69 protein-coding genes, 1 tRNA gene and 1 other RNA gene (1 of these 71 cut by a window edge) are annotated in these 55,073 nt (G+C 34.5%); 50 read left to right on the forward strand and 21 right to left on the reverse strand.

Annotated elements, in window-relative coordinates; translation table 11 throughout:
* A partial coding sequence (locus tag ICJ85_RS16455) for a PKD domain-containing protein (protein WP_194420786.1) occupies positions 1–1,708 on the reverse strand: 1,708 nt, incomplete at its 3' end.
* 448 nt (positions 1,709–2,156) lie between these two features.
* Between ICJ85_RS16455 and ICJ85_RS00995 the strand changes: the two genes are divergently transcribed.
* The 4 genes from ICJ85_RS00995 to ICJ85_RS01010 all read left to right on the forward strand — a co-directional run bounded on the left by ICJ85_RS00995 (position 2,157) and on the right by ICJ85_RS01010 (position 6,328).
* Positions 2,157–2,648, forward strand: coding sequence for a SixA phosphatase family protein (locus ICJ85_RS00995; RefSeq protein WP_188221903.1), 492 nt, complete (start codon positions 2,157–2,159; stop codon positions 2,646–2,648).
* Positions 2,649–2,727: 79 nt separating this feature from the next.
* Complete coding sequence (ppk1, locus tag ICJ85_RS01000) at positions 2,728–4,791, forward strand: polyphosphate kinase 1 (protein ID WP_188222456.1); 2,064 nt, start codon at positions 2,728–2,730, stop codon at positions 4,789–4,791.
* A gap of 1 nt (position 4,792) precedes the next feature.
* The gene (locus ICJ85_RS01005; RefSeq protein ID WP_188221904.1) at positions 4,793–5,698 is read left to right on the forward strand and encodes a Ppx/GppA phosphatase family protein; all 906 of its coding nucleotides are present in this window, start codon (positions 4,793–4,795) and stop codon (positions 5,696–5,698) included.
* Positions 5,699–5,803: 105 nt separating this feature from the next.
* Positions 5,804–6,328 carry a porin family protein gene (locus tag ICJ85_RS01010; RefSeq protein WP_188221905.1) on the forward strand — a complete coding sequence of 175 codons (525 nt, stop codon included), beginning with the start codon at positions 5,804–5,806 and terminating at the stop codon, positions 6,326–6,328.
* On the opposite strand, the gene miaE is transcribed toward ICJ85_RS01010, so the two are convergent.
* From miaE to dnaX, 3 genes are read right to left on the reverse strand one after another with little or no spacing between them, the layout of a single operon-like run.
* Positions 6,325–6,906, reverse strand: coding sequence for a tRNA-(ms[2]io[6]A)-hydroxylase (gene miaE, locus ICJ85_RS01015; RefSeq protein ID WP_188221906.1), 582 nt, complete (start codon positions 6,904–6,906; stop codon positions 6,325–6,327). The genes ICJ85_RS01010 and miaE overlap by 4 nt on opposite strands.
* 1 nt (position 6,907) lies before the next feature.
* On the reverse strand, positions 6,908–7,474 hold the full coding sequence (locus ICJ85_RS01020; RefSeq protein WP_188221907.1) for a hypothetical protein: 567 nt from the start codon (positions 7,472–7,474) through the stop codon (positions 6,908–6,910).
* A 10-nt stretch (positions 7,475–7,484) separates the two neighbouring features.
* Positions 7,485–9,188, reverse strand: a complete 1,704-nt coding sequence (gene dnaX, locus ICJ85_RS01025) for a DNA polymerase III subunit gamma/tau (RefSeq protein ID WP_188221908.1) — start codon at positions 9,186–9,188, stop codon at positions 7,485–7,487.
* 103 nt (positions 9,189–9,291) lie between these two features.
* Here dnaX and rnpB point away from each other — a divergent pair.
* Positions 9,292–9,608, forward strand: an RNA gene (gene rnpB / locus ICJ85_RS01030) — RNase P RNA component class A.
* Between the two features lie 50 nt (positions 9,609–9,658).
* Here rnpB and ICJ85_RS01035 read toward each other — a convergent pair.
* From ICJ85_RS01035 to ICJ85_RS01055, 5 genes are all read right to left on the reverse strand, one after another.
* Positions 9,659–10,402 (reverse strand): hypothetical protein, encoded by a 744-nt coding sequence (locus ICJ85_RS01035; protein WP_188221909.1) that lies wholly within the window; start codon positions 10,400–10,402, stop codon positions 9,659–9,661.
* A 33-nt stretch (positions 10,403–10,435) separates the two neighbouring features.
* Positions 10,436–10,966, reverse strand: a complete 531-nt coding sequence (locus tag ICJ85_RS01040) for a nuclear transport factor 2 family protein (RefSeq protein WP_188221910.1) — start codon at positions 10,964–10,966, stop codon at positions 10,436–10,438.
* A gap of 147 nt (positions 10,967–11,113) precedes the next feature.
* Positions 11,114–11,659, reverse strand: a complete 546-nt coding sequence (rsmD, locus tag ICJ85_RS01045; RefSeq protein ID WP_188221911.1) for a 16S rRNA (guanine(966)-N(2))-methyltransferase RsmD — start codon at positions 11,657–11,659, stop codon at positions 11,114–11,116.
* Complete coding sequence (locus ICJ85_RS01050; RefSeq protein WP_188221912.1) at positions 11,659–12,480, reverse strand: DUF3822 family protein; 822 nt, start codon at positions 12,478–12,480, stop codon at positions 11,659–11,661. The genes rsmD and ICJ85_RS01050 overlap by 1 nt, the downstream gene beginning before the upstream one ends.
* The gene (locus ICJ85_RS01055; protein ID WP_188221913.1) at positions 12,464–13,201 is read right to left on the reverse strand and encodes a hypothetical protein; all 738 of its coding nucleotides are present in this window, start codon (positions 13,199–13,201) and stop codon (positions 12,464–12,466) included. Before ICJ85_RS01055 ends, ICJ85_RS01050 begins: the two co-directional genes overlap by 17 nt.
* Before the next feature lie 127 nt (positions 13,202–13,328).
* Between ICJ85_RS01055 and ICJ85_RS01060 the strand changes: the two genes are divergently transcribed.
* The 5 genes from ICJ85_RS01060 (at position 13,329) to ICJ85_RS01080 (ending at position 18,034) form a co-directional block, all read left to right on the forward strand.
* On the forward strand, positions 13,329–14,753 hold the full coding sequence (locus tag ICJ85_RS01060; protein WP_188221914.1) for an ATP-dependent DNA helicase: 1,425 nt from the start codon (positions 13,329–13,331) through the stop codon (positions 14,751–14,753).
* A gap of 19 nt (positions 14,754–14,772) precedes the next feature.
* On the forward strand, positions 14,773–15,348 hold the full coding sequence (locus tag ICJ85_RS01065; RefSeq protein WP_188221915.1) for a DUF4126 domain-containing protein: 576 nt from the start codon (positions 14,773–14,775) through the stop codon (positions 15,346–15,348).
* 81 nt (positions 15,349–15,429) lie between these two features.
* Entirely contained in the window at positions 15,430–16,158 is a 729-nt protein-coding gene (kdsB, locus tag ICJ85_RS01070; RefSeq protein WP_241739466.1) for a 3-deoxy-manno-octulosonate cytidylyltransferase, read from the forward strand.
* Positions 16,149–16,853, forward strand: a complete 705-nt coding sequence (locus ICJ85_RS01075) for an HAD family hydrolase (protein WP_188221916.1) — start codon at positions 16,149–16,151, stop codon at positions 16,851–16,853. Before kdsB ends, ICJ85_RS01075 begins: the two co-directional genes overlap by 10 nt.
* Before the next feature lie 98 nt (positions 16,854–16,951).
* Positions 16,952–18,034, forward strand: coding sequence for an iron-containing alcohol dehydrogenase family protein (locus ICJ85_RS01080; RefSeq protein ID WP_188221917.1), 1,083 nt, complete (start codon positions 16,952–16,954; stop codon positions 18,032–18,034).
* Positions 18,035–18,205: 171 nt separating this feature from the next.
* Here the strand turns inward: ICJ85_RS01080 and ICJ85_RS01085 are convergent, their stop codons facing one another.
* From ICJ85_RS01085 to ICJ85_RS01110, 6 genes are all read right to left on the reverse strand, one after another.
* Positions 18,206–19,192, reverse strand: coding sequence for a Gfo/Idh/MocA family protein (locus tag ICJ85_RS01085; protein WP_188221918.1), 987 nt, complete (start codon positions 19,190–19,192; stop codon positions 18,206–18,208).
* Between the two features lie 214 nt (positions 19,193–19,406).
* Positions 19,407–19,676: a hypothetical protein gene (locus tag ICJ85_RS01090; protein ID WP_188221919.1), complete on the reverse strand. Its 270-nt coding sequence runs from the start codon at positions 19,674–19,676 to the stop codon at positions 19,407–19,409.
* A gap of 52 nt (positions 19,677–19,728) precedes the next feature.
* The gene (locus ICJ85_RS01095) at positions 19,729–20,604 is read right to left on the reverse strand and encodes a hypothetical protein (RefSeq protein ID WP_188221920.1); all 876 of its coding nucleotides are present in this window, start codon (positions 20,602–20,604) and stop codon (positions 19,729–19,731) included.
* A 60-nt stretch (positions 20,605–20,664) separates the two neighbouring features.
* Positions 20,665–20,835, reverse strand: a complete 171-nt coding sequence (locus ICJ85_RS01100) for a hypothetical protein (RefSeq protein ID WP_188221921.1) — start codon at positions 20,833–20,835, stop codon at positions 20,665–20,667.
* 5 nt (positions 20,836–20,840) lie between these two features.
* Positions 20,841–21,317, reverse strand: coding sequence for a hypothetical protein (locus ICJ85_RS01105; RefSeq protein ID WP_188221922.1), 477 nt, complete (start codon positions 21,315–21,317; stop codon positions 20,841–20,843).
* Between the two features lie 11 nt (positions 21,318–21,328).
* Positions 21,329–22,042, reverse strand: a complete 714-nt coding sequence (locus tag ICJ85_RS01110; RefSeq protein ID WP_188221923.1) for a hypothetical protein — start codon at positions 22,040–22,042, stop codon at positions 21,329–21,331.
* Positions 22,043–22,203: 161 nt separating this feature from the next.
* On the opposite strand from ICJ85_RS01110, the gene ICJ85_RS01115 reads away from it, so the two are divergent.
* The 15 genes from ICJ85_RS01115 (at position 22,204) to dnaB (ending at position 33,613) form a co-directional block, all read left to right on the forward strand.
* The gene (locus tag ICJ85_RS01115) at positions 22,204–22,557 is read left to right on the forward strand and encodes a helix-turn-helix domain-containing protein (RefSeq protein WP_241739467.1); all 354 of its coding nucleotides are present in this window, start codon (positions 22,204–22,206) and stop codon (positions 22,555–22,557) included.
* Complete coding sequence (locus ICJ85_RS01120; RefSeq protein ID WP_188221925.1) at positions 22,558–22,788, forward strand: hypothetical protein; 231 nt, start codon at positions 22,558–22,560, stop codon at positions 22,786–22,788.
* Positions 22,789–23,186: 398 nt separating this feature from the next.
* Positions 23,187–23,444, forward strand: coding sequence for a hypothetical protein (locus tag ICJ85_RS01125; protein WP_188221926.1), 258 nt, complete (start codon positions 23,187–23,189; stop codon positions 23,442–23,444).
* Complete coding sequence (locus ICJ85_RS01130; protein ID WP_188221927.1) at positions 23,428–23,586, forward strand: hypothetical protein; 159 nt, start codon at positions 23,428–23,430, stop codon at positions 23,584–23,586. The genes ICJ85_RS01125 and ICJ85_RS01130 overlap by 17 nt, the downstream gene beginning before the upstream one ends.
* The gene (locus ICJ85_RS01135) at positions 23,573–25,624 is read left to right on the forward strand and encodes an AAA family ATPase (protein WP_188221928.1); all 2,052 of its coding nucleotides are present in this window, start codon (positions 23,573–23,575) and stop codon (positions 25,622–25,624) included. The genes ICJ85_RS01130 and ICJ85_RS01135 overlap by 14 nt, the downstream gene beginning before the upstream one ends.
* 31 nt (positions 25,625–25,655) lie before the next feature.
* On the forward strand, positions 25,656–26,678 hold the full coding sequence (locus tag ICJ85_RS01140) for a recombinase RecT (protein WP_188221929.1): 1,023 nt from the start codon (positions 25,656–25,658) through the stop codon (positions 26,676–26,678).
* Between the two features lie 84 nt (positions 26,679–26,762).
* Complete coding sequence (locus ICJ85_RS01145; RefSeq protein WP_188221930.1) at positions 26,763–27,494, forward strand: MBL fold metallo-hydrolase; 732 nt, start codon at positions 26,763–26,765, stop codon at positions 27,492–27,494.
* 3 nt (positions 27,495–27,497) lie between these two features.
* Positions 27,498–27,989 (forward strand): hypothetical protein, encoded by a 492-nt coding sequence (locus tag ICJ85_RS01150; protein ID WP_188221931.1) that lies wholly within the window; start codon positions 27,498–27,500, stop codon positions 27,987–27,989.
* 4 nt (positions 27,990–27,993) lie between these two features.
* Entirely contained in the window at positions 27,994–28,191 is a 198-nt protein-coding gene (locus ICJ85_RS01155; protein WP_188221932.1) for a hypothetical protein, read from the forward strand.
* Entirely contained in the window at positions 28,188–28,955 is a 768-nt protein-coding gene (locus ICJ85_RS01160; RefSeq protein WP_188221933.1) for a hypothetical protein, read from the forward strand. Before ICJ85_RS01155 ends, ICJ85_RS01160 begins: the two co-directional genes overlap by 4 nt.
* A 158-nt stretch (positions 28,956–29,113) precedes the next feature.
* Positions 29,114–29,488, forward strand: coding sequence for a PcfK-like family protein (locus tag ICJ85_RS01165; RefSeq protein WP_188221934.1), 375 nt, complete (start codon positions 29,114–29,116; stop codon positions 29,486–29,488).
* Positions 29,485–30,792: a PcfJ domain-containing protein gene (locus ICJ85_RS01170; RefSeq protein WP_188221935.1), complete on the forward strand. Its 1,308-nt coding sequence runs from the start codon at positions 29,485–29,487 to the stop codon at positions 30,790–30,792. Before ICJ85_RS01165 ends, ICJ85_RS01170 begins: the two co-directional genes overlap by 4 nt.
* 2 nt (positions 30,793–30,794) lie before the next feature.
* The gene (locus tag ICJ85_RS01175) at positions 30,795–31,337 is read left to right on the forward strand and encodes a hypothetical protein (RefSeq protein WP_188221936.1); all 543 of its coding nucleotides are present in this window, start codon (positions 30,795–30,797) and stop codon (positions 31,335–31,337) included.
* A gap of 173 nt (positions 31,338–31,510) precedes the next feature.
* The gene (locus ICJ85_RS01180; RefSeq protein ID WP_188221937.1) at positions 31,511–32,122 is read left to right on the forward strand and encodes a hypothetical protein; all 612 of its coding nucleotides are present in this window, start codon (positions 31,511–31,513) and stop codon (positions 32,120–32,122) included.
* Positions 32,123–33,613 (forward strand): replicative DNA helicase, encoded by a 1,491-nt coding sequence (gene dnaB / locus ICJ85_RS01185; RefSeq protein WP_188221938.1) that lies wholly within the window; start codon positions 32,123–32,125, stop codon positions 33,611–33,613.
* Here the strand turns inward: dnaB and ICJ85_RS01190 are convergent.
* Complete coding sequence (locus tag ICJ85_RS01190) at positions 33,610–34,275, reverse strand: hypothetical protein (RefSeq protein ID WP_188221939.1); 666 nt, start codon at positions 34,273–34,275, stop codon at positions 33,610–33,612. The two genes, dnaB and ICJ85_RS01190, sit on opposite strands and share 4 nt — an antisense overlap.
* A gap of 63 nt (positions 34,276–34,338) precedes the next feature.
* Here ICJ85_RS01190 and ICJ85_RS01195 point away from each other — a divergent pair, with 63 nt between their 5' ends.
* From ICJ85_RS01195 to ICJ85_RS01240, 10 genes are all read left to right on the forward strand, one after another.
* Positions 34,339–34,767 carry a hypothetical protein gene (locus ICJ85_RS01195; protein ID WP_194420788.1) on the forward strand — a complete coding sequence of 143 codons (429 nt, stop codon included), beginning with the start codon at positions 34,339–34,341 and terminating at the stop codon, positions 34,765–34,767.
* Between the two features lie 42 nt (positions 34,768–34,809).
* Positions 34,810–34,883, forward strand: a tRNA-Met gene (locus tag ICJ85_RS01200).
* 232 nt (positions 34,884–35,115) lie between these two features.
* The gene (locus tag ICJ85_RS01205) at positions 35,116–35,649 is read left to right on the forward strand and encodes a terminase small subunit (protein WP_188221940.1); all 534 of its coding nucleotides are present in this window, start codon (positions 35,116–35,118) and stop codon (positions 35,647–35,649) included.
* Complete coding sequence (locus tag ICJ85_RS01210; RefSeq protein ID WP_188221941.1) at positions 35,646–37,157, forward strand: terminase large subunit domain-containing protein; 1,512 nt, start codon at positions 35,646–35,648, stop codon at positions 37,155–37,157. The genes ICJ85_RS01205 and ICJ85_RS01210 overlap by 4 nt, the downstream gene beginning before the upstream one ends.
* A gap of 10 nt (positions 37,158–37,167) precedes the next feature.
* Complete coding sequence (locus tag ICJ85_RS01215; RefSeq protein WP_188221942.1) at positions 37,168–38,559, forward strand: phage portal protein; 1,392 nt, start codon at positions 37,168–37,170, stop codon at positions 38,557–38,559.
* A 190-nt stretch (positions 38,560–38,749) separates the two neighbouring features.
* Complete coding sequence (locus tag ICJ85_RS01220; protein ID WP_188221943.1) at positions 38,750–38,929, forward strand: hypothetical protein; 180 nt, start codon at positions 38,750–38,752, stop codon at positions 38,927–38,929.
* Positions 38,926–39,099: a hypothetical protein gene (locus tag ICJ85_RS01225; protein WP_188221944.1), complete on the forward strand. Its 174-nt coding sequence runs from the start codon at positions 38,926–38,928 to the stop codon at positions 39,097–39,099. Before ICJ85_RS01220 ends, ICJ85_RS01225 begins: the two co-directional genes overlap by 4 nt.
* A gap of 4 nt (positions 39,100–39,103) precedes the next feature.
* Positions 39,104–39,322, forward strand: a complete 219-nt coding sequence (locus tag ICJ85_RS01230) for a hypothetical protein (protein ID WP_188221945.1) — start codon at positions 39,104–39,106, stop codon at positions 39,320–39,322.
* Between the two features lie 2 nt (positions 39,323–39,324).
* Complete coding sequence (locus tag ICJ85_RS01235; protein ID WP_188221946.1) at positions 39,325–39,639, forward strand: hypothetical protein; 315 nt, start codon at positions 39,325–39,327, stop codon at positions 39,637–39,639.
* A gap of 1 nt (position 39,640) precedes the next feature.
* On the forward strand, positions 39,641–41,476 hold the full coding sequence (locus tag ICJ85_RS01240) for a hypothetical protein (protein ID WP_188221947.1): 1,836 nt from the start codon (positions 39,641–39,643) through the stop codon (positions 41,474–41,476).
* On the opposite strand, the gene ICJ85_RS01245 is transcribed toward ICJ85_RS01240, so the two are convergent.
* A complete protein-coding gene (locus ICJ85_RS01245; protein ID WP_188221948.1) occupies positions 41,473–41,730 on the reverse strand; it encodes a hypothetical protein in 258 nt (85 codons plus the stop codon). The genes ICJ85_RS01240 and ICJ85_RS01245 overlap by 4 nt on opposite strands.
* On the opposite strand from ICJ85_RS01245, the gene ICJ85_RS01250 reads away from it, so the two are divergent.
* From ICJ85_RS01250 to ICJ85_RS01310, 13 genes are all read left to right on the forward strand, one after another.
* Positions 41,723–42,061, forward strand: a complete 339-nt coding sequence (locus ICJ85_RS01250) for a hypothetical protein (RefSeq protein ID WP_188221949.1) — start codon at positions 41,723–41,725, stop codon at positions 42,059–42,061. The genes ICJ85_RS01245 and ICJ85_RS01250 overlap by 8 nt on opposite strands.
* Before the next feature lie 69 nt (positions 42,062–42,130).
* A complete protein-coding gene (locus ICJ85_RS01255) occupies positions 42,131–42,817 on the forward strand; it encodes a hypothetical protein (RefSeq protein ID WP_188221950.1) in 687 nt (228 codons plus the stop codon).
* A 13-nt stretch (positions 42,818–42,830) separates the two neighbouring features.
* Positions 42,831–43,205, forward strand: a complete 375-nt coding sequence (locus ICJ85_RS01260; RefSeq protein WP_188221951.1) for a hypothetical protein — start codon at positions 42,831–42,833, stop codon at positions 43,203–43,205.
* A gap of 4 nt (positions 43,206–43,209) precedes the next feature.
* Positions 43,210–44,508 (forward strand): major capsid protein, encoded by a 1,299-nt coding sequence (locus ICJ85_RS01265; RefSeq protein ID WP_188221952.1) that lies wholly within the window; start codon positions 43,210–43,212, stop codon positions 44,506–44,508.
* The gene (locus ICJ85_RS01270; RefSeq protein ID WP_317173030.1) at positions 44,508–44,840 is read left to right on the forward strand and encodes a DUF6706 family protein; all 333 of its coding nucleotides are present in this window, start codon (positions 44,508–44,510) and stop codon (positions 44,838–44,840) included. Before ICJ85_RS01265 ends, ICJ85_RS01270 begins: the two co-directional genes overlap by 1 nt.
* A complete protein-coding gene (locus tag ICJ85_RS01275; RefSeq protein ID WP_188221954.1) occupies positions 44,830–45,111 on the forward strand; it encodes a hypothetical protein in 282 nt (93 codons plus the stop codon). The genes ICJ85_RS01270 and ICJ85_RS01275 overlap by 11 nt, the downstream gene beginning before the upstream one ends.
* On the forward strand, positions 45,099–45,530 hold the full coding sequence (locus tag ICJ85_RS01280; RefSeq protein ID WP_188221955.1) for a hypothetical protein: 432 nt from the start codon (positions 45,099–45,101) through the stop codon (positions 45,528–45,530). The genes ICJ85_RS01275 and ICJ85_RS01280 overlap by 13 nt, the downstream gene beginning before the upstream one ends.
* Complete coding sequence (locus ICJ85_RS01285) at positions 45,530–45,916, forward strand: hypothetical protein (protein WP_188221956.1); 387 nt, start codon at positions 45,530–45,532, stop codon at positions 45,914–45,916. Before ICJ85_RS01280 ends, ICJ85_RS01285 begins: the two co-directional genes overlap by 1 nt.
* Before the next feature lie 10 nt (positions 45,917–45,926).
* Entirely contained in the window at positions 45,927–46,454 is a 528-nt protein-coding gene (locus ICJ85_RS01290; RefSeq protein ID WP_188221957.1) for a hypothetical protein, read from the forward strand.
* Positions 46,455–46,518: 64 nt separating this feature from the next.
* Positions 46,519–46,785 (forward strand): hypothetical protein, encoded by a 267-nt coding sequence (locus ICJ85_RS01295; RefSeq protein WP_188221958.1) that lies wholly within the window; start codon positions 46,519–46,521, stop codon positions 46,783–46,785.
* Between the two features lie 7 nt (positions 46,786–46,792).
* Positions 46,793–47,260: a hypothetical protein gene (locus tag ICJ85_RS01300; protein WP_188221959.1), complete on the forward strand. Its 468-nt coding sequence runs from the start codon at positions 46,793–46,795 to the stop codon at positions 47,258–47,260.
* 169 nt (positions 47,261–47,429) lie between these two features.
* The gene (locus ICJ85_RS01305; protein WP_188221960.1) at positions 47,430–47,999 is read left to right on the forward strand and encodes a hypothetical protein; all 570 of its coding nucleotides are present in this window, start codon (positions 47,430–47,432) and stop codon (positions 47,997–47,999) included.
* A 71-nt stretch (positions 48,000–48,070) separates the two neighbouring features.
* A complete protein-coding gene (locus tag ICJ85_RS01310) occupies positions 48,071–48,727 on the forward strand; it encodes a MalM family protein (RefSeq protein ID WP_188221961.1) in 657 nt (218 codons plus the stop codon).
* Positions 48,728–48,809: 82 nt separating this feature from the next.
* Here ICJ85_RS01310 and ICJ85_RS01315 read toward each other — a convergent pair whose 3' ends face one another.
* The 4 genes from ICJ85_RS01315 to ICJ85_RS01330 form a co-directional block, all read right to left on the reverse strand.
* Positions 48,810–49,019, reverse strand: coding sequence for a hypothetical protein (locus ICJ85_RS01315; protein WP_188221962.1), 210 nt, complete (start codon positions 49,017–49,019; stop codon positions 48,810–48,812).
* 458 nt (positions 49,020–49,477) lie between these two features.
* Positions 49,478–50,386, reverse strand: coding sequence for an AlbA family DNA-binding domain-containing protein (locus ICJ85_RS01320; RefSeq protein WP_188221963.1), 909 nt, complete (start codon positions 50,384–50,386; stop codon positions 49,478–49,480).
* Between the two features lie 3 nt (positions 50,387–50,389).
* Entirely contained in the window at positions 50,390–50,572 is a 183-nt protein-coding gene (locus tag ICJ85_RS01325; protein ID WP_188221964.1) for a hypothetical protein, read from the reverse strand.
* Between the two features lie 9 nt (positions 50,573–50,581).
* Positions 50,582–51,049, reverse strand: a complete 468-nt coding sequence (locus ICJ85_RS01330; protein WP_188221965.1) for a hypothetical protein — start codon at positions 51,047–51,049, stop codon at positions 50,582–50,584.
* An 85-nt stretch (positions 51,050–51,134) separates the two neighbouring features.
* Here ICJ85_RS01330 and ICJ85_RS01335 point away from each other — a divergent pair, with 85 nt between their 5' ends.
* Positions 51,135–54,743: a phage tail tape measure protein gene (locus ICJ85_RS01335; RefSeq protein ID WP_188221966.1), complete on the forward strand. Its 3,609-nt coding sequence runs from the start codon at positions 51,135–51,137 to the stop codon at positions 54,741–54,743.
* Positions 54,743–55,073, forward strand: partial view of a DUF5977 domain-containing protein gene (locus tag ICJ85_RS01340; RefSeq protein ID WP_188221967.1) — the beginning only. It continues 1,070 nt past the right edge of the window; only the first 331 of its 1,401 coding nucleotides appear in the window; it begins with the start codon at positions 54,743–54,745; the stop codon falls past the right edge of the window. Before ICJ85_RS01335 ends, ICJ85_RS01340 begins: the two co-directional genes overlap by 1 nt.

Here is a 55,073-nt window from a genome sequence, read left to right on the forward strand (position 1 = left end):
CCGGAGCAGTTAGCCCACCTGAATAATCAATGGTGTAAGTATAAGTCCAGTCAGCAGTTGTTTCACCGTCACAAGCGGTGTATCTATATCTCCAAACCACAGTACCTTCACAATCAGGAGAAGGGTCATCCTGTCCAATAAGCACAGGGATAACATCTCTACCGCAGGCATCCTGAATAGTAGCAGGAGCACCAGGGTTAACGGCATCTGCAGGACAAGACACAGTGTTTCCGTCATTAGCCGGAGCAGTTAGCCCACCCGAATAATCAATGGTGTAAGTATAACTCCAAGAGTCTTGGTTGCCTGCACAATCGGTATATGTATAGGTATAGGTACGAGTTCCTTCACAAGTTAATGGATCTGGAGAGTCTGTGATTACCGGGGCAGAAGGAGTTATTGTATTACCACATGAATCTGTAATATTTGGTAAAGTGGTTGGTTCTGTAGCATCCGATAAACAACTCACGGTTTGCGCTCCATCGTTTTCGGAAATAGAAAAAGCAGGTATAGTAATATCAAAAGTTTGTGTAGTAATAGATGAATTACACGCCGTCAATGCATCTGGGTCGGTAACACGTAGTGCAACCGTATATGTGCCACAACCCGGAAAAATATGAGTCGGGTTAACACCACTAGCAGTAACATCAAAATTGGAACCATCATAGTTAAAATCCCATTCATAAGTTAAATTAGTCGGAGGGTTATAGTCGAGAGATGGAAGTCCATCGAAAGTCATGCTAAAACAAGCCTGATTAGAACTTGCATTAAAATTAGCAACAGGAGAAGCTACAATTGTAATTGTAATATCTTTTGTTAATGTCACACTTGCATTTACATCACAGCCAGAAACAGATAAGTTTTGAATAACAGTAACTCTAAAAACATAAATTCCTGGAAGCGTTACTGACGTTTCATTTTCTGTAGTGTTTTGAGGAGAGCTTGATATGTTATTGCCAAATGTTGCTATACCAGGACCCGAAATTTTAGACCAAGAAAATGAAGCTGGAGTAGAAAAAGGAATATTACCAGATATAGATGCTGTTAAAGTAAAAGGTTGGTTATTAAAACAAACAGAGTTAGTAGAACCACTAATACCTCCTATGGAAACCTCGCCATCAAGTTTTGGCGTTCCTCCATTTTGAATTACTTGATTAAAAGTAAAGCACACACCAGCACCGTTAGGGTTTTGTGCAGCGGCATAGGGCTGACTTCCAATATAAATTCTAGTTGCTTGACTTGTAACATTTGCAAAAATAGCTGATCCAGTATCATTTACAGGAGTAATAATATTCTGAATGTCTAATTGAGTAGCAGTAGATAGCGTTAAAAAATAGTTTTGAGCAAAATGTATTCTACCGCTTAATAAAGGTCCTGCTGTTGTTCCGTTAAAATCACTATCAACTAATGTTATTTTAAGAAGAGTAGAAGGAAATATATAATCAGTCGAAATTCGTAAAGTTCCTCCATTTAGAACAATAATTTCAGAAAATCCAGCAGGAAAGACCGTGTTTGAATTCAAATCAAGAGTCGCTCCATCAGGAATATATAAAATTCCTGTTTGATTACCACTACAATTGGTATTTAAGTTGGCTATTGTAGTAGTTCCCACAGGAATAGTACAATCTGCTCGAGCTTCTAATATCCCGATACATAGGAAAAGTATTAATATAAAATACTTCTTTAAAGATTTAAAAGTACTTGTTTTCATAAGCCAATAATTGGTTAACATCAGTTTGAATAGTATTTAGGTATGTATATAAAATTATCTTACTAATTTCTAGTTAATCTAATTTTCTTAAAGTAGTGAGGGAGGAGTGCTATAATTACACTAAGACTTAAAAGAGATATTAGATTCAGGGGTCATTTTTTAATATTCTACATAACAAAAGAACATTCAGAACACTGAGTTTTCAAAAAAAAATGTTAAACACCTTAAAAAAACGATAAACCGTACAATAAAAACAGTTAATCGGTTTTATAGGTTTTTTCAGCGATTCACATTATTTACTTATGTTAATTTGTTAATGTTGAGAATTGATAATAGCTTTAGTTATATTTATATATTAAATTTTAATCAGTAATTAATTGTACAAATAAAGTGAATTTCATCGAGTAAAACAACATTTAAACGATGAAAATTGCATTTTATCGAAGTTATGAAAAGAGTAATCCTTATTAGACATGCGAAATCCTCGTGGGAATTTAATGTCATAGATCATGAAAGACCGTTAAACCAACGTGGTATTAACGATGCTAACCTTGTTTCAAAGCATTTAAACATAGATTCAGGGAGTGTAGACTTAATGCTTTCAAGCGATTCTGTCCGTACTACGCAAACCTCAAAAATCTTTATCTCAAATTTAAATTTGATTGAAAAAGTTATAAAATACATGTATGAATTATATGATTTTGATGGCAGAGACCTAGTAAGAACTATAAAATCCTGTGAGAATAGTGTAAATACCTTAATGGTTTTTGGCCATAATCATGCGGTTACCGACTTTGCCAATACATTTGGTAATCAGAAGATTGATAATGTCCCAACAAGTGGTGTGGTTATAATGGAGTTTAATATTAAAGATTGGAAGGATTTGAATAACGGAAAAACTGTGTTAACTTTATTTCCAAGAGATTTAAAAAATGATTAAACTAACATAATCTTTTAATCATTATTATTTGCTGCAAATAGAATATATTTGCTTAAACCGATAAAAACGAATCATGAGCATGACGAAACCCGAAGTACACACAAATAGCTATATTAATAGAGAAATAAGTTGGTTGCAGTTTAATGCACGGGTTTTACAGGAAGCAGAAGATGAAACGGTTCCGTTAATCGATAGGTTAAGGTTTCTTGGTATTTTTTCGAACAATTTAGATGAATTCTTCAAGGTGCGTTATGCTACGGTAAAGCGTATTGTTGATGCCGGAAAAACAGGTAAAAGCGAGTTAGGAGGGATAAAGGCTGAAGAGTTGCTTGAAATCATAACGCAAATTGTTATAAAGCAACAAACCGAAAGTTTAGAGATTCTGGCGGTTATTCAGGAGCGACTGGAGGCTGAAAATATTCATATCATAAATGAAACACAGATAGACGATTCTCAAAGTGAATTTATTAGACGCTATTTTTTAAGAAAAATTAGCCCGGCATTAGTTACTATTATATTAAATGACGCGGTTGTTTTACCTAACCTTAAAGATAGTGCGGCTTATCTTGCAGTAAAGATGATAATGGCTAAAGACGAAAAGCAATTTGCTTTAATCGAAATACCAAAATCAGTAAATCGGTTTGTCGAATTGCCAAAACAAGGTGATAAAAGCTATATTATCATGATTGATGATATGTTACGTTATTGTCTTAAAGATATCTTCAATATTTTTGACTATAAAGATATTTCGGCTCACATGATTAAAATTACCCGCGATGGTGAGTTGGATTTCGATAGTGACTTAAGTAAAAGTTTTATTGAAAAAGTATCCGATAGTGTTAAACACCGTAAAATTGGTGATCCGGTTCGGTTTGTTTACGATAAAACCATTCATCAGGATACTTTAGACTATTTAATGTCTAAAATGGGCATTGATAATACAGATAGTATTATTCCCGGCGGTCGATACCATAACCGAAGAGATTATATGAGTTTCCCGAGTTTAGGTCGCGCAGATTTAATGTATGATAAAATTGAAGCCTTACCTGTTAAAGGTTTAAATCTCGAAGAAAGTATTTTTAAGGCGATAAAAAAGAAGGATTATTTAATCTATGCACCTTATCAGACCTTTTCATATGTGGTTAAATTATTGCGAGAAGCAGCATTAGATCCTAGTGTAAAAACGATTCGCATTACCATTTACCGTTTAGCTGAAATCTCACATATTGCCAGCTCTCTAATCAATGCTGCTATTAACGGTAAATCGGTTACCGTTGCTATTGAACTTAGAGCCCGATTTGATGAACAGGCGAATATTGCTTATGCACAGCAAATGAAGGAAGAGGGTGTAAACCTGATTTTCGGTGTTCAAGGACTAAAAGTTCACAGTAAAATGTGTGTTATCGAACGGGAAGAAGGTAAGAAAATAAGACGCTATGGATTTATTAGTACAGGAAACTTTAATGAATCGACTGCAAAGATTTATACAGATTATACCTTGTTAACTTCAGATCAACGTATTCTAAAAGACGTCAATAAGATTTTTAGTTTCTTTGAAACCAATTATAAAATTTTCAGATATAAGCATTTAATCACGTCTCCGCATTACACGAAAAAGGCGCTTTTTAAACTGATTGACAAAGAAATTGAGAATGTCAAGCAGGGAAAACCGGGGTATATCAGACTTAAAATGAACAGTATTTCAAGTTATACCATGGTCGATAAATTATATGAAGCCAGTAATGCCGGGGTGAAAATCCAGATGATTGTTCGTGGTATTTGTTGTTTAATTCCTGGTATAGAAGGGATGAGCGAGAATATTGAAGCCATAAGTATTGTCGATAAGTTTTTGGAGCACCCGAGAGTTTATATCTTCGGAAATGATGGCGATCCAAAAGTCTATATTTCCTCTGCAGATTGGATGACAAGAAACATTGATAATAGAGTAGAAGTAAGTTGTCCTATATACGATGAAGATATTAAACGAGAAATAATTGATACGTTCAATATCTCATGGAGCGACAATGTTAAAGCTCGTATTATATGCGACTCGCAAGAAAATAAATATAGAGTTAATGACAAGGAAAAGGTAAGATCGCAATTTGCCACTTACCAATACTATGTAGACAAAATGAAAAACTAATATGCTTTCAATAAAAAAATATGCGGCTATAGATATTGGATCGAATGCCGTTAGATTACTTATTTCAAATATCATAGAACGCGAAGGTAAACCGGTCAAGTTCAAAAAAAACTCATTGGTACGTGTGCCTATCCGTTTGGGTGCCGACGTATTTGTAAATCAGAAAATATCTAAAGAAAATACACAGCGCATGCTGGACACGATGTTGGCATTTAAATTACTTATGAAATCTCATAGGGTAGTTAAATATAAAGCCTGTGCCACATCTGCGATGCGTGAATCTGCAAACGGAAAGAAAATTGTTGAAAGTATAAAGCAGCACGCTGGTATAAATATTGATATTATTGATGGTGAAGAGGAGGCTGCTATTATCGCGGCAACCGATTTAAATACCTATATCGATGAAAGCAAGACCTATCTGTATGTTGATGTAGGTGGCGGTAGTACAGAGTTTACGGTTATTCATGAAGGTGAACAAATTACCTCTCGTTCTTTTAAGATTGGTACCGTACGTTTACTTAATGATATGGTGTCTAAAGAAACCTGGTTAGAACTTGAAAGTTGGATTAAAACCAATACAAAAGAATATGACAAGATATCTGTTTTAGGATCTGGAGGTAACATCAATAAGATTTTTAAAATCTCTGGAAAAGCCATGGGCAAACCTTTATCTTACTTTTATTTAACCTCATATTACAACACGCTTCAAAGTTATTCTTACGAAGAACGTATTTCAGAATTAGACTTAAATCAAGACCGTGCAGACGTTATTATTCCTGCAATGCGTATTTATTTATCGGCGATGAAGTGGAGTAATGCGAAAAACATCTATGTGCCAAAGATAGGATTGGCCGATGGTATTATAAAAAGTATATACTACGATACCGTTTCTAGCAATACACAGTAAAATTGTGCACTTCACCTTTTAAAATTGTAAGATTTTAGGTTTATAATATATATTCGTGTTACTTATTTATTTAAGCAACAGATTTACACACTAAACCTATTTATTATGAAAAAAATACTACTTACAATAGCTCTTTGTGCTTCTTTTTACGGATTTTCACAAGATGTAAAATTCGGTGTTAGAGCAGGTTATAATATATCAAATCTAGATTTTGACGACACACCATTTATGGAAAATAAGCACAGAAACAGTTTTTATTTTGGTGCTTTTAGTGATATAGCCTTTTCTAAAGGATTTTCGTTAGTGCCTGAAATTCAGTTTTCTGCTGAAGGCGCTAAGGCTGAAGAATTAAACTTAGATTATATTCAAATGCCTATCTTTTTAAAGTTTAGACTGGCAGAGAAATTACGTTTTGGTGTGGCTCCACAAGTGGGGCTAAAAGTGCATAAAGAAGAGGATATGATGAAAAACTTTGCCTATTCTGGTGTAGCAGCATTAGAATATAAGATATCGTACAGCGTATTCGCAGATGTACGATATACTTATGGTTTCTCAAATATTTTTGATGATTATGTTTCAGCTGAAGCAAAAAACACCAATATCCAAATAGGTGTTGGTTTTAAGTTTTAACCGTGAATGGTTTCAGATTTTCCTAAGTTAGACATAATCTCCGCTTCATATTCCAGAAGTTGTTGCCATTTGGCATCAACTTCTTTTTTTTCACCATATTGTCTGGCAAAGCCTAAAAACATCGTGTAATGGTTAGCTTCACTAACCATCAAGTTTCTATAAAATGTAGCCAGTTCTTTATCTTCTAATTCTTCCGATAATAATCTAAAACGTTCACAACTTCTAGCCTCGATTAGAGCGGCGTAAAGTAAGCGATGTACAAGCTGTGTGGTTCTGCTTCCACCTTTAGGGAAGAATTTCATTAATTCAACAACATAATCATCACGACGGTCACGTCCTAAAGTCCAGCCACGCTCAATGATTTTATCATGAACCATTTTAAAATGGCTAATTTCTTCTTTCACTAAGGCGGTCATTTCCTGAACAAGCTCCGTATATTCCGGAAAACTTACAATAAGTGATATTGCCGTACTTGTTGCTTTTTGCTCACAAAATGCATGATCTGTAAGTATTTCTTCAATATTTTTTTCTACAATATTAACCCAACGTGGGTCTGTTGGTAATTTTAATCCTAACATATTATATTGTTTTTGGTGTTATTTGGTATTCTTTAATTTCTGTCGTTCCGTCTGCAAAAATACTTAAAATAAAATCTTTGTAAATCTCTGTTTCAGGAATTTTGAAAGCAGTATGCAATTGAACTCTGTTTTCATCAGAAGCTTCATGATTAATCCACACATATTGCATAATAGCGTTGTTCCAGAATGCTGGACTTTCAAATTGATTGAAGTGTGTTTTATTTAAAACAAATGCTGTTATTAATGAACTGTTTTTCGAAAAATCAATATTGGCTTCAAAATTTTTATAATGAGAATATGTTATAGAGTCGCTTTTATTCTTCTTAGATAAAATAATAGGGTTATGCTCTGTTGAATGGTAATTGATTTTAATTTCAAATCCTGTACTTAAAATCGTGTCAGTTTCAATTACAACAGGTCTTTCAGGAATAAAATGTAACTCTTCGCTAAAGGTTTTAAAGAGATTATCTTCTTTTAAAATAGCCTCATTAGTCATGTAAGCCCGTTCACGACCGTCACAACTTACAAAGGCAGTAATGACTAAAATAAAAAACAGAAACTTATTCATTTTAAAATGATTAAATGTCTAAATCGAAAGTTTTTCTTAAAACGTCAATATTAGCGTTCTTCTCTTTAAGCTTTTCAAACTTTTCTATCGGTGTGTAAGCGTATTGTTTCTGCTTCACTTCATTGACATCAATAGATAAACTAATATCGTAGTTGTTTAGAGATTTCCTAATATAGGACATAAGTTCGTATTGGTTACGCTCAACTTCTACTTTATTGGTTTCAGCTGGATATTCTACATGTATCGTAGTTCCTTTTACTTTAGGAACATCCATAGCCAAAATAGAGGCCAAATTGTATTGTCCCTTGCTTCTTATAGCGTCTGTATATTCATTCCAGGCGGTAATAAGGTCTTGTTCTTCAAACGGCTCGGTAGGTAGGTTTTCTTCATCTACAACCACTTCCATTTGCTTAATTTGGTGCTCTTTCTTAACTCGTAAGCTACTAAGTGATAAACCAGATTTACGCTTGTTATCGCTCTTTAAATCAATTTTGGCGGGTTGTGGCGCTTGAAAATTATTTGAAGGGGTTTGTTTTTTAGGTGTGTCAGATTCTGGAGCTGTTTCCTCCTTTGGAACATTAACAGCAATAGGTTTAATACCTTTCTTTTTAAAGAAAGAAGCTGGAATTATGTAATGTCTGTTATTTTTTTTTTCTCCATCAAAAGTGATAGAGGCAAGCTGCATGAGGCATAATTCAATGAGTAAGCGTTGATTCTTACTGGTTTTGTATTTTAAATCGCAGTCGTTGGCGAGATTGATGGCCTGAAGTAAAAAAGCTTGTGATGCTTTTTGTGACTGTTCTAAATATTTCTTTTTGGTTTCTTCGCCAACCTCTAAAAGCTCTATAGTTTCCGGTGTTTTACTTACCAGTAAATCTCTAAAGTGAGAAGCTAAACCGGCAATATAATGGTGCCCATCAAACCCTTTTGCTAAGGTATTGTTGAATTGTAGCAGCAAATCCGGAATTTTATTTTCCAAAATTAAATCCGTACTCGTGAAATAAGTTTCATAATCTAGTACGTTTAAATTTTCGGTAACAGATTGTCGCGTTAGGTCTTTTCCCGAAAAACTAACAACCCGATCGAAAATAGAAAGTGCATCACGCATGGCTCCATCTGCCTTTTGAGCAATAATATGAAGTGCATCATCGTCTGCATTAACCCCTTGCTCTTCGGCTATATATTTTAAATATTCTTTGGCATCTTTCACGGTGATGCGTTTAAAATCAAAAATCTGACAACGCGATAAGATGGTTGGAATAATTTTATGCTTTTCGGTGGTGGCTAAAATGAAAATACAGTGCTTAGGCGGTTCTTCTAATGTTTTAAGAAACGCATTAAAAGCAGCCTGAGATAACATATGTACCTCGTCTATGATATAGACTTTGTATTTCCCAACTTGAGGAGGAATACGCACCTGATCGGTTAAGCTTCTAATATCGTCTACTGAGTTATTTGAGGCGGCATCCAGTTCAAAAACGTTAAAGGCAAAATCTTCATCTCCGGTTTCAGCACCATCACTGTTAATCATTTTCGCCAGAATACGGGCGCAGGTTGTTTTTCCGACACCACGCGGTCCTGTAAAGAGCAAAGCTTGTGCTAAGTGGTTGTTATCAATGGCATTAAGTAATGTGTTTGTAATGGCCTGCTGACCAACAACGTCTTTGAACGTTTGTGGTCTGTATTTACGGGCTGATACTACAAAGTGTTCCATTGATATTTTTTGATAAACAAAGTTAAAAATTCAAGTCAAAAATTTATGAAAACAGAATAAAAATTAAACAGGAGTTATTAACAATTAATTGTACTTTTGTCCGCGAGTAGATCGCCTTATCGCTGTTTCAATTTGTTTTGAAAGAGAGGAAAGTCCGAACACCACAGTGCAGCGTAGTGGTTAATGACCACCGGCCGAGAGGTCAGGAAAAGTGCAACAGAAAGTATGTACAGGTAATGCTGTAGTGAAATCAGGTAAACTCTATGCGGTGCAATGCCATGTATACCAACGCTTGAGGGCGGCACGTTCGATTGTTGGAGGGTAGGCAGCTAAAGTGTGCTGGTAACAGTACATTCAGATAAATGATAAGGGCTTTTAGTATTAAAAGTACAGAATTCGGCTTATAGATTTACTTAAGCACAAAAAATCCTTCTGGTGTTCCAGAAGGATTTTTATTTACTTGTTATAATTTAGTTTTTAGGAGCGTAAGACAAGTCAGGACGCATTCTACCGTTAACTTCTTCAAATCTTTCTGTATAATCCATGACTTTTTTAAAGGTATCCCAACTATCAGGGCCTAAAAGTTTTTCATTTTCTTTAGACTTAGTTGCTCCATCAATTTCATCTTTGGATGATACTGCTACAATATAACAGTCTTCAGCGGTGCCGAAACCGTTTCTGTAAACACGGTAATACTCCTTAGCATTCTTTGATGCATACAAATTTTTAACAGCTTCCATGCCTTCTTGAACTTTTCTTGCATTTTGAGGGGTAAAATAAATATAAAACCATTTACGATAGTCTTGGCCTTCCTGTGTAATACTTAATCCTTCTGGCATATAAGATAAATCTTTTGAAAGATGAATGATGTAGCTGGAATGCGAATCATAGCATTTATCGAAATCTTCGAATAGTTTTCCAAAGTCGTCTCCCATAGCTTCAGCCATAGTGGCAAAAGGACGTTCATCTAAAGCGGCCATGTTTTCAATTTCAGAAATGTAAATGTATTTAAAATCATTTGTGGTTGCCGTGGCCCAGCTTGTTTGCACATTATATTTTGCACAAGCTTCATTAAAGGCTTTAGCGGCCTTTTCATAGTCCATAACTTTGGATGGTTTTACGTTATCTTGATGTATGCGATACATTTGAGCAGAACCTGCAGGAATTAATACAATTAATAAAATGAGTGTCAGGAAGTGTTTTATCGTTTTCATTTTGGTTTGGTTTTTTAGTTTGTAAAAGAATGATTATTCGTTGGTCATTTCGACCTCTTCAGCTGGAGTTTTAGCATTCGACATGGCTTTGGCAGCTTCTAAAGCTTTTGAAATAGGAGCGGAGTCGTAGTAAACATATTCCTCTACAATTTTATCACCAATAAATCTGGCGGTTAAATGCACAGGAACCGTAACCTTTTCTTCAGAAGCCATGACAACACCATTCCAGATGCCCCAGTAGTTTACCCAGGTTTCAGCGTCTTTGTCTATTACCATTTCAGAGAAAGAACCTTTATCCTGAAATCCATAGGATGCAAAATTGGCAACCATGCTTTGCAGATTAGCCATATTATCTTCAGGTGATAATCCTTTAATGGTGTTGTGGTGAATTTTAGCAGTATCGGCGAAATTGGCTCTCCAGGCAGTCCAGTCCTGTGTTTCGTAGGCTTTTATACCCGATTTTAAGATATCTATTTCCTGCGAAGTTTCGAAATAGCGTTGTGGTTTGTCGTTGCATGCAGTAAGTACACTTAATGCAAGTAATAATAGAAAAAGATTTTTCATATTTATGGTTTTTAATTGGTTATTAATACACAGAACCATAAATAAGAACAACAACTGGCTTACATGAAAATATAAGTAAAAGTTAGAGAAAGGGCTTTAACTCTATCTCCTAAAGTACTGAAAAAAAAAGAATTACAGAAGTAAAACTTAACTTACTTCATTTTCAAAGAAACTAAAAACACTACTGCCATAGTTTTTGGCATAACTAAAATGTTTCACCTCTGATAAATCGGTATGCTTAGAGTGTTCTATTATTAATACGCCTTCTTCTAAAAGAAAGTTATTTTCGAAAACGAGTTCGGCAATTTTAGCAAACTCTTCCTCAGGGAAGTTATAGGGCGGATCGGCAAAAATAATATCGGTTTTCATCGTCGCTTTCTCTAAAAATTTAAACACATCACTTTTGATAGTTTGAATAGGCAAGTTAAAACTATCAGCAGTTTGTTTAATGAACTTTATACAACCAAAATCCTGATCTACGCAAGTGATTTGTGAAGTACCGCGAGATGCAAATTCATAACTTATATTTCCTGATCCGGCGAATAAGTCTAAAACAGAAATACTGTCAAAATAAAATGAATTATTTAAAATGTTGAATAAGGATTCTTTTGCCATATCGGTGGTTGGACGAATTGGCAATTTTTTTGGAGCAATAATTTTTCTTCCTTTAAGTGATCCTGAAATAATTCGCATTAAAAACTGTGTATTAGTGTAAAATTAGAGTGTTTTGATTTTGGTGTCTCTACAAAATTGTAGTTTTCGTTTCTACCGCCAAAGCTAACAAATCTTATGTATTTGTACGCTATATTATATAACTCGTCGCCTTCTTCAATTTGACCCAATAGAATAAGCTGAAAGGTTTCCGGGTTTAAATTAAGTTGTTCTGTAGTGAACAGAATGTAATAAATAAAGTCTTCTTTTGAAGAGAAATCGAAGGTGTTGTTAAGCACAAGCTTAGCCTTGTCTACAATGATGATTTCAAAATGATCTTGGCCAACATTTACGTAAACCTTGGGTTCATCGGCATTTTTTTCTGTAAGTAGAATATTTTCTATTAAAACAGAAGAGACATGTTTGAATGTAAATTCACCAAAGGTGTCATAGATAAAATTGTTAATGTTGATGAACGGCACATAAACATTGACACTATCATTTAATACAATATCATCGGTTGCAATATAATCTGACTTTAAGATTTTTGAGCTGAATTTAAGATAGTCTGCTAGATGATCTTCGTCGAAAAGTGGCATGGGGACCAAATTAGACAAATCGTTGTCATGAACTACCGTAATGCTATTAAATGATTGTTGTAAAGCAGGTGTGTCTTCAATAGCATTTTTTAAATGATCAAGAAGCACTAAATAATTTAGCTTTTTATCAAAATTAATTTCGGTAAGTGAGCTAATGGTATTGGTATCTCTTTGTAGGATACAAAAAGAAAGTCCACTCAAACTAATTTGAATGGACAAGTCTTTATTTGTTAAAGTATTTATTTCTTTATTCGTTTGCGCCATAGTTTTTAGGCCAGTTACCAGCGGTATTAACTTCTTCCATAGAACCTACTTTTAAAGTTTCACCGTTTACCCCATCAACAGAAATTACTTGTTTTTCTTGAATAACCATATCTCTGTCTAAGTCAAATAAAACAACGTCTTTCTTAACGAATGCTTCAAAAACAGGTATGTTGATTTTACTTTGTTCTATAAATCCAGCATCTAAATTAAATTTAGCACCTGGCTCTCCAACAGGAACATTCATCATAGTTTTGTAACGGTCTGAGTTTTTAAACAAAGAGTCTTTTACAGGTTTGTATCCAAGTGTGTCAATAACTACAGTTCCTGTAAACATATCAACTCCAAAACGTTTTGTTTGTTCAACATCTAGTACAGTTGTATCACGACGCTCTGTAATAGTGAATTTAGCTGTATCTACGAATTTTATTAAATCATCAAAGTTATCTGCAAATTTACCTGTAACGGTTTTGTGTGCTAACTCGGCATCTCTAATGTCATTTAATTTCTTAATTACTTCTGCGTAACGTTTGTTCTTTTCTTGATTAAACAAGATAGGCGTGTATATAGACATATAGGTTTGGTAACCTAAAAATATGATTAAAATCCAAAGTGCTATACTAATAACTGGTTTAAGTTTAGAAGGAACAAATTTGTCAATTACCTTAACCAGGACAACTGTAAGTAGGATTACTGCAACAGCAATAAGAATAAATTTTAACATCGTTATTTTTTAATTAAAAAGTTATTAAAGGTCTTTCGCAAATCTACAATTTTTTTTTAATCGTAAAAATCTATTGAGAATAAAATCATTTCTATATTTGAATAATTTATAAATTTTTTTCTTTTCAATGACTGCATCCGAATTTAATTCCTTAGTAAAAAAACAATTTCCTTTCGAACCGACGTTAAAGCAAGGTATTGTTTTACAGCAACTTTCGGAATTTATATTTAACGATTCGCCTAACGGATTGTATCTTTTAAAGGGATATGCAGGAACCGGAAAAACAACCATAATTGGATCCATTGTAAATAATTTATGGAAAGCCAAAAAAAGTTCGGTTTTAATGGCGCCAACAGGTCGGGCAGCTAAAGTAATATCTAATTACTCAGGAAGAGAGGCTTTTACGATTCATAAAAAAATATATTTCCCTAAAAAAGACAAGGGAGGCGGCGTATCGTTTGTATTGCAACCTAACAAACACAAAAACACGATTTTCATCGTTGATGAGGCCTCGATGATTCCGGATACCCCTGGAGAATCAAAACTTTTTGAAAACGGGTCGCTTTTAGATGACTTGATTCAGTATGTGTATTCCGGACATAAATGCAAACTTTTATTAATAGGGGATACGGCACAGCTGCCTCCCGTGAAATTGGATTTAAGTCCCGCCTTAAACGAAAACACCTTGGCTTTAAATTATAATAAGGAAGTCACTCGTATGGAATTAGATGAAGTGGTTCGTCAGGAATACGATTCAGGTATTTTAGCAAATGCTACGGTGTTACGCGAGGCTTTAGCGAGCGATTATCATGACTATTTTAAGTTCGATTTACATGGCTTCAGCGACATTGTTCGCTTAATCGATGGACATGAAATTATGGACGCGATTAACAGTGCTTACAGTGATTTAGGTAATGAAGAAACTACTATTATTGTTCGCAGTAATAAGCGAGCGAATCTCTACAATCAGAATATAAGAAACCGTATTTTATTTAATGAAAGTGAACTTTCGGCAGGCGACTATTTAATGGTTTTAAAAAATAATTATTTCTGGGTAAAGCCAACCAGTGAAGCTGGATTTATTGCTAATGGCGATATTATTGAAGTTTTGGAAATATTTAAAATAGAAGAGCTTTATGGGTTCCGCTTTGCGGAAGTAAAAATACGCATGGTCGATTATCCTAAAATGGCACCCATTGAAACCGTATTGTTACTAGATACTATAGAAGCAGAAACACCCTCCTTGTCTTATGATGATTCCAACAAGTTGTATCAGGAAGTTATGAAAGATTTCGCTAATGAAAGCAGTAACTACCGTAAGTTTTTAAAAGTAAAAGGCAGCAAACACTTTAATGCTTTACAGGTGAAATTCTCCTATGCCATTACCTGTCATAAATCTCAGGGAGGACAATGGAATACGGTTTTTGTAGAACAACCTTATTTGCCAAATGGCGTCGATACCGATTATTTACGTTGGTTATATACGGCAGTGACACGTGCCAAAGAAAAATTGTATCTTATAGGTTTTAAAGACGATTTCTTTGAGGCATAGTTTTTGATTTTATTTTTCTATGACAGTTGATTCTATAATAAGTATTTTTTTGGGTATAGGTTTGGCAGCTTCAGTGGGCTTTCGTGTATTCTTACCTTTGTTTGCTTTAAGTTTAGCATCATATTTTGGTGTCTGGGAACTTAATGAATCCTGGCAGTGGGTGGGGAGCTCAGCTGCATTAATCACTTTAGGGGTAGCTACAATAGTTGAAATTTTCGCTTATTTTATTCCTTACGTTGATAATGTTTTAGACAGTATTGCAGTACCTTTAGCTGCTTTGGCAGGAACGGCGGTGATGCTTTCTACGGTGGCCGATTTAAGCCCGGTTGTAACATGGGCACTGGCAATAATAGCCGGTGGAGGAACAGCAGCAGCAATCTCTGGCTCTTCAGGAACTACGCGATTAGCATCAACCGCTACAACAGGCGGCTTGGCAAACCCTGTGGTGTCGACCTTAGAAACTGGTACATCACTGGTGATGTCTGTGCTTTCTATTTTTGTTCCTGTAATCGCCTTTGTAGTTGTGATATTCATCTTGTTTATCATATTTAAACTCTATAAAAAGTTTAGTCGCCCAAAAGCTTCAAATCGATAATAAAAATTCTATTTTTGTCTCATAATTTCAGAGTTTAAATAAAAAAGAAAAGTTCTGAAAGCAGATATTAATAACACACCAATGAAGATAATTTCAATGATTCCGGCACGTTATAGTGCTTCTCGTTTTCCAGGAAAGCTCATGCAAGATTTGGGAGGAAAGCCAGTTATTCTTAGAACTTATGAAGCCACTGTAGCTACAGGATTGTTTGATGATGTGTTTGTGGTAACCGATAGCGATATCATTTACAACGAAATTGTGAATAATGGGGGCAAGGCCATTATGAGCAAGAAGGAACATGATTGTGGAAGTGATAGGATAGCCGAGGCTGTTGAAGATATGGATATCGATATTGTAATTAATGTTCAGGGTGATGAGCCATTTACGGATAAGGAATCCTTATCAAAACTAATCAATGTTTTTAAAGATGATCATGATAAACAAATTGATTTAGCGTCTTTAATGGTGCATATTACCGAGGAGGAAGATATAAAAAATCCAAATACCGTTAAGGTGGTGCTTGATCATTTTAATTTCGCTTTATATTTTTCACGAAGCCCGATTCCATTCCCAAGAGATAAGGAGGTTAAGGTGAAGTATTATAAACACAAAGGGGTATACGCCTTTAGAAAAGAAGCGATTCTTGATTTTTACCGTTTACCGATGTTAACATTAGAAGCTTCGGAAAAACTCGAGCAACTAAGGTATTTAGAGTACGGTAAACGCATTAAAATGGTGGAAACCGATGTAGAAGGTGTAGAAATTGATACACCAGAAGATTTAGTACGAGCACAAAAACAATGGAAGTAAACTACCGCAATATAAAAGTTATAGGTTTTGATGCCGACGATACCCTTTGGGTGAATGAAACGTATTTTAGAGAAGCGGAAGTTACTTTTGGGAATTTATTATCGGAGTATGAAACCCTAAACAAATTAGATCAGGAACTTTTTAAAAAGGAGATTGATAATCTGCCTTTATACGGTTATGGCGTAAAGGCATTTGTGTTATCGATGGTTGAAAGTGCGCTTGAACAATCTAATTACGAGGTGTCCACAAAAACCATCGAAGCCATATTAAACATAGGTAAAGATATGCTGAATAAACCTGTGGAATTACTTGATGGAGTAGAAGAAGTTTTAGAAGCATTGTCGCAAAAATACCGTTTAATAGTAGCAACAAAAGGCGATTTATTAGATCAGGAACGTAAACTTGAAAAATCTGGGTTAACAAAGTATTTTCATCATATTGAAGTATTAAGTGATAAAAAAGAAGCGAATTATTCGAAGCTTTTAAATCACTTAGATATTAATCCTTCGGAGTTTTTAATGGTTGGTAATTCATTAAAATCTGATGTACTGCCACTAGTGAATATTAAAGCTCATGCAGTGCATATACCATTTCATACCACTTGGGCTCATGAGCAAGTGTCTGAAAAAGAAACTAATGGTAAAAAATACAAAACCATTAGTAGTTTAAAGGAGTTGATAACACTTTTAGATTAAATATAATTTGTGTTAAAATTCATAAAATCTAGTACGATTTTATGAGGTAAATTTTAAAATAACCTTATTTTTGGGTTTCGAAAAAGAAAGCATATTAGATGAGTTATAAAAACTTTCCAATGGTACCAAGAGTTATTTTTGGTCGCGGTAGTTTCAATCAGTTAAATGATATTTTAGAACCAAAGCGTTTAAATTCAAAAGCTCCATTTATTTTTTTGGTAGACGATGTATTTAAAAATAACGCGTGGCTGACTTCTAGAATTCCTTTAGCTTATGATGATAAAATTATATATATATCTGCTGCTGAAGAACCAAAAACGTCTCAGGTCGACGAGTTGGTGGAAGATATAATACTCACAACTAAAGAAAGACCTTCTGGAATTATTGGAATAGGAGGAGGCACCCTTTTAGATTTGGCTAAGGCTGTTTCAATCATGCTAACCAATGAGGGGGAAACGAAAGACTACCAGGGCTGGGATTTAGTTAAAAATGAAGCTATTTATCACGTTGGCATACCTACTATTTCCGGAACAGGAGCCGAAGTATCCAGAACAACGGTTCTTACAGGACCTGAAAAAAAGCTTGGAATTAATTCAGATTACACCCCGTTCGATCAGGTTGTTTTAGATTCAGAACTAACCAAAGATGTACCAAAAGAACAATGGTTTTATACAGGTATGGATTGTTATATCCATTGTATAGAATCTTTAGAAGGGTCTTACCTCAATGCGTTTAGTCAGAGTTATGGAGAAAAAGCATTCGATTTATGTCATGAAATTTTTCTAGATAACAATTTATCAGATCAAGAATCACAGGAAAAATTAATGATGGCCTCTTGGCACGGAGGCATGAGTATTGCCTATTCTCAGGTAGGGGTTGCGCATGCCATGAGTTACGGTTTAGCCTATTTATTAGGAACTAAACATGGTATTGGAAACTGTATTGTTTTTGACCATTTAGAAGAATTTTATCCTGAAGGCGTGAAGTTATTTAAAGAAATGAAAGCCAAGCATAATGTTGAATTACCACAGGGTATTTGTGCTAGTTTGTCTGATGCTGAATTTGATATTATGATTAATGTATCTCTTGGGATGGCACCACTTTGGGAAAATGCTTTAGGCAAAAACTGGAAGAGTATTATGACTCCAAAAAAACTTAAAAGTTTATACCAGAAAATGTAGTAAAAACTTTGTTAAATAGAGGTTTAAAACTTTAATTTGGCATAGATTTTGAACTCTACAGTATGTGTGGTTCTAATGAAACATAAAGTAAACAATTAGTTGTCCCTAAAAAGAAACATTACATGTCTACATACAAAAAAAGCGACTTTCAAATGAAGTCGCTTTTTTGTTTTATAGTGCTCCCAAAATCTTATCCATTATCCAACTGGTGTGCAATGCTGAAGCACCTAGGGATGGATGTGTAAAATCGCCTTGAATTAGCATATTTCGGATATCTTCGACATGGTGTATTTGAATGTGTTTTGGATGTTCTATATCAAGAGTTTCTTTGTTTTTAATACTCTTCAATTTAATAGGCTTGTCATGAAAAATGGCAAATTCAATATTTCCTTCGCTACCGTGAATGGTAACCTTATCTAATCGTTCATTACAATCGAAATTCCAGAATGCCGATCCTGTAACATTATTTTCATGAAGCCAGCAAGCCGTTATGGCATCTTTGGCAGAATAATTACCTTGTTGATTAACACTAATGCCATTAACCTCTTTTATGTTTCCTAAAATGAAGGTAAAGAAGTCCAGACCATGACTGGCCAAATCATCAAAATAACCACCGGGCGCAATTTCAGTATCTGTACGCCAGTTGTATTCACCAGATTTATCCAACTCTGAAGCAGGTGCACTGAACTGCCAACTAATATGTCTTACTTCTCCAATTTCGTTATTATCAATCCATTCTTTCACCTGCGTAAAACGCGGTAAAGACCTTCTATAATAAGCCACAAATAAAGGGATGTTTTTTTCTTTAAAGGCATTGTAAATGGTTAAACTTTCCTTGTAGTTGGGAGCCATTGGTTTTTCTATGCAGCAGATTTTACCGGCTTCGGCTACTTTTAAAGCATAAAACATATGTGAATCTGGCGGCGTAGCAATATATACAGCATCAACATCCGGATCGTTAATTAAATCGTCGGCGTCGGTATAGTATTTCTCAATTTGATGACGTTTCGCGTAGTCTTTAAGTTTTTCTTTATTTCTACGCATTACGGCAACCAGTTCAAAACCTTTAGTGAGTTTGTAAGCCGGCCCACTTTTCACTTCGGTAACATCTCCACAACCAATAATGCCCCATTTAATAACTCTATTGTTTTTTATCATGTGTATATATTTTCTTTCTAAATTAAGAATTCTTTGTAAAGTCAGACTTAGCTAATATAATCTTTATGTTAAGAATTGTTGTAATAAAAAAGGCTATCATTAATTTTGATAGCCTTTTGTAAATTATATTGATGAATTACTCTTCTGTTTCCTGCATCGTGTGATACACATTCTGTATAGCGTCGTAATCCTGTTTTATGGCTTATATAAAGGCTTATTGGATATTTTTAATTTCTGATTTGTTCGATATTCGTTCGTTTTTTGGGAAATTTTTACTTAAAAAGATCTTATCACTAATTCCAAATATCCAGTTCGCATTGATCTTATATTTCTTAATAGCTCGTTCAATATGTTCTGGAGTAAAATGGTTATATCCATTTTTGATATTGGTTAGATTCTGTTTTCTTAAATCTATGGCCTCACAAAATTCCTTTTCAAATCGAATGATATTTGAAGTCTTCAAAATTTCGATTAAAAGAAGCATCTTTTTATCGCTTGTATAAATCGTATTTAATCTTGAAGGTTCCATTTTTAACTTATTCTATACATTTAAGTTTTTTAATGAAGAAGTCTTTAAAATAATCTACATCTACATCAAGATACCCTTCAGTTCCAGATAATCTTACTGTTTTTATTTCCGAACTTTTTAATCGTGCTATTTCTGATTCACTTATTCTTCCGTATAATCTAAATTCGTCACCACAATCAATATCTCCATGATGATAGAAGGTAATAATGTCATTGTTTTCTAATTTAACTTTGACATAAGATTTACTGCTTTTATAAGGACTGGTACAACCTAAATCATATGAGGAAAAAATAACAAACTTTTCATTTTTAACTCTAGCAAGTTGGATTCTTAATTCTCTTACAACCAATTTTGGATCGTTGATTATATAATCTATTGTGGATATGATTTTATATCCTTCGAATTCGTCTACTTCGTTTTTTATATAAGAGCACTTATTAAAATATAAATCATTTTTAAGACTATCAGCTAACATTTGTCTAGCTAGTCTCTCTTCTCTTTCTTTTTTGGTTTTTATTCGTGATATGGAATCCTTGAACATATTTATTTCCTTTTCGAATTCAAAGGAAATCCTATAATTCGACATTTTTAATTTTCTTTTAGAGTTGATATATCCCTTTTGACCTTTATATCTAATATTATAAAATGTAATGTTTCTGTAAGGGATCCCTCTATAATAATTTACTATATTAAAAGAATCGTTTACTTTTATAACACCTGATTTTTTATCGAAACTAGGTGATTCATAAAAAGTTATGTTTTCTAACGCAATTGTTTTTGCGGGCTCTATATTATCCATCACAAGGTTATTTATATTGGTTTCTTCTTGTGAGAAAACATAAAATGATAGCAAATAAATAGAATATAAAATTATATTTTTCATATAGATAGAGTTATTCCAGCAAGGATGACTACAATGATTAATAATATGAAAGCTTGTTTATCAGTCATTATTCTTAAGCTTTTTAATTTCTTCGATTAAAATTCTCTGGTTTTTTATGACTTCATCAATTCTTAACATCCAAGCTCCAATAAAACGCATTACAAGAACTCCAATGACAAAAAAAAGAATCATCATAATAATTGATGCAACTCCAATTCCAAGATTTTCCATATTGTTTATTCTATTAATTTGATTTTATCTATTTTGAGTCCTTCAGTCAGTGAAACTTCATAACCATGTAGCATTTTAGCACCAAATTCATTATTGTATCTGCAGGTGAATGTTGTGTTTATTTCAAGAATTTCACCTTCTTTACTTTCATTTATTAGCTTTTCATATTTATCAAGGTCATCTAAATTTCTTTTAGCTCTTTCAGTATCTAGAAGAGTAATGCTTTCATGATCTTCTTGAAGTTTTATTTTAAATGCCCCTATAGAACTTTCTGTTGACTTCTTCAAGGCTTTGTAGAAAGGTAATTTAAATATGGTGTCAATCTTATAAAGCTTAACAAACTCGAAAGAGTCTGGATCATCTAAAGTTTCAATCAATTCATTCTCTATGTTATCAATTATAATGTCTTTGATTTTTTCTTCATCACTTTGACAAGAGAAAAGGATAGAACAGATAACTAAGAATAGATAAACTTTATTCACTTCAATTAAAATTAAAATTCAGATAGAACTTTTATAACATTACATATATATGAACATTCAGATACTTTTATTCTAAAGTCAGGAAATTGTTTCTTATCCGGATGCAATGACTCAAGTAATAATTCTCCAGTCTCAGTATCCTGGTCTTTGATCCTCTTGAATATTATTCCTCTCTCATTGTGGAAGAAACAGAATATGTCATATTTATGAGTATGAAATTTACTTTTCCAATATTGTTTTGATATAGATCTGCAATAAGCCCAGTCTCCTTCAGCCAAACTTTTCTTTGATCCATCATCCATACTTATTCCTTCAACTTCAATTTTGAAATACTTTGAACCATTTGACGATGGTTCTTTTATTGTCAATGTTTCTGTTTCTAATTGTTTGAACATGATTTCATCAAATAGGGCATTCTCAAGTCCACCTCTTCCTTTTACAGGAATAACAAAGACTTGTTTTGAAGGATAATTTTCATCTTTTATGACTTTTCCTTCAGGAATAAAATCTGTATTTGTCTTATTTATTGATTCAATAACAGTTGATTTAAACCCGTTATCTATATAAGAGTTATACATTTCGATTGTTGACTTATAGGGTTTCTTTGTTTCTCCGTTTAGAAACTTATCAGCACCAACCTGTGTTACATCTAAATCAATAGATAGTCTATAGCCTGTTATATTGTTGTCTTTGAATATTTTACGAATCTCTTCTGGACTTCTCATTATTTAGAATCTATATAAATAAGATTTATTGAATAACTTTTATGCATAATTAGTTTTAGTAATACATAAGAGTTATATATATTTGTGTTGTAATACTACACAATATTACAAAAACAAATAGTAGGAAACCAATTTCAATTAACAAATACCGAAAAAAAGGGATGCAATTGAGTGATACAGAACATATAGTTTGTGAGAATATAGCCAGGGGTTATGCAGTAAAGCAGATAGCTGATATGATGTGTAGATCTCCTTACACGATTGACACTCATATCAAGAATGTCAAGAGAAAGAATGGTTTGAAAAACATTGCTGATATCACCAGAGAGTTCATTCTTTCACTAGATAATCCAAAGCAATTCTTCAGAACCATGGTTGCAGCTTTCTTTTTAAGTATTCAAGGTTTCACAATTGTATTTTCTGATGTTGATGAATATCGATTATTAAGATCAGGTAAAAGAACAGTAAGAGTAGTAAAAGCAAGAGTTTCAGGAGGACGTAAAACAAAGCAATAAATGGAAGTATTAGAAGAATTAAAAGCGCTATACGAACAGGTATTAGACAAAAATGACTTTCACAAGAAAGTAGCAGATGAGTTTGGTTTAAAACCATCATCAGTTAGAACGAACTGGTTCGGGACCAGGTTTGAAATTCCTGAGAAATACAATACTCAGGAAAGGTTATTAGAGTTCACGAAGGACTATGTAGAAAATCAAAAAGAAAGAAAAGAAGAATTAGAAGTATGACTCCTTTAAATGTAACTGGAAAACAATTTTGCGACGCTGTAGGAATCTCATATAACGGAGAGATTCTCCAGCAATTGAGAAGCTTACAAATAGTCTCCTTTTTCAAGATTGGAAAAAAGTACATGTATCCAACTGAGGATGTGAAAAAGGTAAGCGACAAGCTAAGAAGCGGTGAGATTTCAATAAAAACTAACAACGGTTATTACATAACCTTCAATAAATAAAGCCATGGACATATTATTAGAATTAATCATAGGAGTGTTTTTAGGGATTATGGTTTATGTGGCCATTGTAGAACCAGAATTAACTAAGCTTCTAAAAAGGAAATAAAAAAAGCCATTCGTGGGGAATGGCTGAAAGTCAAATCATAACACAATTAATCTTACGCAACTGATATTATGAGTAAAGCAAATGTATTAAAAAAAATCGAAGTAGGAAACCCCTTAATCAATTTAGGGCTCTTCAACCTGTACGATAAGCACCAGGAGGCAAAGAACGATGAGCAATTAGCAAACTTCTATCATCACTTATTAGATAGTGTTGAAGGTAGTGAGATTGCTGAGCAATTAACCTTTGCCATGATAGCTTATTCAACCGGAATAGATATCAATCCTCTAATCTTAATGACACTCGAAAGAGATGAAGATAGAAATTAAGAAAACCAATGGTAGGTGGACCTTAAACGGAAAGCAATACCATGAATTAGAAAATCTTGAAAAGACCTTCATGGATGGTTTTTTCAAGCACTTGAAAACAAACACAATTAATCAAATTCCTTATAATCATGAAAACAATTAAAATCATCACTTTAAAGCTTACGAATTTCAAAGGAATTCGTTCGTTATTCTTGAACAACATCCATAACGAAACCTTTGTTTATGGAGACAACGGAGTAGGTAAGACCACTATTTTCGACGCATTTACATGGTTGCTTTTTGGCAAAGACAGTACAGATAGACAATCTTTTGAAATAAAAACCTTAGATGAAAACAATAATATCATTCCAAAGATAGATCATGAGGTTGAAGCTGAAATTTTAGTTGATGGTAAACCAGTACTGCTTAGACGAATTTTAAGAGAGAAATGGGTGAAGCCTAAAGGTGCTTTAGAGGCTCAGTTTTCTGGAAATGAAACTTCGTATGAATGGAATGGTGTTCCAATGAACGCTGGTGATTATGCAGCAAAGATCAGTCAGATTGTTGATGAGAAGGTTTTTAAAATGATTACTAATCCTGCATCATTTAATGCTTTAAAATGGCAGGATCAGAGAAGTGTTTTAATTGATATGGCCGGTAATATCACAGATCAAGATGTGATTAAAGGGAATCCTGATTTTGAATATTTATTTACCAAGCTTGTTGGAAAAGATTTAGAGGAATACAAGAAACAGGTTAAAGCCAGTATTCTTAAATCTAAAAAGGAACTTCAAACCATTCCAACACGTATTGATGAAGTAAGACGCAGTATGCCGGAGGCGTTAAACTTTGAGGCCTTAAGAACTGAGTTATCTCAGAAAACAAAAGCTATTGAAGAGGTTAACGATCAGATATCTGACAACCTAAAAGCTAATGAAGCCGAATTCCAAAAGAAAAGAGGTTTTCAAACAGAGATTCATGCAATTGAAACGGCTATTGGAAACAAACGTCATGAGATTCAGCAATTGGCTAACATGAAGTTTAATGAGCTTAATAATAAGCCTCGTGAAATTCAACGTGAGATAGCTAATCTTGATGGTACCATTAAGTATTCAGAGAGTAATATTGAATCTAAAAAGGCGCGTATTAAATCTCATAAATACAATCTGGAGCAAACTGAAAAGAAAATGGCTGCTCTTAGATCTGATTGGGAAAAGGAGAATGCCACTGAATTTAAAATGGATGAAGACGCGTGTGCTTGTCCGACTTGTAAACGTGCTTTTGATGCAGCAAATATTGAAGAGAAGCGTGCCGATTTAGAACAATACTTCCATACTAACAAAAAGGCAAATCTTAAAAGAATCACTGAACAGGGCCAAAACTTGAAATCAGAGAAACTTACTACTGAGAAATTGATTGAAAGTGAAGCGGAGTCTATTATTGCCTTGGAGGCAGAAGTGAAAGCTTTATGGGAGAAACGTGCTGATTTTACAGCTGAACTGAAAGCGTTCAGTAATACTAAAACGCAGAATGAGATTTACACAGAATTACTTCAGGAGCATGAAGCCTTCTTTAGTGCTGAAAACGCTAAGATAAAAGAGTTAAAAGCTAAACTGGATGTTAATTCAGGATTCGATAACAGCGCTTTAAAAGCTAAGTTATCTCAATTGAATCAGGAGGCAGATGGTATTAAATCTCAGCTTCAGCTAGAGAACCAAATCAAAACAGCAAACACAAGAATTACTGAATTATCTCAAGAGGAGGGAACCTTGGCTCAATCTATTGCTGACTTGGAAAAGGACCAATATATCATTGATGCCTTCGAAAAAGAGAAATGTACAAGAATTGAAGACTCTGTAAACAGTCGATTCAGTTTAGTAAACTTCAAGCTTTTTGAAACTCAAATCAACGGAGGTGAGGTGCCAACTTGTAAAGCACTGATTAATGGTGTGCCTTTTAGTGATGCAAATACAGCTTCCAAAATTAATGCAGGTTTAGATATCATCAACACCCTTTGTTTCCATTATCAGGCTAATGCACCAATTTTTATTGACAACCGCGAATCTGTTGTTCAATTGATTCCATCACAATCTCAAATCATCAACCTGATTGTATCTGAAGAGGATAAAAAACTTCGTGTTTCCGAAAGACCTATGAGTTATTCAGAATATGCATTCAATCAAAACTTAGCTACGGCATAAACAATCTATTAATCATTAATTAAACAAAATCATGAGTACAAAAGCAGTAACAACAACTAAAAACGAATTAGCTAAAGCAGGTGAAGCTTCACCTTCAGAACGTTTTACAATGGCCGTTATTAAAGAATTCCCAAATGGATTAAATGGCCAGCCGACAGAACTGACATCTTTCCAAAGAAAACTTATCCAGAATTATTTCATAAAACTGGATGGCGTTTTAAAAGAAGCTGAATCCAAGCGTATGGCTAAATCTGAGCAATACAGAGATGCATTAGCATTCTCCTGGAACAATGTAAACATGAATAAACTTGCCTTGGATGTAGTGGCTTACTCAAGTATTGGTTTAGATCCATTACAGAAGAATCATATTCACCCGATTCCTTACAAGAACAGTAAAACGAACCAATACGACATCACATTAATGGAAGGTTTTAATGGTTTGGAACTTAAAGCCAGAAAGTATGGATTTGATGTTCCGGATGATGTGATTTTCGAATTGAAGTTTTCAACCGATGTTTTTAAATCTCATAAAAAGAATGCTCAAAACAAAGTTGAGAGCTATGATTTTGAGATTACAGATGATTTCAATCGTGGTGAATTAGAAGGTGGTTTCTATTACATGATTTACAATGACAATCCGGAGAAAAATAAACTGGTTGTGATGAACAGGAGCCAAATTGAAAAACGTCGACCTGAGTACGCTTCAGCAGAATTCTGGGGAGGTGAAAAGGATGAATGGAAGAATAGTAAGAAAACCGGCAACAAAGTCAAAGTTGAAGGTTGGGAAGAGGAGATGTTCATGAAAACCTTAAAGCGTCATTGCTGGGATCATGTAAACATCGATAGCCAAAAGATTGATGATCATTTAATGCGAGTTCTTGAGAACGAACAGCAGGGGAACGATAGAGAAGTTGTTGAACAAATTCAGGCTGAAGCCAACAAAAAACAGATTGATTTTAATGAAGAGGATTTGGATGTTGACTTTGAGGAGGTGAAGACTGAGCAACCTATACCAGAGGGATTTGAAGAGGTTGCAGAAGAGCCTGGATTTTAACAATAATTAATAGCCCTCAAGTTTCATGGCGAGGTGGTTGGGCCTCGCTGTGTCACTTGTTGAAACTTCAATCACAAATTATAAATGGAATTAAAAATACTTGGCACCGGATCTAAAGGCAATGCATATATCCTGGAGAATGAAAATGAATCACTTTTAATTGAGTGTGGATTAAACATCAAGGATATTAAAGCCGCTTTAAACTTCAATTTTTCAAAAGTAGTTGGCTGCATATTGTCTCATGAACACGGTGACCACGCTAAATCGGCAAAAGAATTAATGGCTTCAGGAGTCAATGTGTTTTCTGCTGAAGGGACTCACAAAGCTTTAGGAACTATATCACATCACAGAGCTTCTGTATTTCAGCATCATAAACCATTTGCTTTAGGAAATTTTAAAATCATGGCTTTTGATGTGCTGCATGATGCAGCTCAACCTTCAGGGTTTCTTATTAATCATCCTGATACAGGAAAGATACTGTTCTTAACAGATTTAATCTTTTCAGCATATACATTCAAAGAACTTAACAACATTATTATTGAGGCTAATTATGATGAAGAGATAGCCAGGAGTAAGCTAAATGATATGGAGTTTCTTAGAAACAGGATTATCAAAAGTCATATGAGTTTAGATACCTGTATCAAAACACTTCAGGCAAACGATTTAAGCGCGGTAAATAACATTGTTTTAATCCATTTATCAGACAGTAATAGTGATGAAAAGCTATTCTCAAGTAAAGTATACAAAGCAACAGGAAAGACAGTTACAGTGGCCGATAATGGCTTAGTGATAGACTTTAATAAAACACCTTTTTAACAAATGACATTAGGATTTAGCACACAAATAAAAAAGAAGCCCGCTTATTTCGTTGAAAAGATATGGGAGGCAATTCTTCAAAAAGGAATTCAAATAAATGCCAATGATTTTATCGAGTATGGAAGAAAGTGTTTGCCTAAAAATTACATTGTAGGAACTCACAATCCTAAGCTTCATACTATTAGAGAAGATTCTAGGAATCGATGGAAAGCTGGTAATGATATTCATTTTGTAACAGGTAATAGAACTAAAAACAGACAGCAGTTTGCACCAGTAATAAAAGTTAAATCAATTCAAAAAATTGAAATCAAGTATCCGGCATGGTCCGAAAACCTTAATGATCCTGTTGTTTCAATAGATGGCAGAACTCTGTCATTAGACGAAACTCAGCAATTAGCATGGAATGATGGATTTGAAAACTTAATTAGTTTTTGGTTATGGTTCAACGAGGACTTCACTGGTAAAATAATTCACTGGACAGATTTAAAATACTAATCAAATGACCTTTACTCCAGAAGAAACCTCCAAGATTAAAGCCATGCTTTTATACATCATAAAGCAAAATGAAAAGCAGACTGGAGGACATGGAGGATTTCATATTACCGATTTAAATCCTCTGCTTGAGGACCTTGAGAAAGAGGGTAAAATTAAACTTAGACGAACAATTCATAACAGCAAATACTTTTTAAATAAATGAGTCAATTAGAAACAAAATTTAATGAAGTGACTTTTAAAACAAGTGACTTAGCCAAAATGAAAGGACAGTATTTGGCCGAAAGATTACTTAGATCCTGGAATGAGGATTTCACGGATGCAGATACTGGAGAAGTGGTTTCCATTGAAAGAAATGAGGTGATTCTTGAAAGAGGTACGTATTTAAGCAACCATGAACTTTCAGAAATAAACTTCTATCTCCAAAGTGGAGACATCAAAGAAATTAGAGTTAGCAACCAGAAAAGAGCTGCTGTTTTAGTGAGCGGTATGCCTACTGTTTGGCTTGTTACCATTGAAGTATCTGGTAAAAAGAAAAGCCTTTATCTGTATGCCAATTGTGTAGATACAGCCATGAGTATTTCTAAGGATTATGTTGAACAGAAATATCTTGGGAAATTCAAGTTCGTAAACATTAAAGAGCTTGCGTACAGCTATCTTATTTCAGCTGATGAAGATAAAGAGGATGGGCATGATTCGGAAGATGAGGATAAAATCTACAAGATAGAAGTGGAGATTGCCAGAGATGAGGACGATACATTTAAGCGTGAATTTATATTAAACGCTTCAGATGCCGAAAAGGCGAAATCCAACATCATTTATTACCTGAATAAAAATATGGAGGCCTTGGATTTAAACCCTGATTTTGAAGTAATTATTATCTCAGCTAAGACCATTACTTGTAATGATATCATCAATTATGAGTTTTCAAACATTCATCTTGATAATTACGATAAATCTGAAGAGTAATTCATCATGAAATCCATTAAAACATCAAAGTATTCAACTCACTATTGCAGGTTAAAATCTAGTGGAGCATTGGAAAATAGCTGTCAGAAACAATGTGATCAGTGTAAAGGAGCTTTGATGTTATCAGAGAAAGTCAATCAACAAATAACCATTGAATTATGAAAGCAACAAAGCAATTTAAAACGATTATCCAAAACTATTTAAACGAAGTGGCCGGCAATGATGCATTGTTTGCGGAAACTCTTAAAAAAGAGAATAAGAACATAGATGATTGTGTTACTTATATTCTTAATGAAGTGCAAAAATCAGGATGTTCCGGCTTTGCAGATGAAGAGATCTTTAGCATGGCCATTCACTATTATGATGAAGATGATTTAAAGCCAGGGAAACCAGTTAAATGTAATGTGGTTGTTAATCATGCATCTGAAGCTCCACAGAAAAAAGCTATTACAAAGCCAAAATCTAAAAAGAAAGCTGTTGTTAAATCTGATCCAGTTCCTAATCAACAAACCTCAATTTTTGACTTCATATGAAACCAAGAACAAAACTTCAAAAAGAGGTCTTTGGTTTAAGTAAAAGGCTTCCGGAATTAACCCTAAAACAAAAAGAGTGGGCTTATCAGGTATGCACGAATCATTTAGGGTATGCAACCAAAACAAGAGTGATTTGTATGGATTGTGGAGAAACATTTTCTCCTGAATTAGTGGTTAGAAAACGTGCTGTTTGTCCGCATTGTAAAACCAAATTGAAGGTTGAAGACACTAAAATGAGAACCCATACTCAGGTTGAATATATGGCTTTAGCTGAAGTTGTTGGAGAATACCAGGTAATAAGAAACTTTGAGTTATATGCACATCATAAGAAAGGCAAAAAGGTTCGTTATCATCTTCATGAAATTCTTCAATACTGGATTACTCCGGAAGGGAAAGTGCAAAAGGTTGGTTTGTTACACATGACAAGTGGTTTTGCTGATTGTTGGACCGGAGATTGGGCTATTAGAACAGATGGAGGTTATTACTCGTGGAACGCTAATAAATATCTGATTTATCCATACAAATACTTTGCTGAATCAAGATTTAAACCAGAGTACAAAAAGATTGGAATAAATAAGAATCTGTATGGTTTGACAGTTCCTCAGGCTATAAAACTTATTCCGAGTAACCCAAGAGCGGAAACTCTATTAAAAGCAAAGCAGTATAGTTTATTGTATAAGTTTAATGATAGGTCTGGAGAACTTAACAGACGTTGGAATTCTATAAAGATATGCCTAAGAAATAATTACAAGGTTAAGGATGCTACAACCTGGTTAGATTATTTGGATCTGCTTCAATACTTCAATAAAGACTTAAGAAACGCTAAATATGTTTGTCCAAAAGATTTAAATAGAGTTCATGACAGGTTAGTCGAAAAAAAGAGGAATATTCAGCGCAAAAGAGAGCTTGAAGAGCAAAAGAAAAAGGTTGTTGAAGCGCAAAAGGAATACCAAAAAATGAAATCAGCATTCTTTGGTTTAGCATTTACCGATGGAGAAATCACTGTTAAAGTATTGGAGCATGTTAAAGAGTTTCTAACTGAAGGAGATTTATTAAAGCATTGTGTGTTTGCGAATGCATACTATAACAAGAAAGATTCTTTAGTGTTATCAGCTCGGATAAATGATGAGCCGGTTGAAACTATTGAAGTATCATTAGCAACCATGAAAATAGTTCAGGCCAGAGGCTATAAAAACCAAGCAACCGAGTATAATGATCGTATAGTAAAATTGGTGAACAGAAACCTGAAAATCATTAAATCAATCGCGAAGAAACAACCTGATTTAATGCAACAAGCAAGTTAATTATGAAAAAACTACTTATAATAGCCTCAGTTTTATTCTGTTCTAACACCTATTCCCAATATCATTTGAGGTTTCCGGATACAGAGAACTTCATTATTAAAACACATTGGCACTATCATTTTAATGAAACTGAATCTAACAATCCTGGTCTTAATTATGTTATTGAAGCCGGATACACAGGAAAGATATATGCTCTTATTGGATATGAGAGCTTTTCTGCATTAAAAGGCGCGGAACTTGATGGATTGGAATTAAATGGATATACGAGCTTCCATGGTGCCATAGGGTTCAACCTAACTTATGGTTACCATGAACAATGGAATTATAACACCGGCATTCGTTTAGTAAAAGCTTATCGTGGGCCAATTAGAGAAGGGTTTATGCGCTGTTTTATAGGTTGGGAAGGAGGAATCACTTATTTCTTTAGAAATGGCTTTGGAATAGGTTTACGAGGTACGTTAGATTATCGTTACGATCAGGAGGTATTCGGATGGAAACCAGAATACATCCTTAGTAGTTATTTTACGGTTTCCAAAAAGTTTTAGCACAGTAAATAAGTAATGCAATATATTATAATATGACACAATTAGGATATACCTGGTACCCGAAAGATTGGTTTATTTCAAACACAAGGAAACGTTTAAAACGGTTTCCTTTAGTTCGTTATGCCCTAAGAGAACTTTATGATCTGATGTATATAGAGGCTGGTCCAATTGAAATGAATAAAGATTTTCTTTTTGATGATCTGGATATTGATTTAAGTGATAAAGAATACGAAAAGCTTTTGGATTATATCGAGATCCAAGAAGATGGTAAGTGGTGGATAAGTAACATTAGAAAACGAATTTCTAAAGCTGAAGCAGCTCGTGAAAATGGCAAAAAAGGAGGTAGACCAAAAAAGGAAAATTCAGAAGAAAAACCATCTGAAATAAAAACCCAAAAACCCACAGAAAAAACCCAAGGACAAAACCCAAAAAACCCCCCTTCTGAAAGTAAAAGAGAAAGAGAAAGTAAAAGAGAAATAAAAAGTAAAATAAAAGAGAAAGAAAATAAAGATCTCGCGATTGAAATTTTAAAAACTCATAAACAATCTGAACTTGATGTTTTGTGGATGCAAAACAAAACCAAAATTGAGGATAAAAGGAAGCTCGTAGAATCGTTCAACAACAAAATGGAATTGGAGTTAGCTCAAAGCAAAATTGAATTTACACCAGAACAGCTAATGCCCAGATTTCGAAATTTTGTGATTCAATGGGTTTCAAATGCTCAAAAAGATATCAAGCAAGCACAACCACAAAATCAAAGTACAAAACGCCCAAATTATTTCTAAATGAACCAACCGCAAAAAATAACTAACCAAGCATCTAAAAGCACTTTGATTAATCTTGAGAAAGGTTTGATTCCACCTCAAGCAATAGATCTGGAAGAATCTGTTTTGGGATGTGCCTTAACCTATCAATCCTCAATTGGTGAAATTGTAGCCCTTTTTCGTGAAGAGAAAGTGTTTTACAAAGAACAGAATCAGCTCGTTTATGATGCCATGTGTGAATTATTTCGAGATAGTGAGCCTGTGGATTTGTTAACTGTTAGCACGAAGCTTAAACAACACGGAAACCTCGAAAAAGCCGGAGGAGATTACAGGCTTATTGAGCTTTCACAATCCTCAGTAACCACAGCGCATTTAGAAATGCATTGCAGATTATTGCTGCAGTATTGGGTGAAACGAAAAGCGATTGGAGTGGCCAATGAAATCATTGAGAAATCATACAAAGAAGAAACCGATATTTTCGATTTATTAGCCGATTGCCAGAAGGATATTGATGATACCGCGCAATGGCTGGTACGTAAACCAGCAGCTTCGTTAAAATCTGTTTTAGATTCATTTTTCGACAACGTAGATAATAAAATTTCAGGTGTTCCAAGCGCCTTAACCAAACTCCAGAAGAAAACCAAAGGCTATCATGGAAGTGATTTGGTAATTGTGGCCGGACGCCCTGGCATGGGTAAAACGGCTTTTATTCTGAATGAAGCTTATCATCAGGCAAAACAAGGGATTCCGGTTGGTATATTTTCTTTGGAGATGAGTGCAAAACAGCTCCTTGGACGTATCATTGCCAATCACTGTGAAATTGATGCCAGCATTATTAAAAACAATGATTTAAACGATTTTCAAAAGCGATTAGTACAGCAACACAGACATGAAATTGAAAAGCTTCCGATTTACATAAACGATCAGGCCGGTATTTCAAACATGGAGCTTAAAATTCAGGCCGGTAAGTGGAAGAGAGACCATGGTATTAAAATTATTTACGTGGATTATCTGCAGCTAATGACAGCTTCAGGAAAGAATCACACCGGCAACAGGGAACAGGAAATATCTGCTATCTCAAGGTCCCTGAAAGGAACTGCTAAGGATTTGGATGTCCCGGTTATTGCTTTATCACAATTAAGCCGCGCTGTTGAAACCAGAGGAGGAATGAAGCGTCCAATGTTATCAGATTTGAGAGAGTCCGGAGCTATTGAACAGGACGCAGATCAGGTGATGTTTGTCTATAGACCTGAGTATTACAAAATCGAGGAATGGGACAATGATGAACGAACACCAACTCATGGTCAATGTGAAATAAACATCGAAAAACTAAGGGGAGGAGAGCCTGGAGCTTGTATTGTTGGAGTGAAATTGAATTATATGCGTTTTCATAATCTTGAGGACCAATGGGAACCTTTACCGCCACCACCTCCAATTCAATCTCCTGAAGACGCTTTTGGGCCTGTTGAAGATAATACTATGCCTGATGGTGATGATGATATGCCGTTTTAGTCAATTTTAAATTCTAAAGGTTGATTTTTAGGTACGGGAATAATTATTCCGTTATTTGATAACTCATCAATTGATAGAATTTTAAATTCTTCTATTGAATTTTCAATTATAATTCTAAATTCATTTTGGTAACTATGTTCATTTTTTTTGTGGAACGGACTCATATCGATTCGCCCTTCATTACTTAAATCGTGATATTCAACTTTTTTTCCAATGATAGGAATGTCGATATTCTTAGCTGATTTTAGAACACTATCTAAAAATTTTTTGGTATCTAAAATTATTAATGCGTGATCACCCATTTCTGTCATTTTATTTGATATTTTCAATGTTCCATTTGTTGAAAAATCTTTTTTAGATACAGAATAGAAGCTTGTGATTAAATAATTATGATTAAACTGAGTTAGTTTGCCAATTTGATTAGGTACGCTTTTGAATTTTAATTCACCATATTCTGGATGGCTTAATGTAAGTTGATAATTTTTTAAATTTTCAATCCAAATAGCACCTTCATTTTCATCGCCTTGTTCATTGTTTGATTTTTTAATTTGATTATAAAACTTGGCATTTTTAAAATAAAGTTCTCCCTTGTTTTTTAGTAATTCAAGGTATTTTTTTTGCCCAAATTTGATAAAGAAAATTATGTCTTCTGCTTTACTCATTTCAAAAATCTTAAACAATCTGTACGAATATACTCTACTTAAATTTATTAAACACTTTTTATCATGAAAAAATGGACCAAAAAAGACTTAGATAAGCTTAAATTAAAGCACAATCTGATTGAAAACAGTGCAAAAGCGAACGTTTTTGATACAAAAAAAGTCGAAAATGGTAAGATTTCAGTCGAAAAAGAATCAATAAAAACTATTTTATGGCTTTTAAAACGCGATAATTTTATTTCTGAAGTTGTTGAAGAACTTAAATTCAGTGAAGAAAGAAAATTTCGTTTTGATTGGGCTATCCCGGATCTTAAGATTGCAATTGAATATGAGGGTTTATTCTCGGGTAAAAGCAGGCACACCACCAAGTCAGGATTCTCCAGAGATACCGAAAAATATAACCTCGCAGCTATAGAAGGCTGGATTGTACTTAGATACACAGCAAAAACTTACAAAAATTTAAACCGCGATTTAAAAAAATTGTTAAAAAAGTAATATATTGCATTACTTTTGTTTGTAAATTAGTCGAGTGAAAATCGTGAGGTAGAGTAGTTGGTTAGCTCAGTGGACTCATAATCCACAGGTCGCAGGTTCGAGTCCTGCCCTCGCTACAATGCACCCTAGAGATGAAGACTGGTAATTTGAGAAACTAGACAAAAAGGCCTTAATGTGATTTAGACAAAACGGAAAGACGTTTGACACGCTGGATAGATTAATAGAAATACGGACAGCACCGGAAGCAAAAGGTTAATCACACGGATTTAGTTTTCAAGATAATTACCTGACCGAACTGAACAGTAGTTCTGACAGCCTGGAAAGACAGGCTTTTTTTAAGCTAAATTTATGCAAAGCACTGAATCTACATCATCACCACTAAGCCCTAAACGCGAAATGTTTTGCCAGGAATATGTTGTGGATTATAATGCTACTCAAGCAGCCATACGTTCTGGATACTCCGAAAGAACAGCAAGATCTCAAGGACAACGTTTGTTGACAAAAGCTGACATTTCCGCTAGAATAGAGGAACTTAAGGAAGAAATCAAGGAAAGAAACAAAATTACCATTGATGAATGCGTACAAATGCTGACTGCTATGGCGCGTTTTGATGTTGCCGATTTATACAACGAGGATGGATCACTGAAGGCCATGAAAGATATTCCAAAGGAAGCCAGGTTGGTTATTGAAGGTTTTGAGAGTGATGAAATTAAGATTGAAGATGCTGTAATTGGTGTTTCAAGGAAAGTTAAGTTATCAAGCAGAAGGTCAAATATCATTGAGCTTATGAAGCATTTAGGAGGTTACGAAAAAGACAACAACCAAAAGAAAACAGACAATGTTGTAATGTTCAAATTACCAGACAATGGGCGTAATGAATGAGCGAAATAACAGAAATAACACCGCAGGAAGGCTATCAGATGATGGCGCTTTCATCTCCTGCTGATATTGTCATTGGAGGAGGCGCAGCAGGTGTGGGTAAAACATTCTGCTTACTATTAGATCCGGTAAGGGATTTTGGAAATGGAGAATTTGGAGGTGTTATTTTTAGACGCCTTACAACTCAAATAAAAAGTGAAGGAGGATTATGGGATGAAAGTAAAAAGCTTTATCCATACCTCAATGGAGTTCCTAATCAGACTGAATTACAATGGAAGTTTCCAAGCGGTGCTAAGCTTAAGTTTAGTCACTTGGAGCATGAGAAGAATGTCACCAGTTGGCAGGGTTCTCAGATTCCATTTATAGGGTTTGATGAGCTCACTCATTTCAGTCAGAAAACGTTCTTTTATTTACTATCTAGAAATCGTTCAAGTTGCGGTGTTAAGCCATATGTTAGGGCCACATGTAATCCTGATCCTGATAGTTGGGTTGCTGATTTTATTAGCTGGTGGATTGGGGATGATGGTTTTCCAATTCCGGAAAGACAAGGTGTGTTGAGATACTTCGTTAAAGATGGAGATACTTTCATTTGGGCAAGTTCGGTGAAGGAATGCATTAAAAAAGCATGGTATTTTATTCAGCCATTGGTAGATGCTTCGGGAATAGCAGCTGAGAACTTTGTGAAATCAGTAACATTCATTGGTGGTTCGCTTTATGATAACAAGAAGCTTTTAAGCGTCAATCCTGAATACTTAGCAAACTTAGCTTCACAGGATGAACAGACAAGACTACAGCTTTTATCAGGAAACTGGAAGGTAGCTTTAAACCCATCCGATGTTTACGATTATCAAGCATTCAAAGATTTCTTTACAAACGTTTGGGTTGAAACTGGAGACAAGTGCATTACGGTCGATGTAGCTATGCAGGGAAGCAATAAGCTTGTTATAGCATATTTCGAGGGAGAACGTTGGGAGGATCTGGAAATCATCGATAAATCAACAGGAAAAGACGTCATTGATGCTGTTGCAAGGATGCAGAATAAACACGGTGTTCCTAATTCTAAAGTGGTTTATGATGCCAATGGTGTTGGAGCGTTTATTGGAGGTGGAGATAACGCTTTTATTCCTGGTTCTATAGCGTTCAATAATGGCGGTAAAGCTTTTGAAATGAAAGATGGACGAACATTTAAAAACCTGAAAGCACAGTGTTATTGCATTGATGGGGAAAAAATTGAACAATACATCTCTGAACACGTTGCTAACATGATGTATGATGATAAAATGACTGTTAGGCAGCGTTTGATTTTTGAACGTAAAGCTATTAAGAAACAGAAGAAAAAGGATGAGGAGCCTCAGGCTTTAATCCCTAAAGCAGAAATGAAAGAGAAGTACTTGAATGGTGATTCTCCCGATTTACTAGATGCTAAAATGATGAAACGAATATTTGACGTAAAACCCAAAGAATACAAACACGAATCTGAAGTAAACGCTAACGACTTAGGTCTTTTTTAAATAACAGGAAATGGATTTTTTAGAATTAATTAAAAGCAAAGATTATAAAGCTGCCAAAGAGCTTTTAAGCTATAAAGAAGGTATTGAGAGTAATACTTCTGAATTCAAAAACATACGCGATATACGCGATACTCAGGTGGGAAAACGATCTGATAAAACCACTAAGGATGGTACGGTTAAAGTCTCGAAAATTCCAATTCCATTTCAAAGGCAAATCGTTAAGGCGGCCAGTACGTTTCTGTTAGGGTCTCCGGTAAAGATTATTGAGAAAAAAGATTCTGAGAATGAAGACAAGGATGGTGAGGCGTTTTTTGAAGTGATGAATAATTGGGATGATATGCGTATGGATTCCACATTGCTTAAATTCTGTAAAGCTGTAAAATCGGAAACTGAAGCGTCTATTGTATTCTTCTCAGTTCAAGACGAAGCTACTAAATCCATTAAAATCAAATCCAGATTAATTACCAGTGATAACGGCAAAGTGTCTCCGGTGTTTGATGTCTTTGGTGATATGGTTGCTTTTAACTGGGAATATGTGGTGAAAGAAAATGGAAAGGATGTTACCTATTGGTATTGCTGGACAGCTGAAACCATGTATGCTGTAAAAGGTGATGGAAGCACTTTTACTGATTTAGAAGGCTATCCTAAGGCAAACCTATTTAAAAAGATACCGGCTGTTTACATGTCTCAAGAAAATCCTGAGTGGTGGGAAGTTCAAGAGCTTATAGATCGCTTTGAAATGTCCTTCTCTAAGTTCGCTGATACGAATGATTATTTCGCTTCTCCAATGTACAAGGCTAAAGGCGCTGTGAAATCAATTCCTAAGAAGGATGAAACTGGTAAACTGGTGAAACTAGATATTGTTGAAACAGACAAAGGGAATATTATTGAGGCTGATTTAGATGTTATTTCATGGGACCGCGCTCCTGAAGCATTAAAGTTGGAGTTTGAAACCAACAAAGGATTGATTTATGGTTTAACCGACACTCCAGATTTAACTTTTGATAATGTGAAAGGGATTGGAAATGTCTCAGGTATAGCCCTTAAACTTATGTTTCTTGGACCAATACTTAAGGCTAAAGAAGGGGAGGGTGAATACAAGATTGCCATTAGCCGTATTCTAAATATCATCAAATCAGGGATACTAAACATCACTAAAAAAGCTAGTGCTAAACAGATTGAAGAACTTAGAATGGATATCCTATTTACAAGTGTTCTTCCAGAGAACTTCAAAGAGATTATTGAAATGCTTTCTGAAGCTTCTGGAGGTAAAGCCATTATGAGTCAGAAATCAGCTGTGTCTCACAATCCATTGGTTGATAATGTTGAAGAGGAAATGGATAATATCAAAGAGGAAGCCGCTACTGAAGCTATTGGATCTCTTGGTGAAACAGTAGTGTAATGAATAAGTTATTTAGACATATTGTTTCAAGATTAAAGCTTTCAGCTATATGTTTAGTGGTTTTGTTATGGTTGTTCATTTGGCCAATTCTATACTTGTTTTGTGACCATTTAGAGATAAAGAATTTTAATGAGACATTAATAGCAGAGTTAAATGAGATAATGGAACAGGCAGAAAAAAATAGTCTATTATGATTAAATCAATCAAAATATTCTTCATAAAACTTAAATGGGTTCTATTCGGAAAGCAGAGCTTGAAGGAAGTTGTGAAGGATATTAACCAGGAGTGCGGCATCAAGCCTGTTAAGCAAGTAAAAAAGTTTAAAGTGAGTAATGCACATTATGCTTCAACTAAACGCTTTAAGGTATGAAATCAATGAATCTAACTCAGAAAGTATTGTGTTGCCATGGTTATTTAACAGCTAAATCGACAGCGGTTGTTTGTGGATGTACACCATCTCAGGTTTATAATATCTGGAATCAAAACAATAAAAAGTCAATCAAGAAAAACAAACATAGAGCTGCTCCAGCTTGGACTTAACGATATGGAAGAAATATTTATCCCTTTTTCAATAGGACAGACAGTTTATTTCAAAACTGATGAAGAACAAAGAAAGCATTTAGTGACTGGTATTATAATTCGAAAGACCGGAATCATTATAGAAGTTTCAGATAAAGGGTTAACATCAGAAGTTTATGATTTTGAATTAACTGCTAAAGAAAACATCCTTATTAAAATGGGAATTGAACCAAGTGAAGATTAAATATGGATCTAACAGGAAAATGCAAGAAGGATTTTGAGAAGTGGTATAATGAAGAGTACTTCTTTGGAGTGGAGTTGGCTTTTATTGAAATAGATTCTCTTACTAAGTTATCAATGCAATTTGGTGTTTATGTAGACTTCTTTGATAGTGTTGGTATAAATATTACTCTTTATCAATTGGATTTTCAAACGTGGTTTGGATATAGTATTTCTCATTTTGAAAAATTAATAAAACATGAAAGAGGGATTTGGAGAAGAAACCAAGCCAGAACCGAATCCATAATAAAAGCTAACGAAATATATAATTCAAGACAATAACATGCCAGCCCACGCCGAACTACTTAAACTCTTATCTGCTCAGGACGCTTCATTAAGTCGCGTGTATGCTGCTATGTCAAAAGATTTGGCAGTAGTTCTAAAGAAATACAAACTCAATAGTAACTCAAAGATTTGGCATAGAAACCTTCATGTAAAAAAGGAGGTTGAGGCTGTTTTAACGAAATATCAAAGCATTCTTTTCGATCATATATCCAAAGGAACCACTGACGCCTGGAGCATGGCCGATAATCATAATGATGCTTTTGTAGATAATTATGTGAAAGGTGTTAAGCTTCCTAATCCGGCATTGTACTACCAAAGAAATACCGAAGCGCTGCAAGCTTTTTTAAAACGCTCTTCCAATGGATTGGATTTATCTAAGCGTGTATGGAACCTAACCAATCAAACACAATCACAATTGGAGTATTTCATTGCTGATGGATTGACTGAAGGAAGATCTGCTGCTAAGTTGGCCGGAGATATCCAAAAGTATTTAAAAGCGCCTGATAAACGATTCAGAAGAAAACGCAGTCCAATAACCGGCAAACTTATTTCAAGTGATCCTGCTAAAGATTATAAGCCCGGAACAGGTGTATATCGTTCATCATACAAGAATGCTTTAAGATTAGCCCGGAATGAAATCAATATTGCTTACCGTACAGCTGATATGGAACGCAGAAAGCAGCTTGATTTTGTTGTTGGTATCAAAGTGAACTTATCACAAGCACATACAGTTTATGACATCTGTGACGAATTGAAGGGAGAATATCCAAAGGAGTTTGTTTTCGTTGGGTGGCATCCTAATTGTTTATGCTTTACCACTTCAGTATTACTTTCAAAAAAGGATTTTATTGAGCAACTGAAAACAGGCAAAGTACCTAAAAGTAAATACATTAAAAGCATTCCAGAAAGCGCTTCTAATTATTTAAATAAAAATTCGGAACGTATTAAGGGACTGAGTAATACGCCATATTTTATAAGGGATAACTTTAAGAATACTAAAGATGGATTTGCTCTTAAAAATTCTATTGGTACCGTAAATCCTAAACCTACTCAATCATTTAAAACTGAAGCGCCAATAGATCCTTACAAACCGGTGCAAGGTAAAGCCGCGCAATTGATAAAAGATACGAATGAGTTCACAGATAATGATATTAAGAAAGTGATTCATCAGTTTTCAGAGGATAATCCTAAGCTATTCTATGGAGGATTGAGAGGTGTAACCATTCGCAAGAATTTACAAGGCATGATGCACAATAGCAGATCCTATGACCATAATGGCTATATGGTGTCAAGGGGTAATTCAATAGGCATAACCAAATCTAAATATCGTATTGGACAGGATCATATCTATTCTCCATTGGAAAGCATAAGGGAAAGCTTTGAAGCTATTAAAAATGGGCAGGCATTAACATTCGATCAGGAATATGCACTGGAAAGCATGTGGCACGAAATGAGACACTCAGGAGCAAAGGGATGGTCCGGTATTAATGCATCAACTCCAAACCGAACAATATCAATGGAAATCATCAATCAGTTTTGCGCTAGACACACATACAATGATTTCATTGAAAGCTTAGGAGGAAAGGCTGTAAATCAAACCGCCGTAATTGAGAGAGGTTATGGTTATTCGACATACATAGACAATTTCAGGAACACATTAAAACACTATAAAATCAAGGAAAGTGATGCATTAAGCCACTTCAGAAACCTTATCCAGGAGACACATTATGAAAAGATTCATGAAGAAATGGTGAATTACTTCAAGGGAAAAGGGATTAAGGATGCTGAATTACTGGTGTTGAAAATGGGTAGGTCCTATAAAATGGAGTTTTAGGTGTGTTCAACTGTTCTGTAGAAATCTTGCTTTGTCAAAGGATCTAGTGTTTCAAGAACCTTGTTAAGGTTGTTTGAGTCATTTCTAAGATGAAATAACAGGCATAAATCCCAGGCATAGGCATGAGTATCAAATTCACTTAAGTAAGTGTCTTTTGAAAGAGTTAAATCTCCAAACAAGTTTTTCAATTCTTGTGGAGTTGGATTGTAATCAAAAATTGTTGCCATAATAACAAATATACTAAAAATGGACATACTTAAATCTTCAGAAGACTACATCAAAGCCTATGGTTTAGACATTTCTCCGGAAGAATTGTTTATTCAGTTTGAGTTCATTATTGAATGTCATAAGGATTTTAATATGTACCTAAAAGATAACGGACTTAACGAAATACTTGAGAAGATGAAAAGAAGCAAACGATTACTAGAGAAAAGAAAGCTTTTTACCAATTGGTATATCCAGAAATATCAGAACAATAAAATGCTCAAAGAACTGCATTTGGATTTATCTGAAATCGTATTTGCTTCAGAGCGTACTGTAAGAGAAGACATAATATCGTTGGAAACTACTGCATACCAAAGGTAATTCGCTTTATAACTATAAGCTGAGCATATACTTTTAACTATCTAATTTAATAATTAACAATTAAGTACTATGCTAAAGGAGAAACTCAAAAAAGCACTCAAAGAGGCAGGGCTAAACGAGGAGCTTGCAGAATCAATCAACATCACATCGGAATCTCAAATCGAGGGGATTGTAATTTCATTGCAGTCAACTCAGAACAATCCAACCGATCCCGATTTTAACCAAATTTTAGGCTCTCAGCAATTTGCTGATTTCGTTGCTAAAACTGGATTTGATAATGTGATTAAACTTGCTAAACCGCTTCAAAGCGAACATGACAAGAAAGTTACAGCCGGTATCAAGACATTCCAGGAGAAGTGGCTTAAGAAAGCAAACGGAGAAACTGAAGAGGAGGATGAAGATGGTAAACAACCAACAGGAGATAATGCTGTGTTATCTTATTTAAAAAAGCTTGAATCTAAAATTGAGGAGATGGAGAAATCTAAAACTCAAACAACAAAGTTAGATCAGGCTAAAGCAATCATAGCAAAATCAACAGTTCTAACAGACGCTTTAAAAGAGAAGTGGATGAGAAGAATTGACCTTGAGAGTGAAACATCTTTTGAAGACCAGGTTAAAGAACTGGAAAACGAATACCAGGAAATGCACACTTCAATTGTGGGTGATAGTTCAGGTAAAGGTTTGCCAACCGGAGGAAAAGGAAAAAATGAAGCTTCTGATGAAGAGGTAGGTTCTTTAGTAAATGACTTAATCTAAAACAAATCCAAAAATGAGCGCAACAGCGAATTTAACATCAAAGCAAAGTGTAGATACTACCAATGATAGTGTAGTAATCGTAAAGCACATTGAAGGAATTCCTGGAGGACGCACTCTTGATGTAACAGGCTTTGGAGATACCGAGATATCTGCTGGTCATGTTATCATTAGAGATGATAATTCTCCGATGGATTACAAGCCCCTGCCTACGACTGGAACTATTCCTGCCAATCATTCTTATGCTGGCATTTTAGTTTCATCTATTAAAACAGCTAATGCACAAGCTGCAATCATGGTTAGAGGGACAGTTAACGAAGCATACTGCAAGTACTCAGTACCAGCAGCAGCTAAAACAGCCTTAAGTTTAATCAGATTTATAAACGAATAGAGCCATGGTATCTAGTATTTTTAAAGATTACATCGTAAAGTATTTTAATAAACTTACGAAAGGAATTACCGAAAAGGTAAACGATAAAGAAGGTGAAATTCAGTACGAGCACAAGAAGTACTTGAAAAAAGAATTTTCAACCGACATGAAATGGCAATCATTATCAAGCAATACAAGTGTTGTTGCTGCTGATGTTGTTGCTTTAGATTCTGAATTACCACTTAAAAAACGTGGTTCTCATAGTTCTGCTGAAGGTGAAGTACCAAAATTAGGTATGAAGAAATCTTTAACAGAAAGTGCTTTACAAGCTCTTGAGAACCTTAAAGCAAGAGGTAACAAAGAAATGCAGTTAGTAAAGAAATTATTTTCTGATGCTGCTGATGGTGTGAAAGGTGTTTATGAGCGATTAGACATCATGTTTTTACAAGCGTTATCATCTGGAGTTACATTAATCAATGATGAAAACAACACTGGTGTTGGTATTCGTATTGATTTCGGTATTCCATCAGGAAATCAATTTGGTGTTACTACCAAATGGGATGATGCTAATGCTACTCCAATCACCGATATTGATAACGTCACAAGCAAAGCCAGGTCTAAAGGTCATTCACTTAAATATATTTGGATGGATGCAATCACATTCAATGCATTTAAAATGAATGCTCAAGTGAAGAGTGCTTTTGCCGGATTCCTTAAAGTAGATGCTAGTTATATCTTTAGACTTAAGAAAGAAGATATCATGAACTACTTAATGGATGAATATGGTTTAACCCTTATAGTTATTGACAAAGTAGTTCAGATTGAAAAAGGGGGGGCTAAAACAGCTGTAGAGCCTTGGACAACTGGTAATGTAACCTTCACAACAACTACAGATTTAGGTACCTTAACTTATGGTGAGTTAGCCGAAGTTAACCATCCTGTTAAAGATGTAGAGTACAGCACTGTCGATGACTTCATTTTAGTATCTCTGTATAGAACGAATGATCCATTGAAAGAGAATACAAGCGTTCAGGCTTTAGCTATTCCAGTGTTAGACAATGTAGAGTCTATTTACATCATGGATACTAATGAAGCGACTGCTGCTGAAGATACTCAGACGGAAGGTGATGCTAATTATGATTACAAAGGAACCAGCTATACCAAGCAATCTGTTGTAGATGGTATTAATGCTGCTCGTGCCGTAGACACTCAAATAGCTGCTGCAACTATCAACCAGCAAGACGCAACATTAGCTAAGAAAATTGATGCCCTTTCTGAGGAAGGTATCGCATTATTCGAGGCTGAATTAGTTCCAGCTGTATAATGACCATAATTGAAGCAATACAAGCTAATCCTGTGTTCTCTGATTTATCAGTGAGCACAATCCAATATGCATTAGATAGCCGCTCTGTTGATGGAGCGGCTACTTATGATTCAAGTTCTTTGAAAAATGTTGAATTAGTTTCAGCTGACATGTACTCAGATATGGCTTTACTTCCTGAATTTAAAGAAGGGCAGCTATCTATGAAATATGATTCTGAAGCGTTAAAAAAACGCGCTTTAAGTATCTATCTGAAGTATGATGATCCTAAAGCTGAAGAATTACAACCTAAGCCTATTAATGTAGGTGTAACAGACGCTAGTGATGTTGCGTAGATATCCACATACTGCTATTATTCGAGTGACAGTAGAAAACAATCCTGTTGATGGAATTACAACAGTAACTCCATCCGATATCTCTATTAAAGGAAGGTATGAGCCGGCAGGACAAAATAAAGCTTTGGATTACTCAGCAAAGTTCTATTGTAAAAACGAAGATATAGCACCTTTTGAAGTAGATGGAAAGCCTTTTATATATGAAGGGAAAACGTTTAAAATAACTCAGTTATACCCATATCAAACACATTGTGAAATATGGCTGGAGTAAACGGATTAACCCCTTTATTTAAAGGAAAGCAATTGCAAAACATCTTTGATCAATTTAAAAAACAAGTTGATGAAAAGACTTTGCAAACCCTACAGTATTTAGGAGAGCAGTTTGTTAACCAGGCGCGATTAACCGGAAATTATACGGACCGTACCGGAAACTTAAGAAGTTCTATTGGTTATATCATTTTACTTGATGGTAAAGTGATATTTAAAAACTTCTCAGGAAAACAAAATGGTAAGTCTAAAGCTCAGGAATTTGCAAATGAAGTAGCATTAAAATATCCTGAAGGTTATGTTTTAGTTGGTGTAGCCGGTATGGATTATGCCGCAGCTGTTGAAGCAAAAGGTTATGATGTAATAACTGGTTCAGCACCAGACAAAGATGATTTAGGTTCTATTTTAAGAAGTGTATTTTAATGAAATCGACATTAGACATATTATCAGCCTTATTCAAATTGGTTAATGTTCCGGCAGTAACCAATGTTATTACAGGTAAGGTTTATATAGGAACTCCTCCTGATACAAGTCAGTTAGAGGATATCGGTTTAAATACACTTACAAACCCTAAAGCATATTTACAAACTGGATTTGCAAATCTAAATCTATTTACAAAAGAGGTAGAGTCAGGAAGAGCAGATCTGGCTAGGATTAAAGAACTCATCAATATCATTATGCCATTGGTTGAAGACGCTGTTTCAGATGGTGTATTCTTTCAAATAGATGATGATAAAGGCAACTTTAAAGATGATGACAAGGATAGCATGTATTACTATAATTTAAGATTAACATTTCAAACTTTATAATTAAACGAAAATGGCAAATACAAATAACATTTTAGGTGTTTCAAGCTTCGAGTTAGGAGCACCAGGTGATGGTGTTATGGGTGTCTCTTTAACTAACTATCCTGATGTTGAGGTTGGGAGTGTTAATATAGAAGGCTCTCAGGCAAACGAGCAGACCATCCCAACAGAAAACAGTGATGCCTATATCACTATTAACGGTGAGGCTACACCTTCATCAGTAACAGCCAGACTGTATGGTGTTACACCGACTCAAATGGTAGAATTAGCAGGAGGTGAAGTAAACGGTACAGATGGACTGTGGGAAGCTCCAAAAACTATTCCTAATATCTATTTATCATTCCGAATGAAAGGACAACCAATCAACGGAAAAGTAGGTGTTTTAGAAATGGCTTATGCTAAAGTAACTGCACGTTTGCAAGGTACCGTGACTAAAAACGGATTACCAGCTGTGGATGTTACTTTAACAGCTAACACTCCAGTTTCAGCAGCTCAGGTTGAAGGACCACCATTAAGATTTGGTGTGGAAGACGCAGCTTAATAACATATTAATTAATAAAAGCCTTCTTTATTAAAGAGGGCTTTTTTGTCTAATACTTACAATTATGAATACAACGAATTTCAAAGTTAAATTAACCAGAAAAGAAGTGCCGACTGTAGAATATGATTCTAAAGAAGGAGATGAAATTAAAGTAGAGGAGAAGTCAGTTTCTTTGAATCTGAAGGGAGATACTTGTAAAGAGATCTTAAATGCTCGATTTGATGCTATTGAAGTTGTTATTGGTAAAAAGAAGCCAGTAATTAAGCAAACAAGAACCTTTACCAGATTACTTGATAACGGTGTAACCAAAATTAAAATAAACTTTATTTAATAGCTTTATGGACAATAAACAAAAGCTAATTCAATCGTTAATTGAGAAACCTTCTACCTATAGAATAGGAGTAGTTGATGGTTCCATGCTTCCTGAAGAATTAAAGGACCATAAGGAACTGGAGTTTATAGTGAGACCCCCAAGTCTAGAAGTGTTAGCCAAATGTGCTGAGCCTGTTTTAAGAATTCCTGATGAGGTTCGAGAATCCAAGGAACTGAAACTTGATGAAGCTGTTAAATACATGAATGAAATGGCTGAGGTATTTGCAATTTTAGCTCATGGTAAAAGCTCTGAATATCCTTCCTGGTATATTCCATTTATATTGAAAAATGTAACTGGAAAAGAGCTGTATATGTTGTTTTATGAAAGTGTCTTGAAATTACAGACAGATTTTTTTTTGAACTCTTTCCAGATTGTAGATCAGAACAATCCGATGATGATGACGAACCCAAGCGTTTTAACCCCTACCAATTAATAGGAAGTATTTGTAACTATTATCATTTTTCTTTTGAATATGTGTTTAGTGGGATATCCTTCCAAAAACTTATGTTATTATCAGCTTCAGTACCAAAGTTTAAATCGAAAGAGGAAAAGGAAAACAAGCCTAAAGATTTTACTCAAATGATGATGTCAAAAATGAAATTATGAGAAAGCATTTTGAAACTGTTTATAAAAGGCTTATTGAAGCCAATCTATCTGAAAATACCTTATGTAAGGAGTTTTGGATGAAGATTAAAAAATTACACGCCAATTTCAATGAAGAGGATTGCTGGTCTTTACTTGTCGAAAATATTGAATGGTGCATTAATACAGGTACTATGACCACTGAAGATTTAATTAAATGGTTCACTCCAGATCAGTTAAACGCTCATGGTATTTATATATCCGGAAACATTAAAATCAATTCAGGTTTTGCCATAGGAATTGGTGACGTTTGTATTGAAGCTGTTGGCCATAGTAAGGTCATTCTTTTTGATACTGCCATTTGCAAAGCCTTTGATACTTCATTTGTAAAAGGGTTTCATGAAAGCTCGATGGAAATAAATAACTGCGTTGGTGAAGCTTTTAATTTCTGCAACGTGATTGCTAAAGACTTCTCAAAAATTGAAGCCTGGGATGATGCTACTGTAGAAGCTCAAACTTACACCTGTGTGATGGCTCATGATCGTGCTCAAGTTGAGAATTCATATCATTCGCATACTCTAGTTGTTTGATGATTATTTATGTTTTTTTATCTCATTATAAAAGAAATATTTTTATGTTTACAAGCGATTATAAAAACTAAATGAGAAAAGTAAACATCATATATTTATGTCTTTTGATTTTAAATATATCATCATGTTCGTATAGCAATTATCAGAAATCCGTAGTTTCTGAACACAGAAAAACTCTTGAAGAAAAAGAAGTAAATTTTTTTTCCTATAAAGACTTCAATTATATTCCAATAAAAGAAAAATATAGTTTTAAGATAAATGGAGAAGACAAGACTTTTAATTTTGAAGAAGGAAAAAGTTATTTCAAAGCGTTTAAGATAAATCCTCAAACAGGAAACTATTTACTTGTTGTTAAATCAAGAGCATATGGAGGCCAAAATATAGTATTTAAAAAGCCAACCTTATTGATGCCTAAAATCATTTTACTTGATAAAAACAAAGATGTATTAGCATTAGATTCAGAATTAATTTCTTCAACATTTTCAAGTGAATATAACCTGTCACGTTCATATTTAATTAATATGGAATTAGGACCCTTAGTGGAATATGTAGTTGTTTATACTGATCCATCTTTTGCTGGGAAAATTATTGACAATCCTCAAAGAATGAACGCTTATTATGCAGGAAATGGTATGGTCGGGTTTTCAACCGTACCTGGAACTCCAAAGGCTTTAAGTATTGAAGGTAATATGGTAATCAAAATTAAACAACCAAATTTCTTGAAATAAAACAATTACCAACAAAGGTAGACCTTGCGCAAACTTATATTTTTTTAAATCAATTAGAAACTCTTCAGTAAATGGAGAGTTTTTATGTAATACCAAGTTTGGTAATTATTATTTCCAAGTCTATAAGGAATAAAGCAAATTTAGCATCAAACATAGAATCTGTATTTCCTTCAATTAAAACGGTAAACATATCATTTGAGGTAGGTATCGAAACCTCAATATCTCCATTGGGATGAACCTTGTATAACTCATCAGAAGGCAAATTGGAGTTAATAATTGTGTAATCAGTCATCCGTTGCTTTTTTTGTTTTTTTCGGCTTAATATAAGGCGATATAAGTGAGACTAAAAACCAAATAATAATTGGGGCAAAGAATATTACTATGTATGAGTATAAGTATAACCAATGATTGAATAAAAAACCGAAAGAATAGACGATAAATAGAAGGAGGGATTTCCAAAGGAAAACGAATAATGAAGCCATAGACACTAATGCGCTAGTTCCATATTTATGTATTTTATCTAAAGGAGTAAGGTGAAAAAAATTCCAGTATGTTATTAAACCAGATAATACAGAAAGGGTAATACAAAGAATAATTTTTATTACAATATCACTTGATTCATAGAAAGAATAATTCAATAAATAAAATGAAATGTACCAAAGAGGGGCTGATGCAGCTGAAATTGCGATGCCTTTAAGAAAATCATGTGATTCGGAAATATCTTTTAATAATGACATTTGGTTAATTCAGTTAATTATTATAGAATAAATTTTTTAAATCAAATTCATGAATATCCTCTCCATTGCTATAAAGAAGCTGTATTTTAAGTTTTGCGTAGCTTAAAATATCTTGAAGTTTATGCTTAGATACTCCTATTTTGAAAGTACCAATAGTTAAAACTTCTCCAGGAAAAATTGGAGTTAGAGAATGAAATGATACCGATGAAGTTTCTGTGTCGACTATACTATGGTTGAAGTTTTTTTGTTTGCTTAATGGATCTATATGAAATATATAATCTCTGAAATTTAAATATATTATTAATTTATAGTTAGTTTCAATTGCATTTCCGATATTTTTGACTTGAAATGTCATTTCTTTAAATACGTCTTCTTCATCTTCAATTTGAAATCCTAGTTTGGTGATTATATTATCAAATTCAAGTTTTGTATTGGAAGTTCTATTATATAAATCTCTAATTTCATATTCTTCCATCTGAACAGATTCAAAATTATATCTTTTGTAAAATCTTTTATCAGAAGTCATATGAGGACATAAGATACTCACCGGGATTCTAATTACATAAATTGATTCTTTGATGTTACCATTAATTCTTATAGGAATTATTTTAACACTCTCAATTTTTCTTTGAATTCTAGTTTGAATAATTTGTTCTAGCCATTCTTTAGTAAATTCATTTCCATCAATTGGAGATATTTTTGAAGCCTTATGGTTTTCCTCTTCTATACCATATATTATATATCCTCCATCAGAATTAGCAAATGCTGATACATCCTTTGCAATTTCTAATTTTTTTTTATCGTTTTTGGAAAGTGAACCAGATGCTTTGAAATCAAGATGAACAGATTCTTCTATACCATTTTCAATTAGTGAATTAATATCATCAATTGTCAAGTTATCTTTATCTAAAAAATCAATCATAAATTAAACACAATGATTATCCGATAAAACCTTATTTATCTTTTTTCTAACATCTGAATTATTAAGGTAACTCCTCATAAGAAGGTATAAATCCATTTCTCCATTAGATCCGCTTTTTATATCTAATTCATCAGTAAGGTTTACAACAGCTTTGTTGATTTTGTTGGTATCAAAAGGTCCGTTCATAATATAATTTTATTCGAAATAAACTATATCTCCAATATTATATCGATCTACAAAATCATAGAGTCTTTTATCCTCAAGTACCAGGCTAAAGGACCTGTGTTCACCTTGGAAGAAAAAGCGGTTATGTTCGCGTTTGTGATATAAGAAAGGGGATGAGTTATTATTGGTTAGTAAAGTTCTAAAGTTAATTGGATCTAGTTGTTCCAGAACATCAGCATAAAAGGTTCTTCGTCTTTGTTCCATGAAAAGCATGAATCTATACGGATCAACCTTATTGCCATCATAATATGCTCTGGTGTTGCTCCATGATAATACATTCAGCCTGAATAACGGGAAGAATTTCTCATAGGCCTTCATTTCTTCATTGGTTGTTAGCTCAATTTTTTCTCCATCATATTCACCACCAAGCAATAACGCGAGGTCAACAGCTTTGTCGAAGTTTTTTGAACGGCTTTTACCAATAATGAGTTTAAACATAATCGATGGAAACTACTGAAACAGAACTCTAAAATACTTCAATAAACGCTTTCGCACAAATACTTTTAATGATAAATCAATTATCATGGGGGTAGTACAAGGAGATAACTCATTGTTTTTTGCTACAGCAATAGATAATACTGGCCTTCAGAGAGGTTCTATTGATGCTGTAAATCTTATTCAAAATATGGGTGCCAAAATAGCAAGCATCAATCCATTTGCAGCATTAGCAATTGGAGCGGTTACTGCTTTTGCTGCTATTTCTACTGAAGCTTACAAGATGTCCAGAGACTTCGAACATGCTATGAAGGAAGTCGAGACAATCTCTGATGCTACTCAAAAGAACTTTAAAGGAATTTCAAAACAGGTCTTTGACTTATCAAAGATTAGTCCTGATGGCCCTCAAAAATTAGCTAAAGCTTATTATCAAATTGTATCTGCAGGTTATGATGGTGTAAAAGGAATTAAGCTTTTAGAAACTGCATCTAAAGCTGCAGTTGCCGGTGTTACTGATACCATTACAGCAGCCGATGGAATAACCACTGTTTTAAATGCTTTTAACCTAGAAGCAGAACAGGCTACTGAAGTTGCTGATGTGATGTTTAAAACGGTTCAATTAGGTAAAACCACTTTCTCTGAATTAGCTGCTAATCTATCAACTGTGGCACCATTGGCAGCGGCAACAGGTATCGATTTTAGAGAAGTTGCTGGAGCAGTAGCCACACTTACAAAACAAGGGGTTCCAACGGCTCAGGCCATGACCCAAATACGAGCAGCTATTCAAGGTGCTAATAAAGCTCTTGGAGATGGTTGGAATAATACATTAACCCTTCAGGAAGCTTTTCAGAAATTATTTGAAGAGGCCGATGGAAGCCAGACTGTTCTACAAGAAATGGTTGGTTCTATTGAAGGTGTCGGGGGTGTGCTAGGTGTTGCAGGTAAAAATGCTCAGGGAGCAGCTGAAGATTTGGAAGCAATGGGTAAAGCTGCTGGATCTACTGAAGATGCGTTTAAACGTATGTCTTCTTCCAATGTTAATGAAATTGAGATTCTTAGGAACAGAATTAGAGCCACAACAAAAGGAATTGGTGATGCGGTTCTTGAAATGAGTAATGATATTGCCGGAGGTCTTAATGATTTATTTGAGCCTTTGGATAGTGTTGTTGAAGGACTGGAGCAAGAAAGATTAAATGTATTAAAACTTGAATCAACATTAAAAGATTCAAACACTACCAATGAAGAGAGGCTTGAATTAATAAAGGAACTGAAAAGTAATTATCCTGATTTACTTGGAAATATAGATGCTGAAACGGTAAGCAATCAAGAGCTTACTTTGGCCATAAAGCAAGTAAATGACCAACTGATTAATAAGATAATTTTAGCAAGAAAGGATGTTGAAATCAATGCTCAAAATGAGACTGTTGCAGAAAAAAGAATTAAACTTTTAGAGCAGGAAGATATAGTAAAGGATCGCTTAGTTAAACTTGCTGAACAGGAAGGTATAACACTTAAAGATAATGTGACTTTATTAGAACAAGCTCAGGATCTTTTAAAGCAAGCAGGACCACAATCAGGTGGTAGATTGATTAATCCATTGGTTGATTTTTCATTCCAGGTTCAGGAATTACAAACTGCCAAAAAGAATTTGAATATTCAGGAAGAGCAGGAGAATAAGTTGCTTGAAGAAAAACAAAAGTTAGCTGAAAGACTTGGTATTACTTTAGAAGGGAACTCCAAAAAAATCACTGCTGAAACTCAAAAACAATTAGATGCAATAAAAGCTATCACCAAAGAGCAGTATGCTGATAACGGTGATATCCTAAAGCAATATATAGATTCTGAAAATAAAGTTATTTCTGAGGCTGCTAAAAAGCGCAAAGCTTTTTTCGATTATAAACCAAAAGGAGATGATCCAGATGATAATGCTTTTGTTGATTATTTAAAGAAGCGAGAGGAACAATACAATGCTTATACATTGGCCATTGAGAACAACGACCAAGATTTAGCTAGTAAGCTAAAGCAGATGTATGGGTTAAAAGAGCAGGATTATAAAACCTTTCTAAGAAATCTTTATTCAGCAACAGAGGATGCCGATAATAAAGTAAAAATACTTCAGGTATTAGAAGTTACCGGACAAGGACTTGTTGATAGAGCAAAACAAAGTATTGTTTCAGAATTAGAATCTCAACCTGTTGTGGAATTAGGGGTTGCATTAGACACTTCATCAGTAAATGCTATTGAAAGACAATTAAAGGCTCTTCAGGAGGCTTTCAATTCTCAACAAGTACTAAACGAGGATGATAAGCAGTTAAAGGCGCTTCTAAAGAAAAAGATTGAGGCTAAGCAGAAGGAGTTGGATGTTGCCAGAGGAGCAGTTCAGCAAGAGAAAGGTCTATATGAGAATTTAACTCGAAGTTTAAGTGATTTAAATAATCGCGAACTAAGAAACTACATCCAATATTGGAAGGAACGGTTAAAGGAAGCTAAAAAAGGGACTGAAGCTGCTCAGGAAGCTGAAGGGAATATAGTTAGTGCAACTGAACAGATAGGTAAAAATACAGCTGATGCTATTCGTCAGGTTTCCGGAGCTTTAAATGAAGCCTCCTCTTTGTTTTCAAAATTTGGAGATGAAGACACTGCCAAATTATTAGAACAATTATCTGGTGTTGCTGAAGGAGCTGCCAGAATAGCGGCTGGAGATATCGTTGGTGGAAGCTTACAGGTTTTAAACAGCGCTTTGACTGTTGAAGTGGTTTCTGATACTGCCAAATTTGAAGCAGCTATTAAAAAGCTTGAAAAGGCTATTTCTGATTTAGACTATGTGATATCAAAAAGCATAGGTCAGGATAAGATTGCTAACCGCGCTCAAGCATTGGATGATTTAAAAGAATTAGAGAAACAAGCTGAAGCAGCAAAACAAGCTGAATTGGATGCCAGAAAGGAAGTAAAGCTTCTAGGGATCACTATTGGAAAGAAAGGATCTGGAAGTGGTACTGATGCGGCAAAATTAGAAGAATTGGAGCAAAAGGCGGAAGATGCCAGAAGGAAAGCTGTTGAACTTAGAGAGCAGTTAGATGAATTATATACAGGCACCACAGAAAATACCATTGTTGATAGCATTATTGCAGGATTAAAAGAGGGGAAAAAGTCTGTTTCAGACTTTGCTGATGGCTTCAAAGAATTGATGCAAAATGCATTATTACAAGCCTTCCAAATTAAGTACCTGGAAAAGGAAATCAATAAGTTTTATGATGCCTTTGCTTTAGCCGGATCTGATAGCACTTATACCACTACAGAAATAGAAGCGCTTAAGACTTTATATAATCAAATCATAAATGGTGCTCAGGGAGATATTGAAGCTATCAATAAAATACTTGAGCAAACAGGAATAGGTGCATTAGGTGTAACGAATGATGCTTTTCAGCAACAAGGTTTAACCGGTGCCATTCGCAGGGAACTTACAGAGGAAACTGCTAGCGAATTAACCGGATTATTCCGAGGCCAATATGATTTAGCAAAACAACATTTTGAAACTTCTAAACAGGAGTTAAGTTCCATAAATAACATTGTGGCATATTCTCAGGCAATTGCTAATAACACGGCTAATACCGTGATAGAGCTTCAGAATGCCATAATTGAATTAAAGAAAATTGCAGATAACACCGAAAAGATATATCAAGCTGATTTTGGATAATGTATAAATTAAATAACATATTACTTTCTACGTACGGTATTATTCCTTCCAGAGTACCTGGGGAGGGTATTGCTGTTAAAGGCATATTTGATTTACCTAAACGTATAGGTGATACCAGACATGATTGGGCAGAAGAGAGTGGCGTTGAGCCTTATGTGGATGCTGATGAAATTTTTCTTGGAGCAAGACAATTGTTGTTTCAAGGGTTTATTATTGGTGATGTCGCTACTATAAAGGCCAACTTAACCAGTCTCAATTCTGATATTGAAGCATACACTGATTTAGTTCCATTTGAAACTCCTTATGGAAATGCCTGTGTGAAAGTAAAAA

The organism is Aestuariibaculum marinum, assembly GCF_014596975.1.
Lineage (GTDB): Bacteria > Bacteroidota > Bacteroidia > Flavobacteriales > Flavobacteriaceae > Aestuariibaculum > Aestuariibaculum marinum.

What these genes read in the sequence shown, in the direction of transcription:
- ICJ85_RS01275 (WP_188221954.1), top strand. Translation starts at nt 44,830, where the DNA reads ATGTTGCGTAGATATCCACATACTGCTATTATTCGAGTGACAGTAGAA.
- ICJ85_RS01215 (WP_188221942.1), top strand. Translation starts at nt 37,168, where the DNA reads ATGGATTTTTTAGAATTAATTAAAAGCAAAGATTATAAAGCTGCCAAA.
- rsmD (WP_188221911.1), bottom strand. Translation starts at nt 11,659, where the DNA reads ATGCGAATTATTTCAGGATCACTTAAAGGAAGAAAAATTATTGCTCCA.
- ICJ85_RS01300 (WP_188221959.1), top strand. Translation starts at nt 46,793, where the DNA reads ATGGACAATAAACAAAAGCTAATTCAATCGTTAATTGAGAAACCTTCT.
- ICJ85_RS01230 (WP_188221945.1), top strand. Translation starts at nt 39,104, where the DNA reads ATGGAAGAAATATTTATCCCTTTTTCAATAGGACAGACAGTTTATTTC.
- ICJ85_RS01290 (WP_188221957.1), top strand. Translation starts at nt 45,927, where the DNA reads ATGGCAAATACAAATAACATTTTAGGTGTTTCAAGCTTCGAGTTAGGA.
- ICJ85_RS01265 (WP_188221952.1), top strand. Translation starts at nt 43,210, where the DNA reads ATGGTATCTAGTATTTTTAAAGATTACATCGTAAAGTATTTTAATAAA.
- ICJ85_RS01110 (WP_188221923.1), bottom strand. Translation starts at nt 22,042, where the DNA reads ATGAGAAGTCCAGAAGAGATTCGTAAAATATTCAAAGACAACAATATA.
- ICJ85_RS01270 (WP_317173030.1), top strand. Translation starts at nt 44,508, where the DNA reads ATGACCATAATTGAAGCAATACAAGCTAATCCTGTGTTCTCTGATTTA.
- ICJ85_RS01120 (WP_188221925.1), top strand. Translation starts at nt 22,558, where the DNA reads ATGGAAGTATTAGAAGAATTAAAAGCGCTATACGAACAGGTATTAGAC.
- ICJ85_RS01280 (WP_188221955.1), top strand. Translation starts at nt 45,099, where the DNA reads ATGGCTGGAGTAAACGGATTAACCCCTTTATTTAAAGGAAAGCAATTG.
- ICJ85_RS01060 (WP_188221914.1), top strand. Translation starts at nt 13,329, where the DNA reads ATGACTGCATCCGAATTTAATTCCTTAGTAAAAAAACAATTTCCTTTC.
- ICJ85_RS01180 (WP_188221937.1), top strand. Translation starts at nt 31,511, where the DNA reads ATGAATAAAGATTTTCTTTTTGATGATCTGGATATTGATTTAAGTGAT.
- ICJ85_RS01240 (WP_188221947.1), top strand. Translation starts at nt 39,641, where the DNA reads ATGCCAGCCCACGCCGAACTACTTAAACTCTTATCTGCTCAGGACGCT.
- ICJ85_RS01225 (WP_188221944.1), top strand. Translation starts at nt 38,926, where the DNA reads ATGAAATCAATGAATCTAACTCAGAAAGTATTGTGTTGCCATGGTTAT.
- ICJ85_RS01035 (WP_188221909.1), bottom strand. Translation starts at nt 10,402, where the DNA reads ATGAAAACGATAAAACACTTCCTGACACTCATTTTATTAATTGTATTA.
- ICJ85_RS01235 (WP_188221946.1), top strand. Translation starts at nt 39,325, where the DNA reads ATGGATCTAACAGGAAAATGCAAGAAGGATTTTGAGAAGTGGTATAAT.
- ICJ85_RS01050 (WP_188221912.1), bottom strand. Translation starts at nt 12,480, where the DNA reads ATGGCGCAAACGAATAAAGAAATAAATACTTTAACAAATAAAGACTTG.
- ICJ85_RS01140 (WP_188221929.1), top strand. Translation starts at nt 25,656, where the DNA reads ATGAGTACAAAAGCAGTAACAACAACTAAAAACGAATTAGCTAAAGCA.
- ppk1 (WP_188222456.1), top strand. Translation starts at nt 2,728, where the DNA reads ATGACGAAACCCGAAGTACACACAAATAGCTATATTAATAGAGAAATA.
- ICJ85_RS01285 (WP_188221956.1), top strand. Translation starts at nt 45,530, where the DNA reads ATGAAATCGACATTAGACATATTATCAGCCTTATTCAAATTGGTTAAT.
- ICJ85_RS01020 (WP_188221907.1), bottom strand. Translation starts at nt 7,474, where the DNA reads ATGAATAAGTTTCTGTTTTTTATTTTAGTCATTACTGCCTTTGTAAGT.
- ICJ85_RS01095 (WP_188221920.1), bottom strand. Translation starts at nt 20,604, where the DNA reads ATGAAAAATATAATTTTATATTCTATTTATTTGCTATCATTTTATGTT.
- ICJ85_RS01090 (WP_188221919.1), bottom strand. Translation starts at nt 19,676, where the DNA reads ATGCTTCTTTTAATCGAAATTTTGAAGACTTCAAATATCATTCGATTT.
- ICJ85_RS01040 (WP_188221910.1), bottom strand. Translation starts at nt 10,966, where the DNA reads ATGAAAAATCTTTTTCTATTATTACTTGCATTAAGTGTACTTACTGCA.
- ICJ85_RS01115 (WP_241739467.1), top strand. Translation starts at nt 22,204, where the DNA reads ATGCAATTGAGTGATACAGAACATATAGTTTGTGAGAATATAGCCAGG.
- ICJ85_RS01320 (WP_188221963.1), bottom strand. Translation starts at nt 50,386, where the DNA reads ATGATTGATTTTTTAGATAAAGATAACTTGACAATTGATGATATTAAT.
- ICJ85_RS01155 (WP_188221932.1), top strand. Translation starts at nt 27,994, where the DNA reads ATGACCTTTACTCCAGAAGAAACCTCCAAGATTAAAGCCATGCTTTTA.
- ICJ85_RS01250 (WP_188221949.1), top strand. Translation starts at nt 41,723, where the DNA reads ATGGACATACTTAAATCTTCAGAAGACTACATCAAAGCCTATGGTTTA.
- dnaX (WP_188221908.1), bottom strand. Translation starts at nt 9,188, where the DNA reads ATGGAACACTTTGTAGTATCAGCCCGTAAATACAGACCACAAACGTTC.
- ICJ85_RS01125 (WP_188221926.1), top strand. Translation starts at nt 23,187, where the DNA reads ATGAGTAAAGCAAATGTATTAAAAAAAATCGAAGTAGGAAACCCCTTA.
- ICJ85_RS01220 (WP_188221943.1), top strand. Translation starts at nt 38,750, where the DNA reads ATGATTAAATCAATCAAAATATTCTTCATAAAACTTAAATGGGTTCTA.
- ICJ85_RS01295 (WP_188221958.1), top strand. Translation starts at nt 46,519, where the DNA reads ATGAATACAACGAATTTCAAAGTTAAATTAACCAGAAAAGAAGTGCCG.
- ICJ85_RS01175 (WP_188221936.1), top strand. Translation starts at nt 30,795, where the DNA reads ATGAAAAAACTACTTATAATAGCCTCAGTTTTATTCTGTTCTAACACC.
- ICJ85_RS01055 (WP_188221913.1), bottom strand. Translation starts at nt 13,201, where the DNA reads ATGTTAAAATTTATTCTTATTGCTGTTGCAGTAATCCTACTTACAGTT.
- ICJ85_RS01255 (WP_188221950.1), top strand. Translation starts at nt 42,131, where the DNA reads ATGCTAAAGGAGAAACTCAAAAAAGCACTCAAAGAGGCAGGGCTAAAC.
- ICJ85_RS01245 (WP_188221948.1), bottom strand. Translation starts at nt 41,730, where the DNA reads ATGTCCATTTTTAGTATATTTGTTATTATGGCAACAATTTTTGATTAC.
- ICJ85_RS01260 (WP_188221951.1), top strand. Translation starts at nt 42,831, where the DNA reads ATGAGCGCAACAGCGAATTTAACATCAAAGCAAAGTGTAGATACTACC.
- ICJ85_RS01195 (WP_194420788.1), top strand. Translation starts at nt 34,339, where the DNA reads ATGAAAAAATGGACCAAAAAAGACTTAGATAAGCTTAAATTAAAGCAC.
- ICJ85_RS01130 (WP_188221927.1), top strand. Translation starts at nt 23,428, where the DNA reads ATGAAGATAGAAATTAAGAAAACCAATGGTAGGTGGACCTTAAACGGA.
- ICJ85_RS01100 (WP_188221921.1), bottom strand. Translation starts at nt 20,835, where the DNA reads ATGGAAAATCTTGGAATTGGAGTTGCATCAATTATTATGATGATTCTT.
- ICJ85_RS01205 (WP_188221940.1), top strand. Translation starts at nt 35,116, where the DNA reads ATGCAAAGCACTGAATCTACATCATCACCACTAAGCCCTAAACGCGAA.
- ICJ85_RS01165 (WP_188221934.1), top strand. Translation starts at nt 29,114, where the DNA reads ATGAAAGCAACAAAGCAATTTAAAACGATTATCCAAAACTATTTAAAC.
- miaE (WP_188221906.1), bottom strand. Translation starts at nt 6,906, where the DNA reads ATGTTAGGATTAAAATTACCAACAGACCCACGTTGGGTTAATATTGTA.
- ICJ85_RS01135 (WP_188221928.1), top strand. Translation starts at nt 23,573, where the DNA reads ATGAAAACAATTAAAATCATCACTTTAAAGCTTACGAATTTCAAAGGA.
- ICJ85_RS01210 (WP_188221941.1), top strand. Translation starts at nt 35,646, where the DNA reads ATGAGCGAAATAACAGAAATAACACCGCAGGAAGGCTATCAGATGATG.
- ICJ85_RS01330 (WP_188221965.1), bottom strand. Translation starts at nt 51,049, where the DNA reads ATGTTTAAACTCATTATTGGTAAAAGCCGTTCAAAAAACTTCGACAAA.
- dnaB (WP_188221938.1), top strand. Translation starts at nt 32,123, where the DNA reads ATGAACCAACCGCAAAAAATAACTAACCAAGCATCTAAAAGCACTTTG.
- ICJ85_RS01310 (WP_188221961.1), top strand. Translation starts at nt 48,071, where the DNA reads ATGAGAAAAGTAAACATCATATATTTATGTCTTTTGATTTTAAATATA.
- ICJ85_RS01190 (WP_188221939.1), bottom strand. Translation starts at nt 34,275, where the DNA reads ATGAGTAAAGCAGAAGACATAATTTTCTTTATCAAATTTGGGCAAAAA.
- ICJ85_RS01005 (WP_188221904.1), top strand. Translation starts at nt 4,793, where the DNA reads ATGCTTTCAATAAAAAAATATGCGGCTATAGATATTGGATCGAATGCC.
- ICJ85_RS01170 (WP_188221935.1), top strand. Translation starts at nt 29,485, where the DNA reads ATGAAACCAAGAACAAAACTTCAAAAAGAGGTCTTTGGTTTAAGTAAA.
- ICJ85_RS01065 (WP_188221915.1), top strand. Translation starts at nt 14,773, where the DNA reads ATGACAGTTGATTCTATAATAAGTATTTTTTTGGGTATAGGTTTGGCA.
- ICJ85_RS01145 (WP_188221930.1), top strand. Translation starts at nt 26,763, where the DNA reads ATGGAATTAAAAATACTTGGCACCGGATCTAAAGGCAATGCATATATC.
- ICJ85_RS01160 (WP_188221933.1), top strand. Translation starts at nt 28,188, where the DNA reads ATGAGTCAATTAGAAACAAAATTTAATGAAGTGACTTTTAAAACAAGT.
- ICJ85_RS01150 (WP_188221931.1), top strand. Translation starts at nt 27,498, where the DNA reads ATGACATTAGGATTTAGCACACAAATAAAAAAGAAGCCCGCTTATTTC.
- ICJ85_RS01085 (WP_188221918.1), bottom strand. Translation starts at nt 19,192, where the DNA reads ATGATAAAAAACAATAGAGTTATTAAATGGGGCATTATTGGTTGTGGA.
- kdsB (WP_241739466.1), top strand. Translation starts at nt 15,430, where the DNA reads ATGAAGATAATTTCAATGATTCCGGCACGTTATAGTGCTTCTCGTTTT.
- ICJ85_RS01075 (WP_188221916.1), top strand. Translation starts at nt 16,149, where the DNA reads ATGGAAGTAAACTACCGCAATATAAAAGTTATAGGTTTTGATGCCGAC.
- ICJ85_RS01325 (WP_188221964.1), bottom strand. Translation starts at nt 50,572, where the DNA reads ATGAACGGACCTTTTGATACCAACAAAATCAACAAAGCTGTTGTAAAC.
- ICJ85_RS01335 (WP_188221966.1), top strand. Translation starts at nt 51,135, where the DNA reads ATGGGGGTAGTACAAGGAGATAACTCATTGTTTTTTGCTACAGCAATA.
- ICJ85_RS00995 (WP_188221903.1), top strand. Translation starts at nt 2,157, where the DNA reads ATGAAAAGAGTAATCCTTATTAGACATGCGAAATCCTCGTGGGAATTT.
- ICJ85_RS01010 (WP_188221905.1), top strand. Translation starts at nt 5,804, where the DNA reads ATGAAAAAAATACTACTTACAATAGCTCTTTGTGCTTCTTTTTACGGA.
- ICJ85_RS01080 (WP_188221917.1), top strand. Translation starts at nt 16,952, where the DNA reads ATGAGTTATAAAAACTTTCCAATGGTACCAAGAGTTATTTTTGGTCGC.
- ICJ85_RS01305 (WP_188221960.1), top strand. Translation starts at nt 47,430, where the DNA reads ATGAGAAAGCATTTTGAAACTGTTTATAAAAGGCTTATTGAAGCCAAT.
- ICJ85_RS01315 (WP_188221962.1), bottom strand. Translation starts at nt 49,019, where the DNA reads ATGACTGATTACACAATTATTAACTCCAATTTGCCTTCTGATGAGTTA.